We start from the raw sequence: 43293 nt of genomic DNA, 5'->3' as shown, positions 1-43293 counted from the left end.
CCCAATCTAAACCACTGAGTTTGCTGCAATACCCGCCCCCAAGACAAATCCCACTGAAACGGCACGGTTTAAATGCCTCAAAACCGCGCTCAAAAATGGCGCTGAGCAAGAGGTTCAAGACCTAAGGCTTGAATCCCGCAGCGAAGGCACCGCCTAAGCGGCGACATTTTGCGGTGGAGAACAGGTGTACCTGAAACACGTCCGCCCAGCGAGCGGAGCGCGCAATTCAGAGCCGGGGATTCTCAAGGGGCGCGGCGATAGGCGCCCCTTGAGGCCGGTGTGGCGGCAGCGCACGGTTTTGAATTTAAAGATTTTAAAAGCGGGTTTGGGCAGCCGCCCAAGACCTTAGCGGAATTGGGCCGCACACCCAAAAATCAAATAAAGGATTTCGCCTGCTTCAACACCACATCACAGGCTTTTTGTTTCACTTTCTCTTTCACTTGCGACAACCCGTTACCCAAATTGTTGAGATCAACGTTCTGCCCTTTGCCGGTTTGCAGCAAGCCGCCGAGGCCGTTTTGGTAATCCTGGCTCTGTGCGCCAGCGGCGCTTTCGATGCCCAGCTTGCTTAACAGCTTGTCTTTCACATTCTCGGTGCTGGCTTGCGACAATACGTTATTCTTCACGCAGTACTGCAAAACGCCCGCGACGTTGGTGGCGCTTTTCGAGGTCAGCGCGCTATCACTGCCGTTGAGCAACGACATCAAAGAAGCACCTGAATTTGCGCCGGAGCCTGCGGTGGCACCGTTACTGCCGTTTAATTGCTGATTGGCTGCGTCCTGCAATGAACTCAACAGATTATTTGCCTGCGCACCACCGGCAACCAACACACCACTTGCCGCGATGGCTAACAACACTGTCTTTAATGCTTTCATGTATAACTCCATTAATGTCTCTTACGGGCTTTGATTGTCGCTTCATGAAAAATAAGCCAGTAAAGCTTGGTCTTAATCACTCATTTCATCAATAGGAAAACGTCTCGTAATGTTACAGGCCTAGCCTTAGGATTGAAGGTCAGGCTGCTGCGCTATCCACAGCGCGGCGGCGTTGAAGAAGTGCTGGGCCAGCGGCGTGGCGCGCCCTGCTTCGGCCACCACCAGCGCGGCGTGGCGGCTCATTGGCGGGATTTCCAGCGGGCAGCGTTTCAGCGCCGGGTGCATCTCTTCAATCAAATGGCCTCGCGGCACCAGCGCGCAGCCCAGACCGACAAAAACGCCCTGCATCAGTTGGAAAATCGAGGTACTTTCAAGGGTCGGGTGCAGCACCAAGCCAGCCTGACGGAAGTGATTATCCAGATATCGGCGGAAATAGCGGCTCGGCTCTGACAGGCACAGAGGCAGCTCTACGGCCTGCTCGGCGGTAAGCAGCGTGGCGTTTTGCAACTGCGGGAAGTGGTCGGGGTGATACACCACGTCAACGCCGCCATCGTCAATCGGCGCAACTTGGAAACGCAGCTCATTAAGGGTGGAAAACTCAAAGAAGCCGATGCCGACGTCCACCGCGTGGCTGCTCAGGGCTTCAATCAGCTGATCGGCACTGACTTCCGCCACGCGATAATCCAGCCCCGGATGGGTATCATTCACCGCCTTTATCAATCGCGCCAGAGAGATGCTGCACTGCGGCATCACGCCAATGCGCAACGTGCCGCTCAGCCCCTGCTTCAGGGACTCGACTTCCAACTTCAACCCTTCATATACCGCAACAATTTCACGCGCCCAGCTCAGCACCCGCAGGCCTTCCGCCGTAAAACCCTCAAAATTATTCCCGCGATTGATCAAGTTGAGATCAAGCTCTTTCTCAAGGTTTTTCAATCGCATAGAAAGCGTTGGCTGGCTGACAAAACTGGCCTCCGCCGCCCGACCAAAATGCCGCTCGCGTTCCAAATTGCAAAGATAAATGAGTTGCTTGATGTCCATAAGCTGGTGAAGGTGCGCCGTGATAGATAGGAGTAATGGTAGAGAGTATAACGGCGTAGCGGATGAAAGTCGTGAAGGGCCGATTGCTAAAGATAACCGTGGCCAATCAGTCTTGTACGGAAAAGTGTGACATTTTGTAAAAAATGACTATTCTTAGCCGCAACTTTTAAGGAGAAAAAGATGGCTAATCAGTCGCATAGCAAAGTAAGAGTTTATATGGCCAGCTCACTCGATGGCTATATCGCAGGCCCTAATCACGACCTTGAATGGCTGAATAAGGATCATTCCCGCGCCGGCGATTTAGCGGATGACGCCAACTTCCTGCAATTTGATCCCTTTATGGAACAAGTGGGATGCATGCTGATGGGCCGCAACACCTATGATGTTCTGGAAGCCATGGGCCATTGGGTTTATGGCGATGTTCCAGTACTGGTCGCCACCTCGCGAGCTATTGCGCGCCCTGCTTCTGCGACCATCAAGGCAGTGTCTGGCGATATCCACGCGCTGATTGCCCAAGCCACGACGCTGGCGAATGGCAAAGACGTTTATATTGATGGCGGGAATATGATTCAACAGGCGCTTTCTGCGTCACTGATTGATGAAATGACCCTGACTTACATTCCTGTCCTGCTCTCACAAGGTGTCAGGCTTTTCGATAATCTGGCCGGGCACTCAGCGTTGCAATTCACCGGCAGCGCCAGCCATGGTGGCATGCTGCAAGTCTCAAGCCGTTTGGTCAGAGAGTAGAACTGCTAAAGTAATTTTTTGAATCCAAACAAAAAGGGAGGCATTTTCATGCCTCCCCCAAGTCATTCACCACAGTGCGCTGTACTAGATCTTCAACTTCACGTAATCCACTAAGCGGCTGAACATCCCACCTTTAGCGACATCTTCCAGCGCCACCAGCGGAATGGTTTTGATGGTTTTGCCATTATCAACAATGTTGATGCTACCCAGCTCTTGGCCTTTTTTCAGCGGCGCGTCGATCTGCGGGTTAGTCAGCACGTATTGCGCTTTCAGCTTGTCCGCGTCGGACTGCGGCACGCTGATGAACACGTCATCCAGTGAACCTACTTTCACGTCCTGATGGTCGCCGAACCAGACTTTTTCCGTCGACACGGTCTGACCGGCTTTGAAAATCTGCTTGCTGGTGTATTCGCGGAAGCCCCACGTCAGCAACTTGCGCGCCTGCTCTTCGCGCCCTTTCGAGCTTTTACCGCCCATCACCACGGCGATCAGACGGCGGTTGCCCTCGGTGGCAGAAGCAATGATGTTGAAGCCAGCGCTTTCGGTATGGCCGGTTTTCAAGCCATCAACTTGCAGGTTTTTGTCCCACAGTAGGCCGTTACGGTTCTGCTGAGTGATGTTGTCATAGGTCAGCGACTTCTCGCTATACATATGATATTCCTCAGGTTCGCCGCCGATAATGGCGCGAGACAGCTTGGCTAAGTCATAAGATGTGGTGTACTGGCCCGGCGCGTCGAGGCCGTGAACGGTTTCAAAGTGGCTGTTGGTCAGACCCATTGACGTGACGTATTGGTTCATCATGCCAACAAAAGCGTCTTGGCTGCCAGCCACGTAGTCGGCCATTGCCACACAGGCGTCGTTACCCGAAGTCACAATAATGCCGCGAATCAGGTCGCGCACGGTGACGCGGTCGCCCGGCTTGAGGAACATCAGGGAAGAACCGGCCAGACTTTTATTACCTGCGACCCAGGCTTCTTGCGGCACGGTAACCACGTCATCCATGGTGATTTTGTGTTTATCCAGCGCGCGGTCGATAACATAACCGGTCATCAGTTTGGTCAGGCTGGCCGGGTTGCGGCGCTCGTCCGGATTGCCCGCTGCCAGCACGTCACCACTGCCGTAATCCATTAATACGTAGGACTCTGCGTCGATACTTGGCGGGGCTACAGGGAAATCTAAGGGTGCTACGGCTTTCGCCGCGCCTGCTGATAACATTAATACGCCAGTCAATACACTCAATACGCTACGTTTCACGGCTTGTTCCTTTATAACGCCAAACGCCACAGGCCGCCTTTGGGCTCGGCATGTGGCTAAAATAGATTCAATACTCCCCAAACCTTGTTCCGCGAGGGCAAAAACAGCGAAATTTGTGGGAGAAAACGGATTGGCGCATAGGGTGCACCAATAAAGGGCCCAGCAAAACCCTGTTTATTTTTCTAAGCGTTTCATAATGAAACGGTTTAGTTACAATTTGTTGATATTTTCCGCGATAAACGCGCTCTATCTCACGATTGCGCCATTCGATTAGACCAAATCCCTCTTCAGCCCTAAACTTGTGACATAAAATTAACAATCGGTTTAACAATTCAGCGCCGCCGATTGCATGTCACTTATCACATTCGGCCTTTCGAATGACACCTGCGAAGCGAAAATATGAAATTCAAAACTGAGATCAAGCCTTATACCGGTGCTGCCGGTGGTTGGGGATCGTTAGAAGCCACCACCCGTTATGTTTTCGACAGCAAGAAAGTCCTCTCTAACCTGCGCAACCTGATGCGCGTTAACAAAGGCCGTGGATTCGACTGTCCGGGCTGCGCATGGGGCGACGACAACCACAGTACCTTCAGCTTCTGCGAAAACGGCGCCAAAGCCGTCAGTTGGGAAGCCACGCGTAAAGCGCTGGAGCCTGAGTTCTTTGCCCAGCACAGCGTGAGCAAACTGCGCGAGCAGAGTGACTATTTCCTTGAATATCAAGGCCGCCTGACCCAGCCCCTGCGCTATAACCGCACCACTGACCACTATGAGCCAATTGGCTGGGACGACGCCTTCTCGCTGATCGCCAGCCATTTGAAAGGTCTGGAAAGCCCGGATCAGGCCGACTTCTACACCTCAGGCCGCGCCAGTAACGAAGCCTCTTACTTGTATCAAGTCTTTGGCCGCATGTTCGGCACCAACAACTTCCCTGACTGCTCCAACATGTGCCACGAGGCCAGCGGCGTTGGCTTGAAGCAGAGCATCGGCGTGGGTAAAGGTACTATTCGTCTCGACGACTTCGAAAAGGCAGATGCCATTTTCGTCTTTGGCCAAAACCCCGGCACTAACCACCCGCGCATGCTGCACAGCCTGCGTCACGCGGCAGATCGCGGCGCGAAAGTGGTCAGTTTCAACACCCTGCGCGAGCGCGGCCTTGAGCGTTTTGCTGACCCGCAAAAACCGCTGGAAGTGGTCACCACCAAGTCAGGCCGCATCAGTTCCGCCTACTACCAGCCAAACCTTGGCGGCGACATGGCGGCGGTTCGCGGCATTGTTAAAGCCCTGCTGGAAGCCGACCGCGACCGCGTATCCAACGGCCTGAGCACCATCTTCGACGCAGATTTTATCGCCCAGAACACCGCGGGCGTGGATGAGTATCTGGCGGTGGTTGATGCCACCTCTTGGGAGAAAATCGTCGAGCAGTCTGGCCTTTCCGAAGAAGAAATTCGCGAAGCAGCTTCAATCTACGTGCAGGCTGAACGCGTGATTTGTACTTGGGCGATGGGTATCACTCAGCACAAGCACTCTGTAGCAACGGTGCGTGAAATCACCAACCTGCAACTGCTGTTCGGCCAGCTCGGCAAGCCGGGCGCGGGCCTGTGCCCGGTTCGTGGTCACAGTAACGTGCAGGGCAACCGCACCATGGGTATCGACGAAAAAGCGCCAAAAGCGTTGCTCGACGCCATGGAAGCCCACTTCAAATTCACCCCACCGCGCAACCCGGGCCACAACACGGTTGAAGCGCTGGAAGCTATGTTGAAGGGCGACGCCAAAGTGCTTATCTGCCTCGGCGGTAACTTGGCCGCAGCAGCACCAGACACCCTGCGCACCGAGAAAGCGCTGAGCAATCTCGACCTGTCAGTGCAAATCAGCACCAAGCTGAACCGCAGCCACTTAACGCCGGGCCGCGAAGCGCTGATCCTGCCTACCCTTGGCCGTACCGAGCTGGACATGCAGGCTACAGGTTCACAATTTATTACCGTTGAAGACTCCTTCAGCATGGTTCACGCCTCCGAAGGTGTGGGTATCCCGTTATCGCCAGAGCAGCGTTCCGAGACCGCGATCGTCTGCGGCATTGCTAACGCCGTGCTGGGCGACAAATACCTCAACTGGATGGCGCTGGCGGACGATTACAACCTGATCCGCGACCATATCGAAGCCACTATCCCAAGCTTCACCGATTTCAACGCCCGTTGCGACATCAAAGGCGGTTTTTACTTGGGTAACGCCGCGGCCGAGTTGAAGTTCAACACGCCAACTGGCAAGGCCAACTTCAGCGCGGCAAACCTGCCAGAACAGCTGATCCCGCAGGGCAATCAGGATGCGCCGTTCACGCTGCAAACCCTGCGTTCCCACGACCAGTACAACACCACTATTTACGGCCTTGATGACCGTTACCGTGGCGTTTACGGCCAGCGCGAAGTGCTGTTCATCCACCCTGACGACTTGGCTGCATTGGGTATGAAGGATGGTGAACTGGTAGAAATCGAAACCCTGTGGACCGACGGCGTCGAGCGTAAAGTGACCGGCTTCAAACTGGTGAGCTACGATATCCCACGTGGCAATCTGGCGGCGTACTACCCGGAAACCAACCCGCTGGTACCGATGTCCAGCTTCGGTGACCAAACTCACACCCCTACCTCTAAAGCGATCCCGGTGGCTATCCGCCGCTGCGAGCAGAAAGTCGATCTGCAACGCATCGCCTAATCTTCAAGTCTGCTATTCCCTCTTTCGCGGCAAGGTTATGTCGTGAAAGAGGGGGTTATTGCTTGCCGCACGCGGCCATTTCGCGTAAAACTGTCTGCCGCTAATCGAGCCACTTTAACCCCACTCCCTGGACGATATGTTTCAAGATAACCCGCTGCTCGCGCAGCTAAAACAGCAACTTCACTCTCAGACTCCTCGCCTTGAAGGCATCGTTAAAGGAACTGAGAAAGGCTTTGGCTTTCTTGAAGTAGACGGTCAAAAAAGTTACTTCATTCCGCCTCCGTACATGAAAAAAGTCATGCACGGCGACCGCGTGATTGCCTCTTTACAGACCGAGAAGGACCGCGAAGTGGTTCAGCCTGAGACGCTGGTTGAGCCTTTCCTCACGCGCTTTGTTGGCCGCGTAACCAAGAAAGATGACCGCCTGTCTATCGTGCCGGACCATCCTTTGCTGCGTGACGCCATCCAGTGCCGCACCGCGCGCAACATCAATCATGAAGTCAATGACGGCGACTGGTGTGTAGCAGAGATGCGCCGCCACCCGCTGAAAGAAGGCGATCGTGGTTTTCAGGCCGAATTGACCGAGTGGATCACCACCGGTGATGACGACTTGGCCCCTTGGTGGGTCACGCTGGCGCGCCATAATCTGGAACGCGAAGCCCCTAAATCCGAAATTGCAGAAATCCTCGATCAAGGTTTGACTCGTGAAGACCTGACCGCCCTGCCGTTTGTCACTATCGACAGTGGCAGCACGCAGGACATGGATGACGCGCTGTATGTGAAAGACAACGGCGACGGCACTCTGCAACTGAATATCGCGATTGCCGATCCAACAGCTTACGTGGCCGAAGGCACAGAGCTGGACAACATCGCCAAAAAACGCGCATTCACCAACTACCTGCCGGGCTTCAACATCCCAATGCTGCCGCGTGAGCTGTCTGACGACCTGTGCTCACTGTGGCCGGACGTTCAGCGCCCGGTGCTGGCATGTAGCGTCACCCTCGCCGCCGATGGCGCGCTGGGTAGCGACATTCGTTTCTTCGCGGCAACTATTGAGTCAAAAGCCAAACTGGCCTATGACGATGTTTCCGACTGGATTGAGCAGGAAGAGAAAAGCGCATGGCAGCCACAGAGTGACGTGATTGCTGACCAGATTCGCCTGCTGAAACGCGTCTGTGACGTGCGCAGCGCATGGCGTACCGCCAACGCGCTGGTGTTCAAAGACCGCCCTGACTTCCGCTTCATTTTGGGCGAGAAAGGCAACGTGCTGGAAATCGTCGCTGAGCACCGCCGCATTGCTAACCGCATCGTTGAAGAATCCATGATCGCGGCTAACGTCTGTGCCGCCATCGCCCTGCGCGACACTCTTGGTTTCGGCGTTTACAACGTCCACACCGGCTTCGACCCTCTGCTGGTTGAGAACGCCATCACCGTGTTGCAAGCCAACGACGTTGAAGCCAATGCCGAAGAGCTGCTGACCTTGCAAGGTTTCTGCGCGCTGCGCCGTAAACTTGACGCGATGCCAACGCAGTTCCTCGACAGCCGCATTCGTCGTTTCCAGACTTTCGCCGAAATCAGCACCGTTCCCGGTCCGCACTTTGGTCTGGGTCTGGAAGCTTACGCCACTTGGACTTCGCCAATTCGTAAATACGGCGATATGGTCAACCACCGCCTGTTGAAAGCGATGATCACCAAGCAGGCCGCTGAGAAGCCACAGGACGAGATGACCGTGCAACTGGCAGAACGCCGCCGCGCCAACCGCATGGCCGAACGTGATGTCGGTGATTGGCTGTACGCGCGTTACTTAGAAGATAAAGTCGGTACTGACACCAAGTTCAGCGCCGAAATCATCGACGTCACCCGCGGTGGCCTGCGCGTTCGCCTGCAAGACATCGGCGCCGTCGCCTTCATCCCTGCTCCGTTCCTGCACAGCGTGCGCGACGAGCTGGTATGCAGCGCCGACACCGGCACCGTGCTGATTAAGGGCGAAGTCGCCTACCGTCAGAGCGATATCATCGACGTGCAGATCGCCGAAGTTCGCATGGAAAACCGCAACGTGATCGCTAAACCAGCAGTTTAGGGTTTCGCTTGAGCGATAGTTAGAAGGGCTGGTCAGGGAAAGCTGACCGGCCTTTTTTTTCAATTGCATCTTAAGGTCAACACCGTGGGCTCGCCGCCCACACTGGCCCAAAGGGTTTTAAACGAAACCCTTTGGAATCCTGCGTTTTTTGCTGCTGGTAGATTGAGGCTTCGCAGGGTCGGAATGGACATGTTTCAGCGGCCGCAGTGTTCGTCGCGAAGTGCCGCCGCTTAGGCGGTTCCCGAATTTCAGGCTTCGAGCCTTGGGTCTCGAACCATTCATTCGGCGTCACTTCTAAACGCGACTTACTGGCATTTCAACCGTGCCGTTTCAGTAGTTTCAGGATTGTTTTTTGAATTGGAATGAAACGGTTCGGTGTAAATGCCCATAGGCCGCGTTCAGAAATGACGCCGAGCAAGAGGTGGAAAACCGCGTGTCTTTTTACGCGGGTTGTAATCCCGCAGCGAGGGAACCGCCTAAGCGGCGGCATTTCGCGGCGATCACAAAAGTCGCCGAAACACGTCCATTCCAACCCTGCGCAGCCTCGATCTTCCAGCAACAAAAAGCGCGGGTGTCCAGAGGGCGCGCGCTTACGCGCCTTCTGGGCCAGTTTGCGTGGCAACGCAAGGTTTTAGCAGTGTGGGCGGCGAGCCCACGGTTTTGACCTTGGGGCCGGTGTGGAGGCGGCATCCCTTGCCGGTGTGGGCCGGTGCCCACAATTTCAACCTTGAAGTTGAATTTAAAAGCGGTCAAAAGATTGACCGCCACCCCTCCAAATGATAATTATTATCATGTAAATCATTTTCTGCCGGACAGGTTCCATGAGCTTTAATTCTGAACACCCTTCCGCTTCATGTTGCATCGTTGGCGGCGGCCCTGCGGGTTTGATGCTGGGTTATCTGCTTGCTCGCCAAGGCATCGAAGTCACCGTTTTAGAGAAACACGCTGATTTCCTGCGTGATTTCCGCGGTGACACCATCCATCCCTCGACGCTGGAAATCATCTGGCGATTAGGCTTTCTCGACGAGTTTTTGCAGCTACCTCATCAGCGCGCTGAGAAGCTTTATGGCGAAATCAACGGCAAGGAGACCACGCTGGCGGACTTCAGCCATTTGCCGACTCAGTGCAAATTCATCGCCTTTATGCCGCAGTGGGATTTCCTCAATTTCATCAGCAGCAAGGCCGCAATGCTGCCTAACTTCACCCTGCTGCATAACGCTGAGGTGAAGGGTCTGATTGAAGAGAATGGCGTGGTGAAAGGCGTGAACGCGGTGATTAACGGCGAGTCGCGGCGAATTGACTCTACGCTGGTGATTGGCTGTGACGGGCGTAACTCTATTGTGCGCGAGCAGGCTGGGATGGAAATCCGCCGTTTCGGCGCGCCACGTGACGTGCTGTGGCTGAAAATTCACAAACTGGCGGATGACCCGCAGTGGTCGATGGGCCATCGCGGGCCGAAGAAGAATTTCATCATGATTGACCGTGGCGACTACTGGCAGTGCGGCTACTCCATCGCCAAAGACAGCCTCGACGCGTTGCGCGAGAAAGGTTTACAGCCCTTTGTGGAGCTTATCGCTGAGGTGTCGCCTTTCGAGCTGAGCCGCCTGCAAAACGACATTACCGACTGGGATCAGGTCAAACTGCTGAAAATCCGCATCGACCGCCTGAAAGAGTGGGCCAAGCCGGGCATCTTGTGCATTGGCGACGCCGCTCACGCCATGTCGCCAATTGGCGGCGTCGGGGTGAATCTGGCGATTCAGGACGCCGTCGCTACCGCTAACATCATCAGCGCCCCGCTACTCAACGGTACATTGCAGTTGAAGCACTTGCAGCGAGTCCAGCGCCGCCGCACATTCCCGACTTGGGCCACCCAGTCGCTGCAAATCATGATTAGCAAAGCGGGCCAGAAGAAAAGAACCAAGCCGCCGGGCCGTATGGAGCTTTGGCTGCGCCAACGCAAGTTTATCCCCTTCCTGTTTGGTCGGCTGATTGGTATTGGTTTCTATCGGGAAATCCCCAAGGGGCTGTGATTCAGCCCGCCTCCGTGCTGTAAACTTCTTCGGTAAACTATTTGATGCAACTCAGTTTGTAACCTGACACAAACTGAGTGGTATTATGCGCGCATTCAATGGACCACCAAGGAAGACGCCATGCCGCAGTCAGCGCCTCTTTTAGAACTTCAGGACGTCAGCTTTACCCTTAATCAACGCCCCCTGCTGGAACCCGTCTCTTTCACCCTCAATCCGGGTGAATTCACGCTGCTGACCGGGCCTTCGGGCAGTGGCAAAAGCACGCTGCTGAAGATCATTGCTGCGCTGCAAACCCAGACCGGCGGGGCCATCAAGTTCAAAGGCGAAGATATTACTCGCTTAAAAACCGAGAAATATCGCCAGCAGGTCTCCTACTGCTTCCAGACCCCTTCGCTGTTTGGCGATACCGTGCGCGATAATCTGGCGCTGCCTTATCAAATTCGCGGCCAGAAGATGGATGAAGCCAAGGTGAAACAGTGGCTAGAGCGCGTCAATTTGCCAACGGATATGCTGGATAAGAAAGCTCAAGAGCTGTCTGGCGGCGAGAAACAGCGCGTGTCGTTGCTGCGTAATTTGCAATTTATGCCCGACATTCTGCTGCTGGATGAAATCACCAGCGCCCTTGACGAAGAGAACAAGCTGAACGTCAACCAGATCATCGCCAATCTGGTCGAGCAGCAAAACCTCGCCGTGCTGTGGGTCAGCCACGACAGTAATGAGATTCGCCACGCTAAAAACGTCATCACCCTAAGCCACCACGCCGCCGAGAGCACCGACCATGAGCCAGCATAACATCACCAATGAATCACTGGCGCTGGCGCTAATTCTGGTCGTCGTCGCCCTGCTGGTCAGCAAACGCGAGAAGCTCGGGCTGGAGAAGGACATCATCTGGAGCGTCGCGCGGGCTATCGTGCAACTGGTGGTGGTCGGCTATGTGCTCAAGTACATTTTCGACCTCAATGACGGCTGGCTGACCGTGCTGATGGTGCTGTTTATCTGCTTCAACGCCGCCTTTAACGCCAAAAAGCGCAGCCGGAACATTGATAATGGCTTCGCGATTTCGTTTATCGCGATAACCGCCAGCACCGCGCTAACGCTGGTTATTCTGATCCTCAGCCGCTCGATTGAGTTCTTGCCGATGCAGGTGATCCCCGTCTCCGGCATGATTGCGGGCAACGCCATGGTGGCGGTCGGCCTGTGCTACAGCAACCTCAATCAGCGCTTTATGGATAACCAGCAAAAGATCCTCGAGATGCTCAGCCTCGGCGCTTCAACCAAGCTGGCGTCTGGGTCAATCATCCGCGACAGCATTCGCGCCGCGATGATCCCCACCGTCGATGCCGCCAAAACCGTCGGCATCGTCAGCCTGCCGGGCATGATGTCAGGGATGATTTTCGCCGGAATCGATCCGGTAAAAGCCATTAAGTACCAGATAATGGTCACCTTTATGCTGCTCGGCACCGCCAGCGTTTCCACCATTATCGCCGGCTACCTCGCCTACCGCCGTTTCTATAATGAGCGTGCGCAGCTGCGCGTGATGAAGTAAATTTAGCGGCTTTCCTGCAATGGGGATTTTATTCAAGGACGACCATGGGCCCTTTACAACGACTGGATTTATTTCTGACTCAACCCCGCGAAAAGCAGCCAATTCGCGGAGTTCGCCGCTTTTTAACCGAATTTATTTTCTTCGGGGTGAAAGAGGCGCGCGCCTGTATCTTCGTCGGACTGTTCTTTTTGGCGGTGTTTTTGGTGCCGCGCGACGGCATATTCCATGTCCCGCGCTATGACGTTTTGCTGCTGGTCGCGCTGTTTATTCAGGTGTGGATGCTGACCAGCAAGCTTGAAACGTTGGATGAGTTTAAAGCCATCATGCTGTTCCACGTGGTCGGTTTTGCGCTGGAAGTTTTTAAAACCTCGTCGGGCATTCGCTCGTGGAGCTACCCGGATTTCGCCTACACCAAGCTGTTCGGCGTGCCGCTGTTTTCCGGCTTCATGTACGCGGCGGTGGGCAGTTATATGATTCAGTGCTGGCGGCTACTGGACGTTAAAGTGCGCAACTACCCGCCCTATACGCTGGCCGCTATCTGCTCGCTGGTGATTTACGTGAACTTCTTCACCCATCACTACATTGGCGATTTCCGCTGGTACATCACCGCGCTGGTACTGGGGCTTTACGCCCGCAGCTATGTGGTGTTCACTCCCTACGATACCCCACGCCGCATGCCGCTGATTCTTGCATTTATTCTGATTGGCCTCTTCATCTGGCTGGCGGAGAACATCAGCACCTTCTTTACTATCTGGCGCTACCCTAATCAGCTCAGCAGCTGGTCCGGCGTGCATCTGGGTAAATGGAGCTCCTGGGCGCTGCTGGTTATCATGACTTTCACCATGATCACCTGGCTGAAAAACATCAAAAAGCACGTTCACGTGCCGGTTTAATCTTCGCCATAAAAAAGGGCAAGCTCGCGCCTACCCTTGTCTTTCTAACTTAGCTTACTCACACCATCGGCAAATTCAGATCATTGCGTTTGGCGCAGTCGATGGCTTGCTGATAGCCCGCGTCGGCATGGCGCATAACGCCGGTGGCCGGGTCATTCCACAGTACGCGTGACAGGCGGGCGTCGGCTTCTTTGGTGCCGTCGCAGACAATCACCATCCCCGCGTGTTGCGAGAAGCCCATGCCTACGCCGCCACCATGGTGCAGGCTGACCCACGTCGCGCCACCCGCCGTGTTGAGCAGAGCGTTGAGCAGCGGCCAGTCGGAAACGGCATCGGAGCCATCCTTCATCGCTTCGGTTTCACGGTTTGGCGAAGCCACCGAGCCGGTATCCAGATGGTCACGGCCGATCACCACCGGTGCTTTTAACTCACCGTTGCGCACCATTTCGTTAAACGCCAGTCCGGCGATATGACGTTCGCCGAGGCCCAGCCAGCAGATACGCGCCGGAAGCCCCTGAAACGCGATACGCTCGCGAGCCATATCCAACCAGTTGATCAGATTGGCATTGTCGGGGAACAGCTCTTTCAGTTTGGCGTCGGTTTTATAGATATCTTCCGGGTCGCCGGAGAGCGCCACCCAGCGGAATGGACCTTTGCCTTCGCAGAACAGCGGGCGAATATAGGCTGGAACAAACCCTGGGAAATCAAAGGCATTCAGCACGCCTTCCTCTTTCGCCACCTGACGAATATTGTTGCCGTAATCCACGGTTGGAATGCCCATCGCGTGGAAATCCAACATCGCCTGCACGTGCTTGGCCATCGACGCGCGAGAGGCTTTGACTACCGCCTGCGGGTCAGAGACGCGTTTATCCTGCCACTGCTCCAGCGTCCAGCCTTCCGGCAGGTAGCCGTTCAGCGGGTCATGGGCCGACGTCTGGTCGGTGACGATATCCGGGCGAAGGCCGCCCTGCTTGGCGCGTGCCACCAACTGCGGCATCAGCTCTGCCGCGTTCCCCAGCAGACCAACGGAAATCGCCTGTTTTTCCGCGCAGGCTTTCTCAATCATCACCAAGGCTTCTTCAATGCTGTACGCCTTGTAATCCAAATAACGGGTGCGAATGCGGAAATCAATCCGCGACTCTTGGCACTCAATTGCCAGCACGCAGGCTCCCGCTAATACGCCAGCCAGAGGCTGTGCACCACCCATGCCGCCAAGACCGGCAGTCAGGATCCATTTACCGCGCAGATTGCTGTTGTAGTGCTGGCGACCTGCTTCGGCGAAGGTTTCATAGGTTCCCTGCACGATGCCCTGCGCTCCGATGTAAATCCAAGAACCGGCGGTCATCTGGCCGTACATCATCAATCCGGCTTTATCCAACTCGTGGAAATGGTCCCAGTTGGCCCAGTGCGGCACGAGGTTAGAGTTGGCAATCAGCACGCGCGGCGCATCAGCGTGGGTGCGGAAAATCCCCACCGGCTTGCCAGACTGCACCAGCAGCGTTTCATCAGCATGCAGCTTGCGCAGGCTGTCCAAAATGGCTTCGAAGGCGGGCCAGTTACGCGCCGCTTTGCCAATACCACCATAAACCACCAGATCTTCCGGGCGCTCGGCTACGTCGGGGTCAAGGTTGTTCTGAATCATGCGGTAGGCGGCTTCAATCAGCCAGTTTTCACAGCTCAATTGTGTGCCGTGAGGGGCGCGAACCGCGCGAGCAACCGCCGTTTTCTGAGGTGCATTCATGTTGAATTCCTTATTAATCAGTTAAAACTCGGTAACAAAGCTTCAATGACCGACGGCCACTGCCCACGGCTAGCCCACAGACGCATGGCTTCTACGTCGGGTGCCATCAGGCGATCTTTTTCCAAATAGGCCACGTCTTGGCGAATAGCCTGTAACTCTTTCTCCAGCAGCGGAGAGCTTTTCAGCGGGCGAATGAAGTCGATACCCTGCGCGGCGGCCATCGCCTCAATGCCCACCACCACGGAGGTGTTGAAACACATATCGCCAAGGCGACGGGCGGCGTAGGTCGCCATGGAGACGTGATCTTCCTGATTGGCGGAGGTTGGCAGGCTGTCCACGCTGCCCGGATGCGCCAGCGATTTGTTCTCAGAGGCCAGCGCGGCGGCAGTGACCTGAGCAATCATAAAGCCAGAGTTCACCCCACCGTCATTAACCAGGAACGGCGGCAGGCCGGACAGCCCGGTGTCGAGCAGCAATGCCAGACGGCGCTCGGAAATAGCCCCAATTTCAGCCACCGCCAGCGCAATAATGTCGGCGGCGAAGGCCACCGGCTCGGCATGGAAGTTACCGCCAGAGATAACATCGCCATTCTCGGCAAACACCAGCGGGTTATCCGAAGCGGCGTTAGCTTCGATTTGCAGGACACGAGCGGCGTGTTGCAGGTTATCAAGGCATGCGCCCATTACCTGAGGCACGCAGCGGATAGAATAAGGGTCTTGTACTCGGCCACAGTCGGCGTGAGAGGTGACAACGTCACTCCCTTCGAGTAATGCGGTCACCGCCGCGGCGACGGAGATTTGCCCCAGTTGGCCGCGTGCCTGATGAATTCGCGCGTCATAAGGTTTCACCGAGCCTTTGATTGCTTCCAGTGACAATGCCCCGGCCACCAAGCCTGCTGAGAAGACTCTTTCGGCTTCGAACAGCCCGGCCAGCGCCAAAGAGGTAGAAACCTGCGTGCCGTTAAGCAGCGCCAGCCCCTCTTTCGGCCCTAGCTCAATAGGTTTCAAGCCAACGGTCGCCAGCCCTTCTACCGCCGACATGCGCACGCCCTGCGCGGTGACTTCCCCTTCGCCAATCAGCATTAGCGAGAGGTGTGCCAGTGGAGCCAAATCCCCTGATGCGCCCACTGAACCTTTCTCTGGGATGCACGGCAGCACGCCCGCATTGAGCAAGCTGATGAGTGCATCAATCACCTCCATGCGAATGCCTGAATGACCGCGCGACAGGCTGAGGATCTTGGTGGTCATCACCAAACGCACCACGTTATCGGCCAGCTCTTTGCCAATCCCGACGCTGTGCGACAACACCAAATTGCGCTGCAACTCGGCCAGACGCTCTGCCGGAATGCGGGTTTGCGCCAGCTTGCCAAAGCCAGTGTTGATGCCATAAACCACCTTGCCGGACTCGACGATGCGGTTCACCGTTTCCTGTGACGCCAGCACGCCTGCGCGCGCCTCCTCGGCCAGTTCAACGCGAACGCTCCAGTATTGTTGCTGGTTTTCGCGCTTTTCGGCGGAGTAAATGGCGCGCAGCGTGGCAAGGTCAACCTGACCGGGATGCAGATGGCAGACGCGACTGTCATGAGATGCAGAAGACATAATCTAATCCTGTATAGACAAGTTAGGTGCAAACAACGCCCGACACGCTGGAGATTGCCGGGCCCATTATTGAAATCGCTAAATCAGCGGGTAATTTCTACCCACAGCAGCTGCGCGTCCGGCTGCAAAGCGCGGATTGGCAGGTGGCTCTCTTGGTTCGATGCAAAAGCCCAGTGCAGGCCCTGTTCAGCGGAGAGTGTGATGGAGGCAGTGACCTGCCACTCTCCGCGCAAAACGTACAGCAGCCCGGCGGTGTACCAGTTGACGTCAAAATCATGGCTTTGCGCCCTGACCTGCGCCGTGCAGCTGCCGCGACGGGTCATGACGTTGAAATCCGTTGTGACGCCGCCCACCAGCGTGGCGGAGATAGGCACTTCTCCGGCAAAGGAGTAAGGCGCGCCAATCTGGGTTAAGGCGTGGTCGCTCCCCTGCTCAGTGTGCAGGTTCACGCCCTCGCCGCTTAATAAGGTGATCGAGCGGTCAATTCCCGTAAACAATGAAAAAGGCCCGTCCGCCGCGATTGTGGCGATGCTGGCTCGCCACTCGAAATCGCTTTGTCCCGCAGGCCAACTGATGATTTCACGGGTTTCTCCGCCGCCATTGCGCCACGGGCTAACCTGCAGGCTAGCGAAGGAGAATCGGGTTAATCCGCTCATGCCGTGTCCTTGGCCAGTTGCTGGAGCAGAGCGAGGAAGTCAGCGCTGGCCTGTGACTGTTGCGGATGGCGGCCATTGACCACTTTGGCCTTGCCCGCCACAAAAACGTCTCGGATTTGCGCGGCGCTGCCGGCAAAAATCCATCGGTTAAGCAGTTCGCTGTCTGACGCCGCCGCGAGGTATGGGTCTTCTCCGTCTAACACCAGCCAGTCGGCGCGGTACCCCACGGCAAGCTGGCCGATAGCCACGCCACAGGCCTGAGCGCCACCCTGTAAAGCTTGGGTATAAAGCAGATCGCCAACAGAGGCGTGTTCGGCATTGGTCAGGCGATTACGGCGCAGGTCGCGCAGCCGCTGGCCGTACTCCAGCCAGCGCAGCTCTTCCACCACGTTGAGGGACACATGGCTGTCGGAGCCAATGCCCCAGCGCCCTTTTTGCGCCAGATAGTCGACGCCGGGGAAGATCCCGTCGCCGAGATTTGCCTCTGTGGTAGGACACAGGCCAATCACCGCGTTACTTGCCGCAATGCTTGCCAGTTCGAAACGGTCAGGATGCGTTGCGTGGATCAAGCACCAGCGCGCGTCCACGTCGATGTTGTCGAACAGCCACGCAATAGGCCGTTGCCCGCTCCACGCCAGACAGTCATTCACCTCTTTTTGCTGCTCGGCGATGTGAATATGCACCGGCAGATCCTGTGGACTGGCCGCCAGCACTTGTTGAATTTGTTCACGAGACACCGCGCGCAGCGAATGGAAGCATAGCCCCTGATTTTGCAGCGGTTTATCTTGCAGCTGCGAGGCAATCACTTGCTGCTGATTGAGGTAACCCTCTGCGTCTTGAATAAAGCGTTTCTGCCCCGGCTGGGCAGGCTGTGCACCAAAACCCGAATAGCTGTAAAGCACCGGCAGCAGCGTCATGCCAATGCCCGCCTGCTCGGCGGCGTTGCTAAGCTCGGCGGCCATCTCGCCAACGTTGCTATAAGGCTGGCCGCTGAGGTCATTGTGCAGATAGTGAAATTCGGCGACTTGGGTATAGCCGCCTTTGAGCATTTCGATATACAGCTGGCGGGCAATTACCCCCACCTGATCAGGAGTCAAACGGCCAACCAGCCGATACATCAGATCTCGCCAAGTCCAGAAACTGTCCTGCGGGTTGCCCGCCACTTCAGCCAGCCCGGCCATAACCCGCTGGAAAGCGTGCGAATGCAGGTTTGGCATTCCCGGCACAATCGGCCCGTTGAGGCGATAAGCCCCTTCCGGCTGGGCATTGGCCTCTACCGAGGTCAGCACGCCCTGATCATCAAGGGTAAGTCGCACGTGACTCGCCCAACCCTGTGGCAACAGTGCGCGTGTGGCGAAATAAGCAGGCATAGAGACAGTCCTAAATCGGGTGATTGAAGGTCTACAAATGCAATTTATGAGAAACAATTGCGAAACGTTCCGGCTACTTGTCTATACATATACATATGCCCAATTGCGCTGTAAACTTAGTCGAGCGTTTTTTTTAATATTTTCGTTTTTCATCACGCATTGGTGACGCGCATTTAGCGTTCGTTTACTCTGTCGGCGTTGGTGAGTGGCTCTGCCCGTACCCGGTTGATTTTTCTTAATGAGGTAGTGTTATGTCTGAATCCACACCGTTGTCCCAACAGGGTGTTTCACAGCAGCGATTATCTGAGCTGGCCGCCGCCATTAGCGACACGCCAGCGCCGATTTATCAGCGCGTGAAACAGGCCATCGTCGGGCAGATCCGCGACGGCGTGTGGAAGCCCCATCAACGCGTCCCCTCAGAAAGCGAGCTGGTTAACGAGCTGGGCGTCAGCCGTATGACCATCAACCGCGCCTTACGGGAACTCACCAACGAAGGTTTTTTGATGCGCATGCAGGGCGTCGGCACCTTTGTCGCCGAGGCCAAGGCCTATACGCCGATGCTGGAAGTGCATAATATCGCTGACGAAATCGCTCAGCGCGGCCACCGCCACAGCAGCGTGGTCATGGCCTGTGAAACCCGTCAAGCCGACGCCGAACAGGCATTGCAGTTGGAGATTAAACCCGGCGAATCGCTGTTTTATTCGCAAATCGTCCATTTTGAAAATGACGTGCCGGTACAGATTGAAGACCGCTATGTGAACCCGCAGGCCGCGCCGGATTACCTGCAAAACGTGATGAACAACGCCACGCCTTACACCTATTTGATGCGCATCGCCCCGCTGACTGCAGGCGAGCATCGCGTCGAAGCCATTAGCGCCAGTGACACCCAGCGCCAACTGCTGCAACTGAAAGAGCATGAGCCTTGTTTGTTGATCCACCGCCGCACCTGGAGCGGAAACCGCGTCGTCACTTCTGCGCGTCTGGTTTACCCCGGCTCTCGCTACCAGCTGTTTGGTCGTTTTACCAGCCACGGCTAATCTCCCTGTTGCCATTCCCTTCTCCCTAAAGTGCCCTTTTTGCGGGGTACTGTATAAATAAACAGGCACTCCGTCTAATGGCAGTGTCTGTTTCTGGAATACACCTCGAAAAAAATTAAAAACCTCTGGCGATGGCTTGCCGCTTTTCGATGAATACGTTAGGTTGACTAGAGTTGTCTATACAAGATAAACGCGGTCAGGAGCCCTACATGTCGTCATCGATTTCTCCTTTGAACACTGCTTCAGATAAGCTGATTTGCGACAGCCTGTGGACCGGCGCGACGCTGGTCACCATGCGAGATGGAAGCTATAACCTGATAGAAAACGGGGTGTTAGCCGTCAAAGATGGCAAGATAGCCTGGATTGGCAGCGAGGAAGATAGCCCGAAATTTGTCGCCGGTTCCCGCCACCACTTCGAGGGCGGCATAGTGACGCCCGGCTTGATCGATTGCCACACGCATCTGGTTTTTGGTGGTGACCGCAGCGCCGAGTTTGAGCAGCGTTTGAACGGCGTCAGCTATGCCGAGATAGCGGCTCAGGGCGGCGGGATTTTGTCGACGGTGAATGCCACCCGCACCGCCAGCCAGAAAACCTTGTTTGAACAGGCGCGTTTTCGCCTCGCCCCTTTGCTGGCCGAGGGTGTGACCTGCATCGAGATTAAGTCCGGCTATGGTTTGAGTGATGAAAGCGAACTGAAGATGCTGCGGGTGATCCGCGAGCTGGCCGAAACCCAGCCCGTTAGAGTCAAAGCCACCTGCCTCGCCGCCCACGCTCTGCCGCCTGAGTATCATGGCCGCGCCGATGAATACATTGAGCATATCTGCCAAAACTTACTTCCACAGGTGGCGGCTGAACGCTTAGCCGATGCCGTTGACGGCTTTTGCGAGCATTTAGCCTTCTCCCCCGAACAGATTGAACGGGTGTTCAAGGCGGCGAAAAAGCTCGGCTTGCCGGTGAAACTGCACGCCGAGCAGCTCTCTTCCCTGCACGGCAGCCAACTGGCGGCACAATACGGCGCACTCTCTGCCGATCATCTGGAATACGCCACCGAGCAAGATGTTAAGGCCATGGCCGAGTCCGGCACGGTGGCCGTTTTGCTGCCCGGTGCGTACTACATGCTGCGCGAAACCCAAGCTCCGCCAGTGGCGCTGTTCCGCCAGTACGGCGTGCCGATGGCCATTGCCAGCGACGCCAACCCCGGCACCTCTCCCGCGCTTTCTCTGCGTTTAATGCTCAATATGGCCTGTACCCTGTTCCGCATGACGCCCGAGGAAGCTTTGGCCGGTGTTACCTGCCACGGCGCGCGGGCGCTGGGTTTGCAACAGACTCACGGCTCGTTAGAAGTGGGAAAAGTGGCTGATTTTGTGCACTGGCCGGTCGAGCGTCCGGCAGAGTTAGTTTATTGGCTGGGTGGTCAACTGCCCTGTACCGTGGTTTATCGAGGAGATGTTCGTTCATGAGTCTGAATAGCGCACCAACCATTGCCGATCCTTACCATTTTAGCGCGGGCCGCAGCCCGTTATTGATAAGCATCCCTCACGCCGGAACCCGGCTGACGCCCGAAGTCGCCAGTGGTTTGAGCGACGATGCGCTGCCGCTGTCAGACACCGACTGGCACATTCCGCAGCTTTACGCCTTCGCGCAATCTCTCGGAGCCAATATTCTTGTCGGGCAGTATTCGCGTTTCGTGATTGATCTTAATCGCCCGGCAGACGATCAGCCGCTGTACACCACTGCCACCACCGGCCTGTTCCCCGATACGCTGTTCGACGGCCGCCCAACCTTTAAAGCTGACGGCCAGCCCGACGCCGCAACGCGCCAGCGCTATCTGGATGAGATTTGGCAGCCTTATCATCAGAAGATTGAGTCCGAACTGGCCCGCATGAAGCAGGAGTTCGGCTACGCGCTGCTGTTTGATGCGCACTCCATCGCCTCGGTGATCCCACGCCTGTTCGACGGTCAACTGCCCGATTTGAACATCGGCACCAACAGCGGCGCGAGCTGCGCTCCAGAGTTGAGCGACATGCTCGACGCGCTGTGCAAGCAGCAATCCACCTTCAGCCACGTGCTGAACGGCCGCTTTAAAGGCGGCTACATCACCCGCGCCTACGGCCAACCGCAGGCCAATCAGCACGCCGTCCAGCTCGAACTGGCGCAATGCAACTACATGGATGAGTTTGAGCCCTATCCGTATATCGAGGATAAAGCCGTTGTTTTGCAGGGAGTGCTGAAGCCAATGCTGGAGGGGATGATTTCGTGGGGAGCTAAGGTATATGGGCGATGATTTTGCGCTGAGTTAAATCACTTCTCATTTTTGCAAAGCCTTATTTAAATCACTGAGTTTGCTGCAATATTTCCTCCCAGCCCTCCCTTACCAGGGGGAGAAGCGAACCGGTTTTACTCCTTCCCCTTTCAGGAGGGGAAGGTTGGGATGGGGTGTGGGGTGAGTTGCATTGAGCGTGATTTAGAACCACTCCTCATCCCTGCCTTCTCCTCTGAGAGGAGAAGGAGTAAACCAAAACCCTCACTGAAACGGCACGGTGTAAATGCCAGTAGGTCGCGTTCAGAAGTGACGCCGAATGAATGGTTCGAGACCTATGGCTCGAAGCCTGAAATTCGGGAACCGCCTAAGCGGCGGCACTTCGCGACGAACACCGTGGCTGCTGAAACACGTCCATTCCAACCCTGCGAAGCCTCGATATTCCAGCAGCAAAAAAACGCAGGATTCCAAAGGGTTTCGTTTAAAACCCTTTGGGCCAGTTTGCGTGGCAACGCAAGGTTTTGACCTTAAGGCCAGTGTGGGCGGTGAGCCCACGACCTTGACCTTAAAGTTGATTTCAAAACCCTTTTTGCCAGCTTTTTCCCAAAAAAACGTCACCCCTCCAACAATTGATCATAAACATGTTGCAGGTGCGCCTGCATCGCCACCCTCGCCTTAACTGCGTCCCTCGCCAGAATGGCGTCAGTGATCCCCTGATGGTCGGTGTTCATCTCGCGGGCGAAATCACTCTCGCTGTAGTGGCGCTCGAGGCGCACGAAACGCCGCGAACTGCGCTTATCCCACAGGTATTCCATCATATCGCGCAGCACTTCGTTGCCGGTCATTTCGCTGATCATCAGATGGAAACGGCGATCCTCTTCCAGAAAACTGTCGTTATTGATGTTTAACTGGGTCAGCGACTGATTGATCTCGGCGAGTTTCTGGCGCTGCTCGGCGGTGCCGTTGATTGCCGCAAGCTCTGCGGTGGTGCATTCGAAAATCTGCCGCGCCTTGAGTAGTGACTCGAGGCTGAACTCCTCTTCGCTCGGCGTCGCAGGCTGCTCGGGTAAGGGGTTGTTGACGTAGACGCCGTTGCCGGTGCGGATTTCAATCCAGCCGGTGATCTCTAAGGCAATCAATGCCTCGCGAATCGACGAGCGGCTGACGCCAAACTGCTTCGACAAATCGCGCTCTGACGGGATCATCTCGCCCGGGGCAAACTGGCCGTTTTTGATGCAGCCAATCAGCACGTTCGAAATCTGGCGGTAAAGTCTTTCCACTTTTAGCGTAGGTAGTTCCATGGTTCTCTCCGGCTGGTGCGGCGAAGTCTGGCTAGCCTGAGACAAAAATCGCTGGCGTTAGCAAAACTGTCGACTGGATCACATTAATGATCCTGAGCATCCTGAATGATATGTCGGTCAGGTGGCCTGACCACCCTACCACCTGACCTGTAATGTTAATAGAGTGAACTGGCAAGCTGTCTGACGTCAAGAAAACTAAAACAGCCCGCGTCACAGATTGTCCCTTTTCACGCTTCCTCGCACATAAGCAGACTTAGGTCGCAAACAAGGAATTTCACATGGAACAAACATGGCGCTGGTATGGCCCGAAAGATCCCGTGTCGCTGGACGATGTCAGACAGGCCGGGGCTACCGGGGTGGTTACTGCCCTGCATCACATCCCTAATGGCGAAGTGTGGACAGTCGAAGAGATTAAGAAACGTCAGGCCGAACTGGCGGAGAAAAACCTGACGTGGTCGGTGGTGGAAAGCATTCCGGTTCACGAAGAGATCAAAACTCGCAGCGGCGATGTCGAGAAGCACATTGCTAACTATCAGCAGTCGCTGCGCAATCTGGCGGCCTGCGGCATCGATACCGTCTGCTACAACTTTATGCCGATCCTCGACTGGACCCGTACCGACCTCGGCTATTTGCTGCCGGACGGCTCGCGGGCGCTGCGTTTTGATCAAATTGCCTTTGCCGCCTTCGAGCTGCATATCCTGCAACGCGCCGGGGCTAAGCAGGACTACTCCGCCGAAGAGCAAAAGCAGGCCAGCGACTATTTTGCCGCCATGAGCGAAGACGAAATCGCCACCCTCACCGCCAATATTATTGCCGGTTTGCCGGGTGCCGAAGAGGGTTACACGCTGGATCAGTTCCGCGCTCGACTGGCGACCTATGATGGCATCGACAAGGCCAAACTGCGCGAGAATATGGCGCACTTCCTGCGCAGCATCGTGCCAGTCGCTGAGCAGCACGGTCTGAAACTGGCGGTGCATCCTGATGACCCACCGCGCCCAATCCTCGGCCTGCCGCGCATTATTTCTACTATTGAAGATATGCAGTGGCTGAAAGAAACGGTTGATAGCCTGCACAACGGCTTCTGCTTCTGCACAGGCTCTTATGGCGTCCGCGAAGACAATGATTTAGTGAAGATGATGACCACGTACGCCGACCGCGTGAACTTCGTCCATCTGCGCGCCACCCAGCGCGAAGCCACGCCGGGCAGCTTCCACGAGGCGGATCATCTGGACGGCGATGTCGACATGGTGGCGATTATCAAAGCCATTTTGACCGAAGAACAGACTCGCCGCCGCGCGGGGGATCTGCGCCCTATTCCGATGCGCCCGGACCACGGCCACCAGATGCTCGACGACCTGCACAAAAAGACCAATCCGGGTTATTCGGCCATTGGCCGTTTGCGCGGTTTAGCCGAGTTGCGCGGCGTGGAGCGCGCCCTGAAACAAACTCTGTTCGCTGATTAATCATAAAAAATGGCTCCTGAGGCGAACTGCCCAAGGAGCCACTCCTTCCCACCTGTTTAGCGCATTACTCGCCCCAGGTTCTTTCCAGCACGTTAATCCAGTTCTGATGAGCAATCTTGGCAATCAGCGGCTCGCCATACCCCGATTTACGCATCGCCTCAATCAACACCGGCAGCCCGCTGACGTCACGCATAAAGGGAGCCATCGGCGCGCCGTCGAAATCTGAACCAAAGCCCACGTGATCCTCACCCAGTTTTTCCACTAGATAATCCAGATGGCGCAAATAGTCCTCGGTTCCGGTGTCCGGGCTGTTTTTGCCGTCTTCGCGCAGGAACGGCGTGGCGAAGTTCACGCCGACAAAGCCTTGCGTTTCTTTGATGGCGGCAAGCTGTTTGTCCGTCAGGTTGCGAGACTGGGCGCACAGCGCAAAGGCGTTGGAGTGGCTGGCCACCAGCGGCGCGTCGGAGTGTTTTGCCACATCCCAGAAGCCCTGCTCATTGAGGTGCGACAAATCAATCAAAATACGTTTGCGGTTACAGGCTTGCACCAGTTTCACGCCTAAGTCGGTCAAGCCGGGGCCGAAATCTGGCGAGGTATTGAATTTGAAAGGCACGCCGTGGCCGAAGATATTCGGACGGCTCCACACCGGACCGAGCGTTCGCAGGCCCATTTCATACAACACGTCGAGAGTATAAAGGTCAGGATCGATGCCCTCAGCGCCCTCTATGTGCATCACCACCGCCAGCGCCTTGCTCGCCAGCGCACCGCGAATATCGGCGGCGCTGCGGCAAATTTTCACCGCGCCCTGCGACTGCTGCTCAATACGCAGCAGGAAAGCCATCATGGCGAGAGTGGTGTCGCGGGCCGATTCAAACGACGGCGTCGGGGAAAAATCAGGATGTTTTTGAGTACCTTCCAGCAAAAAACGCGCGTCAATTTGCGGATCCGGCACGCTTGCTGCATCAAAACGGGGGGATGGCACCCACGCGGCGAACAGGCCACCGGCAAAACCGGCCTGCTGGCAGCGAGGTAAATCCATCTGGCCGCTGGCCGGGCCTTGGAGAAAAGCCTGCTCGGGGTTTTGGCGATGCTGCTCCCACAGTTGCAGTAAAACGTCATTATGGCCGTCAAAAACGGGGATAAACGTTTGCGTTCCGCGTTCGGTGTTATTCATAAAAGGGTCTACTCTGGTTAATTATGAAAAAAGCATAACGGCATTTATCGGCGCTAAAAACGACCGGCTAAGTACATTTTCATCTTAGGATTTCAATGAGATGCATAAAGATGGCTTCAAAAGCCTGTCTCTCATTAAAACCATCGGCTCGCTCACAAGTCAAGGCCAGCATTACGCACCTTTGAGCCAGAATTGTGGCGCAAAATGGTGTTGAAATGAGCTGGCTTCTGGGAGAAGTGAGTAACAATGACGGAGTGGCAGCATCGCTCCCTATCACACATGACTATTAGACAAGGGGAACAGCAATGACATTCACCCTACGCGAACCACGGACGCCTTTGCAGTGGGACGCGGCGCTGGAAACAGCGAAAAAAATCACCGGCCAATGGGACTCTGCAGGAGAACCCGGCGGGGCTATCAGCCTGTTTACGCGTGATGAAATCAAAGGCAGTGCTACGGGCGGACTGGCGAATCTCAGCACGGGAGAGCCTTTCACCCTCGACAACGTGGTGCGCTATGCCTCAATAACCAAGCATATTTTTGCTACTCTGGCTCTGTTTCGTAGCCATGCCGGGTTATCGCTGCAAGACACTTTGGGGCAGCACCTGCCTGCGTTAAAAGCCCCGATGGCTGACGTGACCATTGGTCAGGCGCTGGACATGACCGGCGGTTTGCCCGATGTGCGCGAAACCCTGTCACTGCTGGGGGTGTCGGTCTACAGTGCCACTGAACCACAGCCTATCTTAGATTTTCTTGCTCAGGACGGCGCACTGAATTTCCCCGCCGGTTCTGAGATTTCCTACTCCAATACGGGCTACCGTCTGGTTGAAGCCATCCTCAAGAGTAAAGGCATCCTCTTTAACGATCTGCTGCATGAGCACATCGCCGCGCCGCTGGATATCGCCCTGCACGCTCCTGAAACCTGGTTTGACGTGGTTCCCGGCTTAACGCCCGGCTATTGGCGCGACGGCGACAGCTGGAAAACCGCCAGCGCGGGCCTGCATCTTTCCGCCTCCGGCAGCGTCACCGGCAGCCTGCGATCGCTGACCACTTGGCTGCAAAGCCTGCTGGCGAATCAGGGGCCGGGCGAACAGGTGCTGGAGAAACTCACCCAGCCGCGCTATTTGCAAGACGGCACGCCAAGCGCCTATGGTTTGGGCATTTCCTCGACGCAGGTCGGCGTGCATAAAGTCTTTGGTCACGGCGGCTCACACGCCGGATACAAAACCTACTTTTTACTGCATCCTCAGTTGGACGTTGGCGTGGCAATGGTGTCGAACCGCGAAGATACACAAGCCTTCGGCTGCGCGTTTGAAGTGATGTCCGCCCTGCTCGGCGCGCCGCTTCCGCCGCGCAGTCAGGCCATCCCCGACGGCGTTTACGCCAGCATTGCCGAGCCTTATTGGCTCGAAGTTAAGCAAGGGGTGGCCAATTATCTCGGCGCGAGCGAAAAGCTCTATCAGGGCACGGATGAAAACGAAGCCATTTCGCTCTCCGCCCATATGCCCATGCGCCTGCGCTGGGACGGCAAAAACCTGCAAGGCGAAATGGGCCACGCGACGCGTTATTTTGTGCCCGCGACGCCAACCCAGTGTTTATCACTGGTTCAGGGGCGCTGGTTTCATCCGCAATCTCAGGCAGCCTTTGATATAGAAGATGATTATCTGCTGATGGGCATCGGCCCACTGCGCGCCAAAGGCAAGCTGAAGTCGATTGGGCTTGGTCGGTTATTGGTAGAAATGCCCGACGGCCCGTGGCTGAAAACCTTCTGCCTCTATTTCCAAGGCTATAATGTGCAGCTGATTGCCAACCGCAGCCGGGTGCTGAATTTCCGCCGCGATGAGTGTCGGGCGCGCTGGCAGCCGTCAGAGTAATTTGGCCTGAGCCACAAAGATAAAAGCCTTCCAAGTGGAAGGCTTTTTTATTACTGAACAAAGGGTTAATCAAAGGCGGCGCTGTGGAAATCAATCTCCCATTGCAACACCTGACCGTACAGCACCGACAGGTGCTGGCGCTGCTCCTCGCTCAGCGTGGCGGCGCAGCTGTCCAGCTCCGCCTTCAGCCAGCTTGCCTGATCGATAAAGGTCTTTTCGGCATGCATCACCACCCAATCTTTCACTTCAGGGTCAGCAATGGCGGACTGGCTAACGCGGGTACACCAGTGGTAGTACATCCACTCTGCGCCGAACATCAGCGTGAGGATCTCGGCATAACTGCCGTTTTGCGCGGTGCGCAGCATCCCCTGACTAAAGCGCGAGACGTCCGGCGCACTGCGCTGATAGTCCGACGGCGTCACGTGGCGCTTCTCCATCACTCTTTCGAAATAGGCAATTTGCTCATTTGCCAGCGCGTCGAGCACGCCAATCAGCCAGCGCTGATGGCGGATATCCGGCGCTTTAATGACCGCATAGGAAAATATGCCAATGGCCGTCGCCACGAAATCCCCTTCATACACCAGATATTGATTGAACACCTTGGCAGGCAGGCTGCCGTCTTCAATGCCGGTGACAAAAGGATGGTATTGCATGGCGTGCCAGACCTCCTGATGCTCCTCAAGCAGCCAATCGGTAAACGAATTCTGACTTTTTCCCATTGCGGTCGACATATTAGTCCTCCAGCTCAGCGCGAGCGATAGACATGAAGTGTTTAACTCGCTCCAGTTCAACCTGATTCCACCACACGCCGCCAAACTTCAGCGTGCTGGCAACAATCACCCCCTGCGTACGCTGTAAAATAGCGCAAATATTGTCCGGCGTAACGCCTGAACCCACCAGCAGAGGCAGCTCGGTGGCCGAGCGGATTTCGTCGATCTCTTCCATGGTGGCGCTGTCGCCGGTGCGCTGGCCGGTGGCAATCACGCCGTCAGCTAAGAAGAAGTCGACGTCGCGGGTTAATTCTGGGATTGAACGGTCGGCGACAATGGCGTGACTGCCGTGTTTCACGTGGCTGTCGGCGAAGATTTTGATGTGCTCGGCGCGCAGCTGGGAGCGATAGCGCAGCGCGGTGGCGGCGGCGCCTTCAATAAAGCCTTCGTTGGCGATGTAGGCGTTGGCCCACTGGTTGACGCGGATGAAGTCTGCGCCACCGGCCAACGCCGTGGCTAATGCCGGGATCGCCGCGTTGGCTAATACGTTAATGCCCAGCGGCACGCCAAACTCTTGTTTAATTCGGTCAGTGATCACCGACATAAATGCTGCCGTCTCATGACCAATATTTTCTGGTTTAGAAAAAGGAATGTCACCGTGGTTTTCAATAATCAGCCCGTGAATGCCCCCTTTTAAATAAGCATCAGCATCTTTTAAGGCCACGTCGATTATTTTATTAATTGATTTACCCTGATAATTTGGCGAGCCGGGAAATGCTTCGCAATGTACTACACCCATTATTGCTTTAGAACGAGAAAATATTTCTTGAATCGCGCTTGGTTTTCCTGCTGATATAGATGCCATCTTCATTCACCTTCTAGGGGATTAATTATGCGTGTATTCGTCGTAGGTAATACAGGCGTTGACGAAACGTATGTAATAAATGAAATACCTGAAAAAGGCGCATCGATTCACGGCCAGAAAATAAATCAAGATCTGGGCGGAAAAGGCGCTAATCAAGCGGTTATTCTTTCACGTTGCGCAGTGAGCACTGTGCTAATTGCCGCAACCGGAAATGATAATCAGGGCCAATGGTGTCGCCAGCAATTAGCCCAAGAGTTATTGAAACTATTTCCGGAAGAATCATTAAACTGTCGCACAGACACCTCACTTATATTAAATACCGCCGACGGCGATAATTCTATTATTACTACCACCACTGCCGCCGATGCATTGTCATTAGCGGATATTGAGCTGGCATTAAATAATGCACAGCCCGGTGATGTTGTATTACAGCAGGGGAATTTCTCATTAGAGAAAACCGCCGCCGTTTTCCAGCTGGCCCGTCGCCTAAGCTTGCGGACCGTTTTCAACCCGTCGCCGGTTAAACCGGCCTTTTCACAACTCTGGCCACTGGTCGACTTACTGGTAGTCAACCGTGGCGAAGCAAGCTATTTCACCGCGTCTCATCTACCTCCGGTGGAAGCCGCCAGCGAACTGCTGCGTGCCGGAGCCTCTGCCGTAGTGGTGACACTGGGGGCGGACGGCGTCTATTTCGCCACTGCCGACCAGCAGTTGCATGTCACCACGCCGCCTTGCAAAGTGGTGGATACCACCGGCGCTGGCGATACCTTCTTGGCCGTGATGCTGGCCTCAATGCTGCGCCGCTCAGTGCCTTTCCCTCAGCAGTTAGACCTGCAACGCGCCGCACGGGCGGCGGCGATCACCATCAGCCGCACCGGCACCTTTAGCGCATTTCCAAGCCAAACCGAGCTGGTGGAAATACTAAATTCACCTCTGGCCTAGCGGCTAGCGGGTTACGCAGAAGTCACGTAACCCGCTCTTTTCTTTCTACTTTTAACGACTATTTTTGCCACTGCTTTTCACACTTGATTAAGCTTACTGCTTAAACATTGGGCGGAAAGTATCCACGTTAGCTTTGGTGACGATAGTGGCCGGAACCTGAATGGTTTTTTCGACCGTTTTGCCATCAACTACCAATGTATTCAGGGCTTTAACCGCAGAAACGCCCATGTTCTCAGGGTCTTGCTGCAATACCGCCGTCACATAGCCCTGATCGATACCGCTCACGGCTTTAGCCGTCAGATCCCAGCCAAAGACTTTGATGTCTTTCTGGCGGCCCTGGTTTTCAACTGCGGCAATCGCACCCAGCAGAGCAGGCTCGCCGGTGGCGTAAATCGCGGTCATATCCGGGTTACCGGTGATCAGGTTTTCTGCCGCCGTCAGGGCGTCATCCTGAATATTTCGGCCATCGACCACGCCCACCACTTTGATGCCATCGTGGCCTTTGAGGGTGTCTTCAAACCCTTTTTGGCGCTGGTTTTGAATTGCGGAATTCAAGGCACCGACGATGCCCAGCTTGGCTTTCCCACCCATATTGTCTTTGACGTATTTGGTGAAGTAATTACCAATCAGCGCGCCGCCTTTATTATTATCCACGCCCACCTGCGCCTTTTGTGGTCCTTCAGGCAATACGGCGTCGATAGCAATAACCGGAATATTTTTAGCGGCAGCTTCTTTAATGGCTGGCATGATGCCGTTCACATCAATAGCATCCACCATGATCCCTTTAACACCTTGCTGAATATAGGTTTCAATCGCATCGTTTTGTGAAACCGGATTGTCATTGGCGTTGAAAATAACTAATTTCGCGCCAGACTTGGTGGCTTCTTCTTGCGCGCCTTTATTCATTAAATTGAAGAAGAGCGCCTGTTGGTTAATTTGCACCAACGCATAGGTTGGCGCATCCGCCGCAAAGGCAGAATAACTGAACATTGAAAGAGTCAGAGTAGCGATAGCTGTGTAGGCCGCTTTTTTTAATTTCAAAGCGTTAAAAGGAGAAAGTGATTTTTTCTTTCCGGTGTTGTTCAACATAATGACATCCTCAAGATTTGGTGATGACAATGCAATAAGCTGGCGGCAACAACTTTAGAAAGCCATTGAGCAGCTGAAACCTGAACGAAAGCATATAAATATGCACACTCAGGAGAATGTTGGCGGGAGGCACACGTCAGAATGTCGATTTAACGAAACAGACCGTTCCAAACGGAGAGTATTCGCTGAAGCTGGTAATGCGGGTAAACTGTTAATTACAATTAAACGACGTCAAAAAATTGTCAAGTATAAATTTTATCTGATCCGTGGCATTGTGAGCAGCGTGTCAACTGAAGCCCTTATGTGAAGGATGAAAAGTTAATGGGAACAAAACGGGTAGTGTTGTCCGACGTCGCGAAATACGCCGGTTTGTCGAAAGCGACGGTTTCGCGTTATCTCAACAAAAGCATCTCTCTGCCCCAGCCCACGGTCGCGCGGATTGAGGAAGCCATTAAGGCGCTGGACTACCGCGCCAACAGTCTGGCCCGCAGATTGAGCAAGGGCGGCAGTGAAACCATCGGCCTGGTGCTGCCGGACATCGCCAACCCCTTCTTCGCCGAGCTGGCCGATGCCGCTGAAGAAGCGGCCTCTCTGCACAAATACAGTCTGGTGCTGTGCGTTACCCGCAACAATCTGGAGAAAGAGTGTCAGTTCATTCGCTGGCTGGACACCCGTCAGGTTGATGGCCTGCTGTTCACCACTAACCGCCCTGATAACGGCCAGCTGCGCGAGCAGTTGAAAGGCCAACGTCACGTGGTTTTGCTGGATGAAGATGTGCCCGGCAGCACGGTACCAAAAGTCTTTTCCGACAATGTCCACGGCGGCGAACTGGCGGCCAACAAGCTAATTGCTGCCGGGCATCAGCGTATTGCCTTTGTCGGCGGACCGGATGAATTGATGAGCGTGCGCGAGCGCCATCAGGGTTTTCGTCAGGCATTAATCAACGCGGGCCTGCCCTACAGCGCAGACATGGTGCTGTACGGTGATTACAGCCGCACCTTTGGCCGCGCCGCGCTGGACCAGTTGCTGGCTCTGCCGCAACCGCCGACCGCCATTTTTGCCGCCAGTGACTATTTGGCCCTTGGACTGCTCGATGGCATGCGCCAGCGCGGGCTGGCCGTTCCGGCTTCACTCTCTCTGGTCGGTTTCGATGACGCCATCTACTCCGATTTGATCACTCCGCGCCTCTCCACCATTCGCCAGTCGGCGAGGGATTTAGGCCGAGTCGCGGTTGAAACGCTGATTAAGCTGTTTAACGATGAACCCGATGTCTCACAGGTGTCGCGAATTCCGGTGGAGTGGATCTCGCGCGACTCGGTTGCCCCTCCGGCTCCATCCTCAGCTGAGTAGTTTTAGTGCACGAATCAGGCGCGACTGCGCCTTTTTTGTGCAAGTTAACAACCTGCACCTGTATCGCCCACCTTGCATAATCCTCCTGAACGGATGTGAATTAGCTCTCAAATAATAAAATTTTAGCCTTTTTGTCACTTAATCATCACATTGATTCTTAATGGATTTAACATACCCCCTGTTTATTTTTTGAACCCGATCACTTTTCCACTCAGAATTAACTGGCATACATTCTGCTAGATTCAAACCGGCGACACAGAGTTCCACACTCAGAATATTTTTGACCATTACGGGTGCGGGAAAAGACATCGCCGTTATTTTTGCCTTTTGGGTAAACCGGTTTACAAGGATAGAGAAATCGGAAGAGGCAAGAAGACGGCATTGTCAGCAGCGGCAGAACTTTTGCGCTGCACCCGCAAGCCCCTCACCAGTTGGAGAGCAATTATGTCTCAAGAGATGTCCAGAAACTTATCTGGTTCACCCCGGGTCGAGATGGTAAATATCACCAAAACCTATGGTTCAATCCGCTCTTTGCGCGGCGTAAACCTGAGTTTGGCACCCGGCGAAGTGCTGGGTCTGGTCGGTGATAACGGCGCGGGTAAATCCACGCTGACTAAAATTTTGGCCGGTGCCGTGGTGCCGACCGGTGGAACCCTGCGTATTGACGGTCAGGATGTCCATTTCGCTAACCCGTCTGACGCCCGCCGCTGCCACATCGAAATGGTCTATCAAGATCTCTCGCTGTGCGACACGGTCAACGTGGCGGGCAACCTGTTTATGGGCCGCGAACCACAAACTCGCGTGTTGGGCATCCCCTTCCTCGACGAGAAAAAGATGCACGAAGAGGCCCACGAGATGCTGCAAGGCTTGGGGATCTCCATCCCTGACACTCGCCTGCTGGTGCGCAATTTGTCCGGCGGTCAGCGTCAGGCCATTGCCATCGCCCGCGCCGCCGCCTTCAACCCAAAAGTGTTGATCATGGACGAGCCTACTGCCGCACTGGCGGTCGCCGAGGTGGAAGCCGTGCTCGAACTGATTCGCCGAGTCAGTGCTCGCGGCGTCAGCGTGATCCTCATTACTCACCGTCTGCAAGATCTGTTCCTGGTTTGCGACCGCATCATGGTGATGTACGAAGGGACCAACGTTGCCGACCGACAAATCTCCGAAACCAGCTTGTCCGACATTGTGAATTTGATTGTCGGCCAGAAGTTCGAAGCCCACTCTGCACGCGAAACCGTGCACCACTGAGCGCCGTCTGGTGAATTAAAAGGGTAAACCCATGAGTATCATAAACATGTCCAGTCCCCGACTTATTAAACAATCGGTTACCCGGCGCATGCTGCACAACCACTCAGGTGTGGTGAGCATTGCGGTGTTTTTCATCTTCTGTTGCGTGGTGTTCTCTTTCGCGACGGACAATTTCTTAAGTGGATACAACTGGTTAAACATCCTGCGCCAAAGCGCGCCGCTGCTGATTGTCGCGGCCGCCATGACGCTGGTTATCACCACCGGCGGCATTGATTTGTCGGTCGGTTCGACGCTGGCGCTGGTCGGCGCGCTTTCCGCTATCGCCTTGAACAACTGGGGACTTCCTTGGCCCGTGGTGCTGATTGGCGGGCTGGTGCTTGGCGGTCTGATTGGTGCCATCAATGGCTACTTTATCGCCTATGAGGGCATCCCGGCCTTTATTGTCACCTTGGCGACTTTGGCGGTTATTCGCGGCGTGGCGCTGTTAATCACTCAGGGCTACTCCATCCCAATTCCGGCCGATAGTCCGTTTACGCTGCTGGGTCGCGCTTGGGTGTTGGGGCTGCCGCTGCCCGCCATTCTTGGCGTGCTGGCGTTAGTTTTCGGGCACGTGCTGCTCAACCATATGCGCTTTGGTCGCTATGTCACCGCCATTGGTGCTAACGCCGAAGGGGTGCGCCGTGCCGGGGTGAATACCAAATCGACCACCATGTGGGTGTATGTGATTTGCGGAATGGCGGCGGCTTTGGCCGGGATGATCATTACCGCGCGTCTGGGCAGTGGCTCGTCGAATCAGGGCGAAGGCTTTGAATTACAGGTAATTGCCGCCGTGGTTCTCGGCAGCACCAGTCTGTTTGGTGGCTTCGGCACCATTATCGGCACCCTGCTTGGCGCGCTGTCCATCGCGGTTATCCAAAATGGCCTGATTCTGTCGCACATGTCGCCGTTCTATACCCAAATCGCCACGGGCTTAATCATTCTGCTGGCTATCTGGCTGAACACCCGCATTTTCAACCCGGTTCGAAGTACCAAGGGATAGCGCCATGACCTCTAAAGACGGCTTCGCAGGTTCTTTATTTAGACATGCCGATCCCTTCCCGCTCGGCACGGAGAGCGGCTTTGCCATGACCGTGCTCGGCCCGCTGGCGGTGGAGAAACTGGGCGTCACCCTGATGCACGAGCATATTCTGCTCGACGCTTCGGGCAAGTGGGTGCCGCCCTGCTGCTGTAGCGAGCGACACATCGCCGAGATGCCGGTGAAAATCGAGAATCTCGGCGAGTTGCAGCTTAACCCATTGATGAGCCGTGATAATTGCCAGCTGTTTGATTCCGACCTCGCCGTGGAAGAGTTACTGAAGTACCGCGCGCTGGGCGGCGAAACCGTGGTGGATCCGACCAATATCGGCATCGGTCGCGACCCGAAAGCTTTGCAACGCATCTCAAGGCTGACCGGCTTGAACATTATTATGGGTACCGGCTTCTACCTTGAGCCGTCCCACCCTGACTATGTCAAAAGCCGTTCGCTGGAAGCGCTGACCGATCAGATTATTTATGACGTCGGCGGCTTTAGCGATAAACCCGAGGTGGTGGCCGGGCTGATTGGCGAAATTGGCGTGTCGGCGGCCTTTACTGCAAATGAGGAGAAATCCTTGCGGGCGGCGGGCCGCGCCAGCGCCAAAACCGGGGTGCCGATGCAAATCCACCTGCCGGGCTGGGAGCGCTATGGCCACAAAGTGTTAGATATTCTGGCGGAAGAAGGCACCAATCTGCGCCACGTGGTGCTGTGCCACATGAACCCAAGCTTTGCGGATAAAAATTATCAGCGAACGCTGGCCGAGCGCGGCGCATTTCTCGAATACGACATGATTGGCATGCCCTACTTTTATGCCGACGAAAGCGCGCAATCTCCTTCTGATGAAGACAACGCACGGGCGATTCGTGAGCTGATTGATGACGGTTTTATCGAGCAAGTTTTGCTGTCGCAGGACGTTTTCCTCAAAACCATGCTGACCAAGTTTGGCGGCCACGGTTATGGTTACATCCTCAAGCATTTCGTGCCGCGCTTGCGTCGCCACGGCGTGACCGGTGAACAGCTGGAAACCTTGTTAATCGGCAACCCGCAGCGCGTTTTCAGTCGCTAAGCATTACCTTTCGGAGCGCCCAATGGATCAAGACGTTATTGCCCTAACCCGCGCCCTGCTTGGCTTCAACACGATTAACCCGCCGGGTGACGAGGTGGAGTGCCTGAGCTGGCTGGCCAGTTTTCTGAGTGACACCGGGTTTGAGGTCAAGCTGCACGATTTTGGCGAACGGCGCTGCAACCTGATTGCCACCTTAGCAGGCTCGGCGGCGGGTAAACCTCTGGCGTTTACCGGCCATCTCGACACCGTTCCGCTGGGAAATGCCCAGTGGAAGTTCGATCCTTTTGCCGGGGAAATAGCCGACGGCAAGCTCTACGGCAGAGGCAGCAGCGACATGAAGGCGGCCATCGCGGCCTTTATTGTCGCCTGCATTCATCGCCAAGAGGTCATCGCGCAGAACAGCGGCGTGATGTTGATTTTGACCGGCGGCGAAGAGACGGGCTGCGACGGCGCGCGCGCCATGATTAATGACCCAAACCTGACGCTGGCCCAGCCGGGCGCGCTGATTGTCGGCGAACCCACGGATAATTACCCGATGGTAGGCCACAAAGGCGCACTCTGGCTGCGTTGTGCTACCCACGGTAAAACCGCCCACGGCGCGATGCCGGAGCTGGGGATCAATGCTATTTATCTGGCGGCGGACGCGATTGGCAAGATTCGCCATTTCGATCCCGGCCCGCCACATCCATTAATGAAGAAACCGACGCTGAACGTCGGCACCTTTCAGGGCGGATTAAACATTAACTCGGTGCCGGACAAGGCCAGCTTCGATGTGGACATGCGCACCGACCCAACGCTTACCCATGCAACCCTAAAATCGCGATTGCAGCAGCACTTAAGTGACGTTGTCACTATAAATACTTTGGTAGACCTTCCGGCCGTGCTGACTGAGCGGCAAAATCCTTGGGTGCGGCGGGTATTTGCCGACTGCCAGCCGCTGCATGACACGCCGGTCGAGGCCAAAATCGTCCCCTATTTCACCGATGCCGCGCTGTTGGTTGACGCCTTGGGCAATCCGCCCTGCCTGATCCTCGGGCCGGGCGAACCCTCGATGGCTCACCAGACTGATGAGTATTGCCGGGTTTCACGGCTGGAAGAGAGTGTGGGGTTATACCAGCAGATAATCGAGGACTATTATCTGCTGATCGAACAAGGCGCACTATAAAGGAGGGAAACTGCTCGAGGCGTGGATTTTAAGAATGACTCAGCAGTTGCCCTTCCAACTCCCACAGCTTATGGCGAATCAGCTGCTGAAGTTTCAACGCGGCCTGTGACGCAGGCTGGTCTTTGCGGCTGAGCAAAATCACCTCAAAAGGCAGATACTCCACCACCGGCAGGATTTTCAGCTGCCCGCGATAGCGGCTGGCGGTGAAGGTATCCACCACGCCGACGCCACCTCCGGCCAGCACCACATCGGCAATCACCGAATAAGTTTTGATATACAGCTGCGAACGCGGCGACAGGCCATTCTCGTGCAAAACGCGATTTAGCACCTGCCCCAAAGGGTCCTGCTGCTGCAACATTAATAGCTCGTTGTCACACAGCCAGCTCAGCGAAACCGGGCCTTCCTGCGGGCTATCCAGTGGTAACAGCGCCACCATATTGGCCTGATAAACAGATTCAGCAATCAGCTCGCCGGGCACCTGTTCGGCGAAAGTCAGTGCAAAATCCATCTTATATTGCAGCAGATCCTGACTCAGAGTGTTGAAGTGAGTGGTGACCAGCTCGACGCTGCCGCCGGGCGTCTGACGGCGGAAATTGGCTAATACAGGCGCCATAATCACCTGCCCGAGAGTATGGGCCGACCCCATGCGCACGTGCTGGCCTTCCCCCTGACGCAGCTGCTCGGCCAAGGCAGAAATGGTCTGAATATGGCTAAATAAAGCGTCAATTTCCGGCATGAGTCGCCGCCCTTCTGGCGTCACAATCAGCCCCTGCGGGCTGCGCTCGAACAGCGCAAAGCCTAGTTGCTGCTCGGCGTGGTTGAGCACGCGGCTAACGTTGGGCTGCGACACGTTAAGTAAACGCGCCGCGCCGCTAACGCTGCCCGCCTGTAAAACCGCTTGAAAAACTTCAATGTGACGAAGACGCATGCGCCAGTGACTCCCCGCAAAATCTGATATCTGAAAGTAGCAAAAAGGCTGTCACTTGGCTGCAATATCTGTGTTCAGAAACAGTAAATTAGCCCAGATTTTTAACCCACTGCGCCACCTCTTGCATGCCAAAGCGCACCGGATCGGTTGCCGGAACGCCAAACTCGGCGCTAATTTCCTCCAGCGCGGCTTTGGCCTGTTGCTCATCCACCGCCGAGGTGTTGAGGGAGAAACCGGCCAGCCGAACATTTGGACTGGTAAGCCGCGCAGCAATCAGGTTGGTTTCAACGCACTGGCGCAAGCTCGGCATGGGCATATGGGGTAAATGACGCATGTGCGGGCGACCAAGCTCGTGGCACATCACCAGTAAATCGGCCTGCGCGCCGTGGATAAGCCCCATGCTGACCCCGGCAAACGACGGGTGAAACAGCGATCCCTGTCCTTCAATAATGTCCCAATGATTGTCTTGATTGGCCGGAGCCAGGGCTTCTACCGCGCCGGAGATAAAATCAGCAATCACCGCATCAATAGCAATCCCAGCCCCGGCAACCAAAATACCGGTCTGCCCGGTGGCGCGGAAATCTGCCTGAATATCCAGCTGGCGCAGTGCCGCCTCAAGGGCCAGCGAGCTGTACATCTTGCCCACCGAGCAGTCGGTGCCGACGGTCAAAATGCGTTTGCCGCTGCGGCGTTTGCCCGTGCCGGTGTCCAGCGCGGGCTGCATGTGGCGCACGTCGAACAGCTCAACCTGATGCTTTTTCGCCAACTCCACCAGCTCGGGGATGTCATTCAAACCTTGGTGCAGGCCATTCGCCACGTTTAAACCGGCACGGATCGCCGCTTTGATGGTCACCAGCCAGTGCGCAGGAAGCTTGCCGCCTGAGTTGGCAGTGCCCAGCACCATGGTTTTCGCACCCTGCTGCTTGGCCGTCACCACATCCATTTCTTCCAAGCCGAGAGAAATGGAATCTTCCGCCAGACGCAACTGGCCGATACAGGCTTCTGGTCGCCAGTGGTGAATACCGCGCGCCGTCTTCACCGCCAGCGGATCGGTCACATCACCTAAAAACAGTAAATACGGTTTGGGAATGCTTTGCATAGACGTGGTGCTCCTCAGCAGGGACAGCTAATAAAGGAAAGCACGACTATTCCACGCGAGGTGCAGGCTGGCGAATACTTGTTTAGTGCAGCGCTATACCCTAAGGCTATAGGCTAAGCGATTGAAATTTAAGGTAGGAGAACTGAAGGCCAGCGAGGCAAATTCAAGACGAAAAAAAGGCAGAGCCAATGAAACTCTGCCTTTTACCATTACCATTTTCAGACACAGAAACGGGTAATAATGCTTTGAATCAACTTAGAAACGGTAAGTCAGGGCAACGGTAGTGATATCGTCGGTGTTCAGGCCCAGCTTGTTGTCGTCGTTCAGTTGGTTGATCAGGTAGTCAACATAAACGTACATGTTTTTGTTGAAGTAGTAAGTTGCGCCCACTTCGAAGTATTTAACGATGTCTGCATCGCCGATACCGTTTTCGATATCGTGAGCTTTAGACTGTACGTAACCTACAGAAGGACGCAGGCCGTTTTCGAATTGGTACTGTGCAACAAACTCGATGCCTTTGGTTTTGTTAGCAAAACCAGATTGAGCTGCAACCGCGCCAGTCGCTGGAACGCTGATTGGAGTCTGGTTACGGGTTTCGTTATACATCGCTGCCAGGTATACCTGGTTAGCGTCATATTTCAGACCAGTAGCCCATGCAGAAGCTTTGTCGCCTTTGCCGTAGGTAGAGTTAGTTTGGCCATTGGTACGGTCAGAAGAAGAACCTGCCAATGCTGCACCGATACCTGTGCCGCCGATGTTTTCATAATCCAATGACGCGCCGTAGCCGTCGCCATTCGCTTTACCGTCTGGACGGTTAGCGTCACCTTCGTTTTTACCCTGATATTGCAGAGCAAAGTTCAGACCTTCAACCAGACCGAAGAAGTCTTGGTTACGGTAAGTTGCTAGACCGTTAGCACGACCAACCATGAAGTTATCAGTGTAACCAGTGTCGCCGCCGTACTCAGGCATCATATCGGTGAACGCGATTGCGTCGTAAACAACGCCGTAGTTACGACCGTAGTCGAATGAACCGAAGTCTTTCACTTTCAGACCAGCGAAGCCCAGACGAGTCTTAGTGCCCTCGGTGCCTGCTGATTCAGCGTGGTTAGCCTGAACGTTGTATTCCCACTGGCCGTAACCGGTCAGTTGGTCATTAATTTGAGTTTCCCCTTTAAAACCAAAACGGACATAAGTTTTGTCGCCGTCAGAACCTTTGTCATCGCTGAAGGCATGTTTGCCGTTCACGCGACCGTACAGGTCTAATTTATTGCCGTCTTTATTATAAATTTCTGCCGCATTAGCAGCTGAGGATGCAACGATTAAAGAGACCACTACGGCCAGCACACTGCGCTTCATCATTATTTTATATTCCTTGATTTTATATAAAGGATTTCTCATGCCCGCTTTTAAATATCGAGCTGTGAGTTTTTTAAATGTTTATAAATGCTTCTATCTGTAAAACGATTCGAACCTTAGCATTAAGCACGAAAAGTTAAAATGGAAAAGTTCGGGCGATAACGTTAATTTAACGCAAAGAGTTGTAACATTATGTTTCAATGAGAGCTTCGTAAACCACTGATTATATGCGTTTTTTGCATAAAGAATTGCACCATTACAGTGCATTGCATCCATTTGGTGCAATTTGTGTTTAGTAATGTATGTTTTATGTTAGTGAGATCACTGTTCTGTGGGAGTTGCAAGATGTTAACAGTCATTAATAAAAACACATTCGGAATAGTAGTAATGCCTTTTTATAGTGCATAGCAGGGTAACTATTTTTTGGGCTTTTGTTATATCGATTAAATAGAAAAGGTAATTCTAATTTTATGAACACTTCACGATTTGTTTAGTTTTCCTGATTAGTTAAATAATAAGTCAAATTTCGAAGATTCATTAAATTGCAATAATGAGATCTTGATTCAAATTTCAGTTAACCATTTATTAGCCACATGACCGTTTTGATGTTTTTTTATTCTTAATGCGAAAGGTAAGTAAAGAAAGTAATAAATGTAGGGATAAAAAGCGGGCCGCTTTCCCCTCTGCAGAGAGGAAAACGGCGGTTTGCGGAGTTAAAGCAAGCGGGTTATCTAAACTGTGCAGCGTGGAGTTGAGCGTAGCGGCCCTGCTGTTCCAGCAACTGCTGATGTGTGCCCTGCTCAATTATTCCCTCTTTATCTACCACCACGATGCGATCGGCATTTTGAATGGTGGCCAGACGGTGGGCGATAACCAGCGTGGTGCGGCCCTGAGAGAGGTCGGCCAGTGATTGCTGAATCGCCTGCTCGGTGGCGGTATCCAGCGCAGAGGTCGCTTCATCAAGAATGAGGATTGGCGGGTTCTTAAGGAAGATACGCGCAATTGACAGGCGCTGTTTCTGCCCGCCAGAGAGTTTAACGCCCCGCTCGCCAATCACCGTGTCCATGCCCAGTGGCAAGGCATCAATCACTTCATCAAGCCTTGCCTGACGAGCCGCCTCGCGGATTTCCGCCTCAGTGGCGTTCAGCTTGCCATAGGCGATGTTCTCGCGAATGCTGCCGCCGAACAGGAATACGTCCTGCTGCACAATGCCGATATTGTTGCGCAGCGACGCCTGCGTCATATCGCGGATATCAATGCCATCAATGGTGATTGAACCGCTATCCAGCTCGTAGAAGCGTGGCAACAGTGAGCACAGCGTGGTTTTCCCCGCGCCCGACGGCCCGACAAAGGCCAGCGTCTCCCCGGCTTTAATCTCGAGATTGATGCCATTGAGGATCTTGCTAGCTGGCGTATAGCCAAACACCACGTCGCGATAGCTGATGTCGCCGTGCAGATGGTCAACCACCTGCGCATTCGGGCGATCAACGATATCCGGCGCGGTATCAATCAGTTGGGTAAAGCGTTTAAACCCGGCGATACCTTTCGGGTAGCTTTCCAACACCGAGGTGATTTTCGCCACCGGGCGGAAGAACACTTCCACCAACAATAAGAAACCGACAAAACCGCCGTAGCTCAGTTGGCCATTAACCACATACCACGTCCCGGCGATCATCACCACAATCTGGATCAGGCGCGTACTCAGGTAGCTCAGCGTCAGGCTGGCAGTCATGATGCGATAGGCTTTGAGCTTAGTTACGCGGTAGTTTTCGTTATCCGAGGCAAACAAGGTTTTCTCGTGAGCTTCGTTGGCGAAGGCTTTGACCACGCGAATGCCGCCGATGCTCTCTTCAATGCGCGCGTTGAAGTTGCCCACCTGACCAAACAGGCGGCGCCAGGTTTCAGTCATTTGCGCGCCATAGCGGCTGACCAGATAGGTCATAAACGGCACAATCACGATGGTCATCAGCGCCAGCGGCAAGTGCACCGTCGCCATCAGGATAAAAGCACCGATAAAGGTCATGATCGCGATGAACAGGTCTTCCGGCCCGTGGTGCGCCACTTCCCCCACTTCCTCCAAGTCTTTGGTGACATGAGTAATAATGTGTCCGGTCTTGGTGTTGTCGTAGTAACGGAAGGAGAGTTTCTGCAAGTGGCTAAACGCCTGACGGCGCATATCGGTTTCAATCCCCACCCCCAGCGCGTGTCCCCAATAGTTCACCACCGCCATCAGCCCGGTGTTAATCAAGTAGATGCACAGCAGGCCGACGGTAGCAATCAGGATCACCACAAAATCGTGGGCTGGCAGCAGCTTGTCGATAAAGGTTTTGATGGCCATAGGGAAACCCAGCTCCAACAACCCACCGAGGATTGCGCAGCCGAAATCGAGGTAAAACAGTTTTTTATAAGGCGCGTAATAAGAGAAAAACCGGCGGAGCATCATGCATCCTCATTGGAATGGCCCGTGCGCGGGCAAGTGCGCTAGTGTAAATGAATATCGTTATCAGTGGGAGGGGGTTTTGATGCTTTGGAAAGCATCGGAAACTTTTTCAATCTTTAGAAAGATTGAGGTCTAAATTAAGGTCAAGGTCAAAACCGTGGGCTAGCCGCCCACACTGGCCCAAAGGGTTTTAAACGAAACCCTTTGGAATCCTGCGTTTTTTGCTGCTGGGAGATCGAGGCTGCGCAGGGTTGGAATGGACGTGTTTCAGGCACTTTAGTGATCGCCACGAAATGCCGCCGCTTAGGCGGTTC

The 43293-nt window shown here is 54.9% G+C and carries 34 protein-coding genes; 18 read left to right on the top strand and 16 right to left on the bottom strand.

What is annotated here, in order from left to right:
- Positions 1–374: 374 nt before the first annotated feature.
- Complete coding sequence (locus GEAM_RS07945) at positions 375–875, bottom strand: YjjA family protein (RefSeq protein ID WP_034790298.1); 501 nt, start codon at positions 873–875, stop codon at positions 375–377.
- Between the two features lie 126 nt (positions 876–1001).
- Positions 1002–1916, bottom strand: coding sequence for a LysR family transcriptional regulator (locus GEAM_RS07940; protein WP_034790296.1), 915 nt, complete (start codon positions 1914–1916; stop codon positions 1002–1004).
- A gap of 180 nt (positions 1917–2096) precedes the next feature.
- Here GEAM_RS07940 and GEAM_RS07935 point away from each other — a divergent pair, with 180 nt between their 5' ends.
- On the top strand, positions 2097–2663 hold the full coding sequence (locus GEAM_RS07935) for a dihydrofolate reductase family protein (RefSeq protein ID WP_051899445.1): 567 nt from the start codon (positions 2097–2099) through the stop codon (positions 2661–2663).
- Positions 2664–2747: 84 nt separating this feature from the next.
- Here GEAM_RS07935 and dacD read toward each other — a convergent pair whose 3' ends face one another.
- Positions 2748–3917: a serine-type D-Ala-D-Ala carboxypeptidase DacD gene (dacD, locus tag GEAM_RS07930; protein WP_034790294.1), complete on the bottom strand. Its 1170-nt coding sequence runs from the start codon at positions 3915–3917 to the stop codon at positions 2748–2750.
- Positions 3918–4316: 399 nt separating this feature from the next.
- Between dacD and GEAM_RS07925 the strand changes: the two genes are divergently transcribed.
- From GEAM_RS07925 to GEAM_RS07900, 6 genes are all read left to right on the top strand, one after another.
- Positions 4317–6623: an FdhF/YdeP family oxidoreductase gene (locus GEAM_RS07925; RefSeq protein ID WP_034790292.1), complete on the top strand. Its 2307-nt coding sequence runs from the start codon at positions 4317–4319 to the stop codon at positions 6621–6623.
- 136 nt (positions 6624–6759) lie between these two features.
- Positions 6760–8703, top strand: coding sequence for an exoribonuclease II (locus tag GEAM_RS07920; protein ID WP_034790290.1), 1944 nt, complete (start codon positions 6760–6762; stop codon positions 8701–8703).
- 821 nt (positions 8704–9524) lie between these two features.
- A complete protein-coding gene (locus GEAM_RS07915) occupies positions 9525–10733 on the top strand; it encodes an FAD-dependent oxidoreductase (protein WP_034790288.1) in 1209 nt (402 codons plus the stop codon).
- 120 nt (positions 10734–10853) lie between these two features.
- Positions 10854–11525 carry an iron efflux ABC transporter ATP-binding subunit FetA gene (fetA, locus tag GEAM_RS07910; protein ID WP_034790286.1) on the top strand — a complete coding sequence of 224 codons (672 nt, stop codon included), beginning with the start codon at positions 10854–10856 and terminating at the stop codon, positions 11523–11525.
- Positions 11512–12279, top strand: a complete 768-nt coding sequence (gene fetB / locus GEAM_RS07905; RefSeq protein ID WP_034790284.1) for an iron efflux ABC transporter permease subunit FetB — start codon at positions 11512–11514, stop codon at positions 12277–12279. The genes fetA and fetB overlap by 14 nt, the downstream gene beginning before the upstream one ends.
- A gap of 44 nt (positions 12280–12323) precedes the next feature.
- Positions 12324–13172, top strand: coding sequence for a DUF817 domain-containing protein (locus GEAM_RS07900; RefSeq protein WP_034790283.1), 849 nt, complete (start codon positions 12324–12326; stop codon positions 13170–13172).
- Between the two features lie 58 nt (positions 13173–13230).
- Here GEAM_RS07900 and hutU read toward each other — a convergent pair whose 3' ends face one another.
- From hutU to GEAM_RS07880, 4 genes are all read right to left on the bottom strand, one after another.
- A complete protein-coding gene (hutU, locus tag GEAM_RS07895) occupies positions 13231–14913 on the bottom strand; it encodes a urocanate hydratase (protein ID WP_034790281.1) in 1683 nt (560 codons plus the stop codon).
- 17 nt (positions 14914–14930) lie between these two features.
- A complete protein-coding gene (hutH, locus tag GEAM_RS07890) occupies positions 14931–16511 on the bottom strand; it encodes a histidine ammonia-lyase (RefSeq protein ID WP_034790279.1) in 1581 nt (526 codons plus the stop codon).
- An 83-nt stretch (positions 16512–16594) separates the two neighbouring features.
- Entirely contained in the window at positions 16595–17167 is a 573-nt protein-coding gene (locus GEAM_RS07885; RefSeq protein ID WP_034790277.1) for a HutD/Ves family protein, read from the bottom strand.
- Positions 17164–18537, bottom strand: a complete 1374-nt coding sequence (locus GEAM_RS07880; protein WP_034790275.1) for a formimidoylglutamate deiminase — start codon at positions 18535–18537, stop codon at positions 17164–17166. Before GEAM_RS07880 ends, GEAM_RS07885 begins: the two co-directional genes overlap by 4 nt.
- Positions 18538–18788: 251 nt before the next feature.
- Between GEAM_RS07880 and hutC the strand changes: the two genes are divergently transcribed.
- From hutC to hutG, 3 genes are all read left to right on the top strand, one after another.
- Positions 18789–19574, top strand: coding sequence for a histidine utilization transcriptional repressor HutC (gene hutC, locus GEAM_RS07875; protein WP_034790273.1), 786 nt, complete (start codon positions 18789–18791; stop codon positions 19572–19574).
- Positions 19575–19783: 209 nt separating this feature from the next.
- A complete protein-coding gene (hutI, locus tag GEAM_RS07870; protein ID WP_034790271.1) occupies positions 19784–21034 on the top strand; it encodes an imidazolonepropionase in 1251 nt (416 codons plus the stop codon).
- Complete coding sequence (gene hutG / locus GEAM_RS07865) at positions 21031–21858, top strand: N-formylglutamate deformylase (protein ID WP_034790269.1); 828 nt, start codon at positions 21031–21033, stop codon at positions 21856–21858. The genes hutI and hutG overlap by 4 nt, the downstream gene beginning before the upstream one ends.
- 590 nt (positions 21859–22448) lie before the next feature.
- Here hutG and GEAM_RS07860 read toward each other — a convergent pair.
- Positions 22449–23135 carry a FadR/GntR family transcriptional regulator gene (locus GEAM_RS07860; protein WP_034790267.1) on the bottom strand — a complete coding sequence of 229 codons (687 nt, stop codon included), beginning with the start codon at positions 23133–23135 and terminating at the stop codon, positions 22449–22451.
- Between the two features lie 278 nt (positions 23136–23413).
- Between GEAM_RS07860 and uxuA the strand changes: the two genes are divergently transcribed.
- A complete protein-coding gene (gene uxuA / locus GEAM_RS07855; protein WP_034790265.1) occupies positions 23414–24598 on the top strand; it encodes a mannonate dehydratase in 1185 nt (394 codons plus the stop codon).
- A gap of 64 nt (positions 24599–24662) precedes the next feature.
- Here uxuA and GEAM_RS07850 read toward each other — a convergent pair whose 3' ends face one another.
- Positions 24663–25772: a dipeptidase gene (locus GEAM_RS07850; RefSeq protein WP_034790263.1), complete on the bottom strand. Its 1110-nt coding sequence runs from the start codon at positions 25770–25772 to the stop codon at positions 24663–24665.
- Positions 25773–26077: 305 nt separating this feature from the next.
- Between GEAM_RS07850 and GEAM_RS07845 the strand changes: the two genes are divergently transcribed.
- Complete coding sequence (locus tag GEAM_RS07845; protein WP_034790261.1) at positions 26078–27646, top strand: serine hydrolase domain-containing protein; 1569 nt, start codon at positions 26078–26080, stop codon at positions 27644–27646.
- 65 nt (positions 27647–27711) lie between these two features.
- Here GEAM_RS07845 and GEAM_RS07840 read toward each other — a convergent pair whose 3' ends face one another.
- Both GEAM_RS07840 and GEAM_RS07835 read right to left on the bottom strand, forming a co-directional pair.
- A complete protein-coding gene (locus GEAM_RS07840; RefSeq protein WP_244956605.1) occupies positions 27712–28377 on the bottom strand; it encodes a TenA family protein in 666 nt (221 codons plus the stop codon).
- A gap of 1 nt (position 28378) precedes the next feature.
- Positions 28379–29221 carry a BtpA/SgcQ family protein gene (locus GEAM_RS07835; RefSeq protein WP_034790259.1) on the bottom strand — a complete coding sequence of 281 codons (843 nt, stop codon included), beginning with the start codon at positions 29219–29221 and terminating at the stop codon, positions 28379–28381.
- 27 nt (positions 29222–29248) lie between these two features.
- On the opposite strand from GEAM_RS07835, the gene GEAM_RS07830 reads away from it, so the two are divergent.
- Positions 29249–30163: a ribokinase gene (locus GEAM_RS07830; protein ID WP_034790257.1), complete on the top strand. Its 915-nt coding sequence runs from the start codon at positions 29249–29251 to the stop codon at positions 30161–30163.
- A gap of 93 nt (positions 30164–30256) precedes the next feature.
- On the opposite strand, the gene GEAM_RS07825 is transcribed toward GEAM_RS07830, so the two are convergent.
- Positions 30257–31153 carry an ABC transporter substrate-binding protein gene (locus GEAM_RS07825; protein WP_051899446.1) on the bottom strand — a complete coding sequence of 299 codons (897 nt, stop codon included), beginning with the start codon at positions 31151–31153 and terminating at the stop codon, positions 30257–30259.
- A 420-nt stretch (positions 31154–31573) separates the two neighbouring features.
- On the opposite strand from GEAM_RS07825, the gene GEAM_RS07820 reads away from it, so the two are divergent.
- From GEAM_RS07820 to GEAM_RS07800, 5 genes are all read left to right on the top strand, one after another.
- A complete protein-coding gene (locus tag GEAM_RS07820; protein ID WP_034790255.1) occupies positions 31574–32602 on the top strand; it encodes a LacI family DNA-binding transcriptional regulator in 1029 nt (342 codons plus the stop codon).
- Positions 32603–33094: 492 nt separating this feature from the next.
- Entirely contained in the window at positions 33095–33850 is a 756-nt protein-coding gene (locus GEAM_RS07815; protein ID WP_167333526.1) for an ATP-binding cassette domain-containing protein, read from the top strand.
- 40 nt (positions 33851–33890) lie between these two features.
- A complete protein-coding gene (locus GEAM_RS07810; RefSeq protein ID WP_172468508.1) occupies positions 33891–34889 on the top strand; it encodes an ABC transporter permease in 999 nt (332 codons plus the stop codon).
- Between the two features lie 4 nt (positions 34890–34893).
- Positions 34894–35991 carry a phosphotriesterase family protein gene (locus GEAM_RS07805; protein ID WP_034790252.1) on the top strand — a complete coding sequence of 366 codons (1098 nt, stop codon included), beginning with the start codon at positions 34894–34896 and terminating at the stop codon, positions 35989–35991.
- Between the two features lie 22 nt (positions 35992–36013).
- Complete coding sequence (locus tag GEAM_RS07800; RefSeq protein ID WP_034790251.1) at positions 36014–37156, top strand: M20 family metallopeptidase; 1143 nt, start codon at positions 36014–36016, stop codon at positions 37154–37156.
- Positions 37157–37184: 28 nt separating this feature from the next.
- Here GEAM_RS07800 and GEAM_RS07795 read toward each other — a convergent pair whose 3' ends face one another.
- The 4 genes from GEAM_RS07795 to GEAM_RS07780 all read right to left on the bottom strand — a co-directional run bounded on the left by GEAM_RS07795 (position 37185) and on the right by GEAM_RS07780 (position 42979).
- A complete protein-coding gene (locus GEAM_RS07795) occupies positions 37185–38084 on the bottom strand; it encodes a LysR family transcriptional regulator (RefSeq protein WP_034790248.1) in 900 nt (299 codons plus the stop codon).
- An 88-nt stretch (positions 38085–38172) separates the two neighbouring features.
- Positions 38173–39183, bottom strand: a complete 1011-nt coding sequence (gene dgcN, locus GEAM_RS07790; protein WP_034790245.1) for an N-acetyltransferase DgcN — start codon at positions 39181–39183, stop codon at positions 38173–38175.
- A 255-nt stretch (positions 39184–39438) separates the two neighbouring features.
- Entirely contained in the window at positions 39439–40542 is a 1104-nt protein-coding gene (locus tag GEAM_RS07785; protein WP_034790243.1) for a porin, read from the bottom strand.
- A 724-nt stretch (positions 40543–41266) separates the two neighbouring features.
- On the bottom strand, positions 41267–42979 hold the full coding sequence (locus tag GEAM_RS07780; protein WP_034790241.1) for an ABC transporter ATP-binding protein: 1713 nt from the start codon (positions 42977–42979) through the stop codon (positions 41267–41269).
- Positions 42980–43293 lie beyond the last annotated feature (314 nt).

The sequence above is a fragment of the Ewingella americana ATCC 33852 genome (assembly GCF_000735345.1).
Lineage (GTDB): Bacteria > Pseudomonadota > Gammaproteobacteria > Enterobacterales > Enterobacteriaceae > Ewingella > Ewingella americana.
This window is presented reverse-complemented; position numbering and strand designations above follow the sequence as displayed.

Bases quoted from the DNA above. Each gene is read 5' to 3' on its own strand.
- GEAM_RS07945 (WP_034790298.1), bottom strand. From the start codon at position 875: ATGAAAGCATTAAAGACAGTGTTGTTAGCCATCGCGGCAAGTGGTGTG.
- GEAM_RS07940 (WP_034790296.1), bottom strand. From the start codon at position 1,916: ATGGACATCAAGCAACTCATTTATCTTTGCAATTTGGAACGCGAGCGG.
- GEAM_RS07935 (WP_051899445.1), top strand. From the start codon at position 2,097: ATGGCTAATCAGTCGCATAGCAAAGTAAGAGTTTATATGGCCAGCTCA.
- GEAM_RS07925 (WP_034790292.1), top strand. From the start codon at position 4,317: ATGAAATTCAAAACTGAGATCAAGCCTTATACCGGTGCTGCCGGTGGT.
- GEAM_RS07920 (WP_034790290.1), top strand. From the start codon at position 6,760: ATGTTTCAAGATAACCCGCTGCTCGCGCAGCTAAAACAGCAACTTCAC.
- GEAM_RS07915 (WP_034790288.1), top strand. From the start codon at position 9,525: ATGAGCTTTAATTCTGAACACCCTTCCGCTTCATGTTGCATCGTTGGC.
- fetA (WP_034790286.1), top strand. From the start codon at position 10,854: ATGCCGCAGTCAGCGCCTCTTTTAGAACTTCAGGACGTCAGCTTTACC.
- fetB (WP_034790284.1), top strand. From the start codon at position 11,512: ATGAGCCAGCATAACATCACCAATGAATCACTGGCGCTGGCGCTAATT.
- GEAM_RS07900 (WP_034790283.1), top strand. From the start codon at position 12,324: ATGGGCCCTTTACAACGACTGGATTTATTTCTGACTCAACCCCGCGAA.
- hutU (WP_034790281.1), bottom strand. From the start codon at position 14,913: ATGAATGCACCTCAGAAAACGGCGGTTGCTCGCGCGGTTCGCGCCCCT.
- hutH (WP_034790279.1), bottom strand. From the start codon at position 16,511: ATGTCTTCTGCATCTCATGACAGTCGCGTCTGCCATCTGCATCCCGGT.
- GEAM_RS07885 (WP_034790277.1), bottom strand. From the start codon at position 17,167: ATGAGCGGATTAACCCGATTCTCCTTCGCTAGCCTGCAGGTTAGCCCG.
- GEAM_RS07880 (WP_034790275.1), bottom strand. From the start codon at position 18,537: ATGCCTGCTTATTTCGCCACACGCGCACTGTTGCCACAGGGTTGGGCG.
- hutC (WP_034790273.1), top strand. From the start codon at position 18,789: ATGTCTGAATCCACACCGTTGTCCCAACAGGGTGTTTCACAGCAGCGA.
- hutI (WP_034790271.1), top strand. From the start codon at position 19,784: ATGTCGTCATCGATTTCTCCTTTGAACACTGCTTCAGATAAGCTGATT.
- hutG (WP_034790269.1), top strand. From the start codon at position 21,031: ATGAGTCTGAATAGCGCACCAACCATTGCCGATCCTTACCATTTTAGC.
- GEAM_RS07860 (WP_034790267.1), bottom strand. From the start codon at position 23,135: ATGGAACTACCTACGCTAAAAGTGGAAAGACTTTACCGCCAGATTTCG.
- uxuA (WP_034790265.1), top strand. From the start codon at position 23,414: ATGGAACAAACATGGCGCTGGTATGGCCCGAAAGATCCCGTGTCGCTG.
- GEAM_RS07850 (WP_034790263.1), bottom strand. From the start codon at position 25,772: ATGAATAACACCGAACGCGGAACGCAAACGTTTATCCCCGTTTTTGAC.
- GEAM_RS07845 (WP_034790261.1), top strand. From the start codon at position 26,078: ATGACATTCACCCTACGCGAACCACGGACGCCTTTGCAGTGGGACGCG.
- GEAM_RS07840 (WP_244956605.1), bottom strand. From the start codon at position 28,377: ATGTCGACCGCAATGGGAAAAAGTCAGAATTCGTTTACCGATTGGCTG.
- GEAM_RS07835 (WP_034790259.1), bottom strand. From the start codon at position 29,221: ATGGCATCTATATCAGCAGGAAAACCAAGCGCGATTCAAGAAATATTT.
- GEAM_RS07830 (WP_034790257.1), top strand. From the start codon at position 29,249: ATGCGTGTATTCGTCGTAGGTAATACAGGCGTTGACGAAACGTATGTA.
- GEAM_RS07825 (WP_051899446.1), bottom strand. From the start codon at position 31,153: ATGTTCAGTTATTCTGCCTTTGCGGCGGATGCGCCAACCTATGCGTTG.
- GEAM_RS07820 (WP_034790255.1), top strand. From the start codon at position 31,574: ATGGGAACAAAACGGGTAGTGTTGTCCGACGTCGCGAAATACGCCGGT.
- GEAM_RS07815 (WP_167333526.1), top strand. From the start codon at position 33,095: ATGGTAAATATCACCAAAACCTATGGTTCAATCCGCTCTTTGCGCGGC.
- GEAM_RS07805 (WP_034790252.1), top strand. From the start codon at position 34,894: ATGACCTCTAAAGACGGCTTCGCAGGTTCTTTATTTAGACATGCCGAT.
- GEAM_RS07800 (WP_034790251.1), top strand. From the start codon at position 36,014: ATGGATCAAGACGTTATTGCCCTAACCCGCGCCCTGCTTGGCTTCAAC.
- GEAM_RS07795 (WP_034790248.1), bottom strand. From the start codon at position 38,084: ATGCGTCTTCGTCACATTGAAGTTTTTCAAGCGGTTTTACAGGCGGGC.
- dgcN (WP_034790245.1), bottom strand. From the start codon at position 39,183: ATGCAAAGCATTCCCAAACCGTATTTACTGTTTTTAGGTGATGTGACC.
- GEAM_RS07785 (WP_034790243.1), bottom strand. From the start codon at position 40,542: ATGATGAAGCGCAGTGTGCTGGCCGTAGTGGTCTCTTTAATCGTTGCA.
- GEAM_RS07780 (WP_034790241.1), bottom strand. From the start codon at position 42,979: ATGCTCCGCCGGTTTTTCTCTTATTACGCGCCTTATAAAAAACTGTTT.